The 57,671-nt window shown below is 47.4% G+C and carries 51 protein-coding genes (2 of these 51 running past the window's edge); 30 read left to right on the forward strand and 21 right to left on the reverse strand.

All coding sequences use genetic code 11. The features are described from left to right. Positions 1 to 501, reverse strand: the 5' portion of a protein-coding gene (locus tag Q1B11_RS03805) for a septation protein A (protein ID WP_299727798.1). 75 nt of this gene lie to the left of the window's left edge; the window shows 501 of its 576 coding nt (coding positions 1-501); it begins with the start codon at positions 499 to 501; the stop codon falls past the left edge of the window. Positions 502 to 588: 87 nt separating this feature from the next. Here Q1B11_RS03805 and Q1B11_RS03810 point away from each other — a divergent pair, with 87 nt between their 5' ends. The 6 genes from Q1B11_RS03810 (at position 589) to scpB (ending at position 7,695) form a co-directional block, all read left to right on the forward strand. Continuing rightward, a complete protein-coding gene (locus Q1B11_RS03810; RefSeq protein WP_299727801.1) occupies positions 589 to 1,485 on the forward strand; it encodes a PHP domain-containing protein in 897 nt (298 codons plus the stop codon). A gap of 337 nt (positions 1,486 to 1,822) precedes the next feature. Further along, complete coding sequence (locus Q1B11_RS03815) at positions 1,823 to 2,443, forward strand: L-threonylcarbamoyladenylate synthase (protein ID WP_299727805.1); 621 nt, start codon at positions 1,823 to 1,825, stop codon at positions 2,441 to 2,443. Positions 2,444 to 2,727: 284 nt separating this feature from the next. Continuing rightward, a complete protein-coding gene (locus Q1B11_RS03820) occupies positions 2,728 to 4,365 on the forward strand; it encodes a hypothetical protein (protein WP_299727808.1) in 1,638 nt (545 codons plus the stop codon). A 127-nt stretch (positions 4,366 to 4,492) separates the two neighbouring features. Continuing rightward, on the forward strand, positions 4,493 to 5,707 hold the full coding sequence (locus tag Q1B11_RS03825) for a tryptophan--tRNA ligase (RefSeq protein ID WP_299727811.1): 1,215 nt from the start codon (positions 4,493 to 4,495) through the stop codon (positions 5,705 to 5,707). Between the two features lie 211 nt (positions 5,708 to 5,918). Beyond that, positions 5,919 to 6,776 carry a ScpA family protein gene (locus Q1B11_RS03830; protein ID WP_299727814.1) on the forward strand — a complete coding sequence of 286 codons (858 nt, stop codon included), beginning with the start codon at positions 5,919 to 5,921 and terminating at the stop codon, positions 6,774 to 6,776. Positions 6,777 to 6,789: 13 nt separating this feature from the next. Then, the gene (scpB, locus tag Q1B11_RS03835) at positions 6,790 to 7,695 is read left to right on the forward strand and encodes an SMC-Scp complex subunit ScpB (protein ID WP_299727817.1); all 906 of its coding nucleotides are present in this window, start codon (positions 6,790 to 6,792) and stop codon (positions 7,693 to 7,695) included. A 371-nt stretch (positions 7,696 to 8,066) separates the two neighbouring features. On the opposite strand, the gene Q1B11_RS03840 is transcribed toward scpB, so the two are convergent. Further along, positions 8,067 to 8,897 (reverse strand): EamA family transporter, encoded by an 831-nt coding sequence (locus Q1B11_RS03840; protein ID WP_299727820.1) that lies wholly within the window; start codon positions 8,895 to 8,897, stop codon positions 8,067 to 8,069. Positions 8,898 to 9,238: 341 nt separating this feature from the next. On the opposite strand from Q1B11_RS03840, the gene Q1B11_RS03845 reads away from it, so the two are divergent. The 7 genes from Q1B11_RS03845 (at position 9,239) to Q1B11_RS03875 (ending at position 19,335) form a co-directional block, all read left to right on the forward strand. Next, positions 9,239 to 9,607, forward strand: a complete 369-nt coding sequence (locus Q1B11_RS03845; protein WP_299727823.1) for an STAS/SEC14 domain-containing protein — start codon at positions 9,239 to 9,241, stop codon at positions 9,605 to 9,607. 174 nt (positions 9,608 to 9,781) lie between these two features. After that, the gene (locus tag Q1B11_RS03850) at positions 9,782 to 10,348 is read left to right on the forward strand and encodes a hypothetical protein (RefSeq protein WP_299727827.1); all 567 of its coding nucleotides are present in this window, start codon (positions 9,782 to 9,784) and stop codon (positions 10,346 to 10,348) included. A 271-nt stretch (positions 10,349 to 10,619) separates the two neighbouring features. Further along, positions 10,620 to 11,498: a 23S rRNA pseudouridine(2605) synthase RluB gene (gene rluB / locus Q1B11_RS03855; protein WP_067520063.1), complete on the forward strand. Its 879-nt coding sequence runs from the start codon at positions 10,620 to 10,622 to the stop codon at positions 11,496 to 11,498. A gap of 313 nt (positions 11,499 to 11,811) precedes the next feature. Beyond that, the gene (locus Q1B11_RS03860; RefSeq protein WP_299727833.1) at positions 11,812 to 12,105 is read left to right on the forward strand and encodes a YebG family protein; all 294 of its coding nucleotides are present in this window, start codon (positions 11,812 to 11,814) and stop codon (positions 12,103 to 12,105) included. A 246-nt stretch (positions 12,106 to 12,351) separates the two neighbouring features. Then, entirely contained in the window at positions 12,352 to 15,108 is a 2,757-nt protein-coding gene (locus Q1B11_RS03865) for a protein kinase (protein WP_299727835.1), read from the forward strand. A 715-nt stretch (positions 15,109 to 15,823) separates the two neighbouring features. Continuing rightward, positions 15,824 to 18,700 carry an RNA polymerase-associated protein RapA gene (rapA, locus tag Q1B11_RS03870; protein ID WP_299727840.1) on the forward strand — a complete coding sequence of 959 codons (2,877 nt, stop codon included), beginning with the start codon at positions 15,824 to 15,826 and terminating at the stop codon, positions 18,698 to 18,700. Positions 18,701 to 18,858: 158 nt separating this feature from the next. Continuing rightward, positions 18,859 to 19,335 (forward strand): hypothetical protein, encoded by a 477-nt coding sequence (locus Q1B11_RS03875; protein WP_299727843.1) that lies wholly within the window; start codon positions 18,859 to 18,861, stop codon positions 19,333 to 19,335. A 177-nt stretch (positions 19,336 to 19,512) separates the two neighbouring features. Here Q1B11_RS03875 and Q1B11_RS03880 read toward each other — a convergent pair whose 3' ends face one another. Continuing rightward, entirely contained in the window at positions 19,513 to 21,468 is a 1,956-nt protein-coding gene (locus Q1B11_RS03880; RefSeq protein ID WP_299727845.1) for a BCCT family transporter, read from the reverse strand. A 283-nt stretch (positions 21,469 to 21,751) separates the two neighbouring features. After that, positions 21,752 to 22,714 carry an LpxL/LpxP family Kdo(2)-lipid IV(A) lauroyl/palmitoleoyl acyltransferase gene (lpxL, locus tag Q1B11_RS03885; protein WP_299727847.1) on the reverse strand — a complete coding sequence of 321 codons (963 nt, stop codon included), beginning with the start codon at positions 22,712 to 22,714 and terminating at the stop codon, positions 21,752 to 21,754. Between the two features lie 127 nt (positions 22,715 to 22,841). On the opposite strand from lpxL, the gene minC reads away from it, so the two are divergent. The 3 genes from minC (at position 22,842) to minE (ending at position 24,880) form a co-directional block, all read left to right on the forward strand. After that, the gene (gene minC / locus Q1B11_RS03890) at positions 22,842 to 23,639 is read left to right on the forward strand and encodes a septum site-determining protein MinC (RefSeq protein WP_299727850.1); all 798 of its coding nucleotides are present in this window, start codon (positions 22,842 to 22,844) and stop codon (positions 23,637 to 23,639) included. 177 nt (positions 23,640 to 23,816) lie between these two features. Further along, the gene (gene minD / locus Q1B11_RS03895; protein WP_299727853.1) at positions 23,817 to 24,632 is read left to right on the forward strand and encodes a septum site-determining protein MinD; all 816 of its coding nucleotides are present in this window, start codon (positions 23,817 to 23,819) and stop codon (positions 24,630 to 24,632) included. Continuing rightward, the gene (gene minE / locus Q1B11_RS03900; RefSeq protein WP_067520079.1) at positions 24,629 to 24,880 is read left to right on the forward strand and encodes a cell division topological specificity factor MinE; all 252 of its coding nucleotides are present in this window, start codon (positions 24,629 to 24,631) and stop codon (positions 24,878 to 24,880) included. The genes minD and minE overlap by 4 nt, the downstream gene beginning before the upstream one ends. Positions 24,881 to 24,899: 19 nt before the next feature. Here minE and Q1B11_RS03905 read toward each other — a convergent pair whose 3' ends face one another. Then, positions 24,900 to 25,187 carry a hypothetical protein gene (locus Q1B11_RS03905; protein ID WP_299727861.1) on the reverse strand — a complete coding sequence of 96 codons (288 nt, stop codon included), beginning with the start codon at positions 25,185 to 25,187 and terminating at the stop codon, positions 24,900 to 24,902. 80 nt (positions 25,188 to 25,267) lie between these two features. On the opposite strand from Q1B11_RS03905, the gene Q1B11_RS03910 reads away from it, so the two are divergent. The 3 genes from Q1B11_RS03910 (at position 25,268) to Q1B11_RS03920 (ending at position 29,553) form a co-directional block, all read left to right on the forward strand. Next, positions 25,268 to 26,569 carry a M18 family aminopeptidase gene (locus Q1B11_RS03910; protein ID WP_299727864.1) on the forward strand — a complete coding sequence of 434 codons (1,302 nt, stop codon included), beginning with the start codon at positions 25,268 to 25,270 and terminating at the stop codon, positions 26,567 to 26,569. Between the two features lie 245 nt (positions 26,570 to 26,814). Further along, complete coding sequence (locus Q1B11_RS03915) at positions 26,815 to 26,991, forward strand: hypothetical protein (protein WP_299727867.1); 177 nt, start codon at positions 26,815 to 26,817, stop codon at positions 26,989 to 26,991. 450 nt (positions 26,992 to 27,441) lie between these two features. Beyond that, positions 27,442 to 29,553 carry a carboxy terminal-processing peptidase gene (locus Q1B11_RS03920; protein WP_299727870.1) on the forward strand — a complete coding sequence of 704 codons (2,112 nt, stop codon included), beginning with the start codon at positions 27,442 to 27,444 and terminating at the stop codon, positions 29,551 to 29,553. A 163-nt stretch (positions 29,554 to 29,716) separates the two neighbouring features. Here the strand turns inward: Q1B11_RS03920 and Q1B11_RS03925 are convergent, their stop codons facing one another. Beyond that, positions 29,717 to 32,188: a hypothetical protein gene (locus Q1B11_RS03925; RefSeq protein ID WP_299727873.1), complete on the reverse strand. Its 2,472-nt coding sequence runs from the start codon at positions 32,186 to 32,188 to the stop codon at positions 29,717 to 29,719. Between the two features lie 275 nt (positions 32,189 to 32,463). Between Q1B11_RS03925 and Q1B11_RS03930 the strand changes: the two genes are divergently transcribed. Then, positions 32,464 to 32,694: a DUF2789 family protein gene (locus tag Q1B11_RS03930; RefSeq protein WP_299727876.1), complete on the forward strand. Its 231-nt coding sequence runs from the start codon at positions 32,464 to 32,466 to the stop codon at positions 32,692 to 32,694. A gap of 41 nt (positions 32,695 to 32,735) precedes the next feature. On the opposite strand, the gene Q1B11_RS03935 is transcribed toward Q1B11_RS03930, so the two are convergent. From Q1B11_RS03935 to Q1B11_RS03950, 4 genes are all read right to left on the reverse strand, one after another. Further along, positions 32,736 to 33,953 (reverse strand): glycine betaine/L-proline ABC transporter ATP-binding protein, encoded by a 1,218-nt coding sequence (locus Q1B11_RS03935; RefSeq protein WP_299727879.1) that lies wholly within the window; start codon positions 33,951 to 33,953, stop codon positions 32,736 to 32,738. Beyond that, complete coding sequence (locus Q1B11_RS03940) at positions 33,946 to 34,845, reverse strand: proline/glycine betaine ABC transporter permease (protein WP_299727882.1); 900 nt, start codon at positions 34,843 to 34,845, stop codon at positions 33,946 to 33,948. Before Q1B11_RS03940 ends, Q1B11_RS03935 begins: the two co-directional genes overlap by 8 nt. Before the next feature lie 502 nt (positions 34,846 to 35,347). Continuing rightward, on the reverse strand, positions 35,348 to 36,451 hold the full coding sequence (locus Q1B11_RS03945) for an ABC transporter substrate-binding protein (protein ID WP_299727885.1): 1,104 nt from the start codon (positions 36,449 to 36,451) through the stop codon (positions 35,348 to 35,350). Positions 36,452 to 36,550: 99 nt separating this feature from the next. After that, complete coding sequence (locus Q1B11_RS03950) at positions 36,551 to 37,030, reverse strand: MarR family winged helix-turn-helix transcriptional regulator (protein WP_067520093.1); 480 nt, start codon at positions 37,028 to 37,030, stop codon at positions 36,551 to 36,553. A 182-nt stretch (positions 37,031 to 37,212) separates the two neighbouring features. Here Q1B11_RS03950 and betT point away from each other — a divergent pair, with 182 nt between their 5' ends. Both betT and Q1B11_RS03960 read left to right on the forward strand, forming a co-directional pair. After that, entirely contained in the window at positions 37,213 to 39,177 is a 1,965-nt protein-coding gene (betT, locus tag Q1B11_RS03955) for a choline BCCT transporter BetT (protein ID WP_299727892.1), read from the forward strand. Positions 39,178 to 39,180: 3 nt separating this feature from the next. Further along, positions 39,181 to 39,558, forward strand: coding sequence for a DUF2237 domain-containing protein (locus Q1B11_RS03960; protein ID WP_299727895.1), 378 nt, complete (start codon positions 39,181 to 39,183; stop codon positions 39,556 to 39,558). Between the two features lie 53 nt (positions 39,559 to 39,611). On the opposite strand, the gene Q1B11_RS03965 is transcribed toward Q1B11_RS03960, so the two are convergent. The 5 genes from Q1B11_RS03965 to Q1B11_RS03985 all read right to left on the reverse strand — a co-directional run bounded on the left by Q1B11_RS03965 (position 39,612) and on the right by Q1B11_RS03985 (position 43,636). Further along, positions 39,612 to 40,073: an acyl-CoA thioesterase gene (locus Q1B11_RS03965; protein WP_299727898.1), complete on the reverse strand. Its 462-nt coding sequence runs from the start codon at positions 40,071 to 40,073 to the stop codon at positions 39,612 to 39,614. A 221-nt stretch (positions 40,074 to 40,294) separates the two neighbouring features. Next, the gene (gene yghU, locus Q1B11_RS03970) at positions 40,295 to 41,173 is read right to left on the reverse strand and encodes a glutathione-dependent disulfide-bond oxidoreductase (RefSeq protein ID WP_299727901.1); all 879 of its coding nucleotides are present in this window, start codon (positions 41,171 to 41,173) and stop codon (positions 40,295 to 40,297) included. A gap of 116 nt (positions 41,174 to 41,289) precedes the next feature. Further along, on the reverse strand, positions 41,290 to 42,459 hold the full coding sequence (locus Q1B11_RS03975; RefSeq protein ID WP_299727904.1) for an ABC transporter permease: 1,170 nt from the start codon (positions 42,457 to 42,459) through the stop codon (positions 41,290 to 41,292). Beyond that, positions 42,456 to 43,166, reverse strand: coding sequence for an ATP-binding cassette domain-containing protein (locus Q1B11_RS03980; RefSeq protein ID WP_299727907.1), 711 nt, complete (start codon positions 43,164 to 43,166; stop codon positions 42,456 to 42,458). Before Q1B11_RS03980 ends, Q1B11_RS03975 begins: the two co-directional genes overlap by 4 nt. After that, the gene (locus Q1B11_RS03985; RefSeq protein WP_299727910.1) at positions 43,163 to 43,636 is read right to left on the reverse strand and encodes a hypothetical protein; all 474 of its coding nucleotides are present in this window, start codon (positions 43,634 to 43,636) and stop codon (positions 43,163 to 43,165) included. Before Q1B11_RS03985 ends, Q1B11_RS03980 begins: the two co-directional genes overlap by 4 nt. Before the next feature lie 219 nt (positions 43,637 to 43,855). Between Q1B11_RS03985 and Q1B11_RS03990 the strand changes: the two genes are divergently transcribed. The 3 genes from Q1B11_RS03990 (at position 43,856) to Q1B11_RS04000 (ending at position 46,547) form a co-directional block, all read left to right on the forward strand. Further along, positions 43,856 to 44,791, forward strand: a complete 936-nt coding sequence (locus Q1B11_RS03990; RefSeq protein ID WP_299727913.1) for an OmpA family protein — start codon at positions 43,856 to 43,858, stop codon at positions 44,789 to 44,791. Between the two features lie 108 nt (positions 44,792 to 44,899). After that, a complete protein-coding gene (locus Q1B11_RS03995) occupies positions 44,900 to 45,784 on the forward strand; it encodes a DMT family transporter (protein ID WP_299727916.1) in 885 nt (294 codons plus the stop codon). 7 nt (positions 45,785 to 45,791) lie between these two features. Then, the gene (locus Q1B11_RS04000) at positions 45,792 to 46,547 is read left to right on the forward strand and encodes a methyltransferase (RefSeq protein ID WP_299727919.1); all 756 of its coding nucleotides are present in this window, start codon (positions 45,792 to 45,794) and stop codon (positions 46,545 to 46,547) included. Positions 46,548 to 46,582: 35 nt separating this feature from the next. Here Q1B11_RS04000 and Q1B11_RS04005 read toward each other — a convergent pair whose 3' ends face one another. Both Q1B11_RS04005 and Q1B11_RS04010 read right to left on the reverse strand, forming a co-directional pair. Next, the gene (locus Q1B11_RS04005; RefSeq protein ID WP_299727922.1) at positions 46,583 to 47,050 is read right to left on the reverse strand and encodes a hypothetical protein; all 468 of its coding nucleotides are present in this window, start codon (positions 47,048 to 47,050) and stop codon (positions 46,583 to 46,585) included. Positions 47,051 to 47,551: 501 nt separating this feature from the next. Then, the gene (locus Q1B11_RS04010) at positions 47,552 to 48,667 is read right to left on the reverse strand and encodes a class I SAM-dependent methyltransferase (protein WP_299727925.1); all 1,116 of its coding nucleotides are present in this window, start codon (positions 48,665 to 48,667) and stop codon (positions 47,552 to 47,554) included. Between the two features lie 311 nt (positions 48,668 to 48,978). On the opposite strand from Q1B11_RS04010, the gene yciA reads away from it, so the two are divergent. The 4 genes from yciA (at position 48,979) to Q1B11_RS04030 (ending at position 52,333) form a co-directional block, all read left to right on the forward strand. Beyond that, positions 48,979 to 49,365 (forward strand): acyl-CoA thioester hydrolase YciA, encoded by a 387-nt coding sequence (gene yciA, locus Q1B11_RS04015; RefSeq protein ID WP_067520115.1) that lies wholly within the window; start codon positions 48,979 to 48,981, stop codon positions 49,363 to 49,365. Positions 49,366 to 49,380: 15 nt separating this feature from the next. Further along, positions 49,381 to 50,001, forward strand: a complete 621-nt coding sequence (udk, locus tag Q1B11_RS04020; RefSeq protein WP_299727931.1) for a uridine kinase — start codon at positions 49,381 to 49,383, stop codon at positions 49,999 to 50,001. Between the two features lie 444 nt (positions 50,002 to 50,445). Further along, positions 50,446 to 51,015, forward strand: a complete 570-nt coding sequence (locus Q1B11_RS04025) for an alpha/beta hydrolase (RefSeq protein ID WP_299727934.1) — start codon at positions 50,446 to 50,448, stop codon at positions 51,013 to 51,015. 280 nt (positions 51,016 to 51,295) lie between these two features. Next, on the forward strand, positions 51,296 to 52,333 hold the full coding sequence (locus tag Q1B11_RS04030; RefSeq protein WP_299727937.1) for a GMP reductase: 1,038 nt from the start codon (positions 51,296 to 51,298) through the stop codon (positions 52,331 to 52,333). Between the two features lie 46 nt (positions 52,334 to 52,379). Here the strand turns inward: Q1B11_RS04030 and pflA are convergent, their stop codons facing one another. Next, positions 52,380 to 53,111: a pyruvate formate-lyase-activating protein gene (gene pflA, locus Q1B11_RS04035; RefSeq protein ID WP_299727940.1), complete on the reverse strand. Its 732-nt coding sequence runs from the start codon at positions 53,109 to 53,111 to the stop codon at positions 52,380 to 52,382. Between the two features lie 98 nt (positions 53,112 to 53,209). Further along, positions 53,210 to 55,492 carry a formate C-acetyltransferase gene (gene pflB, locus Q1B11_RS04040; protein WP_366139431.1) on the reverse strand — a complete coding sequence of 761 codons (2,283 nt, stop codon included), beginning with the start codon at positions 55,490 to 55,492 and terminating at the stop codon, positions 53,210 to 53,212. A 619-nt stretch (positions 55,493 to 56,111) separates the two neighbouring features. On the opposite strand from pflB, the gene Q1B11_RS04045 reads away from it, so the two are divergent. Next, positions 56,112 to 56,576, forward strand: a complete 465-nt coding sequence (locus Q1B11_RS04045; protein WP_299727943.1) for a hypothetical protein — start codon at positions 56,112 to 56,114, stop codon at positions 56,574 to 56,576. Positions 56,577 to 56,718: 142 nt separating this feature from the next. On the opposite strand, the gene Q1B11_RS04050 is transcribed toward Q1B11_RS04045, so the two are convergent. Both Q1B11_RS04050 and Q1B11_RS04055 read right to left on the reverse strand, forming a co-directional pair. Further along, the gene (locus Q1B11_RS04050) at positions 56,719 to 57,195 is read right to left on the reverse strand and encodes a methylglyoxal synthase (RefSeq protein ID WP_299727945.1); all 477 of its coding nucleotides are present in this window, start codon (positions 57,193 to 57,195) and stop codon (positions 56,719 to 56,721) included. 113 nt (positions 57,196 to 57,308) lie between these two features. Further along, positions 57,309 to 57,671, reverse strand: partial view of a sodium ion-translocating decarboxylase subunit beta gene (locus Q1B11_RS04055; RefSeq protein ID WP_067520151.1) — the 3' portion only. It continues 936 nt past the right edge of the window; only the last 363 of its 1,299 coding nucleotides appear in the window; its start codon lies beyond the right edge, outside the window — the gene reads right to left on this strand; its stop codon occupies positions 57,309 to 57,311.

The raw sequence follows: 57,671 nt of genomic DNA on the forward strand, positions 1-57,671 counted from the left end.
ACTACCGAACACTTTGAAATCCACCCAGATATTGTGGAAGGTGAACGCCACAAACAGGTTTGCTGCACCCAGCAGAAGAAAGAATACCACCCAGCTGATGTTCATTTTCAACCAGATATCTTTTGGCAGCGTTAAGGCATGGCCCATCATCCGTTCCAGCAGGGTTTTCTCACCAATAAACTGACTGCCCAGAAACGCCACCGCAAAAATCCAGTTAACAATGGGCGCTTTCCATTTCAGAAAGGCTTCATCATGAAAGAACAGCGTCATACTGCCAAACAATACCACCGCCACCAGCGTGACAATATGGGCCTTTTCCAGCGTCCGGTTTTTCAGGAACAGACTGCCGTAGATAATGACTGACGTCACCATCAGCACCAGTGTTGCGCTGAATGGGCCGCCCAGTTCAAACGCATTTGCCCCCACTTCCACTGTCCGAGGGTCCATTTTGTACACGACAAAAAACAGTATCAGGGGAATAAAATCGATTAGTTGCTTCATATTTTATCTATCAGGTTACAATGGCAGTGATGCAATCTTTGCAAACGTACATAATAAACTAATTGAATGACAGGGTATGACACAAATTTGATTTCTATTGATTTGCACAGCCACACCACAGCCTCCGATGGGACACTTGATCCAATTGAGCTCTGCAATCGAGCACTGGAGCGTAACGTGAATGTACTGGCCATTACCGACCACGACACCGTGGCAGCGCACCACTTTCTGCAAAAACACTGGCAGAATGATGACCTTCAGCTGATCTCCGGTATTGAGCTGTCCACCACATGGTCTGGCGCTGAAATCCATATTGTCGGTTTGAACTTCCCTCTGGATCATCCGGATCTGCCCATGGTGGTTAATGCCCAGGGCGAATCCCGCCGGCAGCGTTCCCACCATATTGCCGAACGTCTTGCCCGCCGTTTGCCGGACTGGGAAGCTGACGCCATTTTTGAACAAGTACTGGACATCGCCATTGCCAAACAGCGGTGCAGTGAACACGGTTTTGAATTAACACCGGGCGACATTCAAATTGGCCGGCCACACTTTGCCCGCTGGCTGATCAATCAAGATTATGTGAACAATATGGACAGCGCGTTCCGTAAATATCTGGACAACAGCAAGATAGGCAATCTCAAAGCCTTCTGGCCAAGAATGAGCCAGGCTGTGGCATGGATTCGAGTCCTGGGCGGTACGGCTGTTCTGGCGCACCCGGGCAAGTATCGTATGACTGCCACCAAGCTCCGTGCATTGATCAAAGACTTTAAACTGGCCGGCGGCCACGCCATGGAAGTGCAGGGTTCCAATCACCCACAAAGTCAGATTGACCAGATCGCCCGATACTGTCAGGACTTTGAATTACTCGCCTCCCAGGGCAGTGATTTCCACACGCCAGACTACCCCTGGGTAGATATTGGCAGACTCCCGCCAAAACTGCCCAACGGGTTAGAGCCTGTCTGGTCGCAATGGCTAGGAGGCTGACCGGGAATAGCGCCCGTAGCGAGAGCAAACTGATTTGAATCAGTTTTTGAGGTGTTTTGAGGCGAATAGTGGTTCTATTTAACGAAAAACACCTCAAAAAATGACCAAATTCAGATTGCTCGCAGTAGGGCAGTCTGTTCTCGGCCAGCCTCCTCAACCACGCCTTTTATTCCCGCCAGCTTCGGTGCTATGATGCGCCAGCTTCTGCGCCTTCATGATATAAACGATCATTGATTGAAGGCTCTTTTTATCATCACCCTGCATACGTCTGAGCGGTGGCCGACAAACCACTCTTCAAGCTTGAGCAGAGTGAACCCATGCAGTGCTGTCGATTACCATGAGCCAGTTCTTCCAGATTCATCCGGAAAACCCACAGGCCCGACTGATTCGTCAGGCGGTAGACATTGTTCGCAATGGTGGTGTCATTGTTTACCCGACAGACTCCGGTTATGCCCTTGGCTGCCTGATTGGCGATAAAAAAGCCGTTGACCGTATACGCGCCATTCGTCGTTTGGATGAAAAGCACAACTTCACTCTGGTCTGCCGGGATTTATCGGAATTGGCAAATTTTGCCCAAGTGAATAATACCCAATACCGAATGATCAAAAACCATACCCCCGGGCCCTATACCTTTATCCTTAAAGGTTCGAGAGAAGTCCCCCGTCGGTTAATGCACCCCAAACGAAAGACCATCGGCATCCGAGTTCCTGATTGCATCATCGCCCAGCATCTGCTGGAAGAACTGAACGAACCCATGCTCAGCTCCACCCTGCAATTACCTGGCGATGAGTTTCCAATGATGGATCCTTATGAGATTCGTGATGTTCTGGAAACGCAGCTGGACCTTATTATTGATGGCGGTTATTGCGGAACAGAGCCGACAACCGTGGTCAGTTTGATGGAAGACGCCCCAGAAATACTCAGAACCGGTAAAGGTGACCCGACTACCTTTCTCTAATGAGCCACTGAAAATTATCTGTCATTACAAAAGCACCTTCGGATATTAACCTTGGCAGAAATCCACACACCCGCGCAAGGTACTGTATTGTCCCTGACCTGAAGAAACCGATTAAAGAATCATAAGCCCCACTCTAATACTTCCCCACCTAAACCATCGAATAATCAGCACCAGATAAACAGCTATTACCAATGAGTTTGGCGACTACATGGAACCTTATACTTTTCCCGCTGTCTGAAGAACCAAGGTTCCTATTTAAATGTCATTATAAGGAGATTTTTTATATGGATAGCTTAAATAATGCATCACCCCCCTGGGATTACGCAGTCAGCCCTGACCCTGACCCTGCCCCGCTCTCCCGTAGCCCGCAATCAAGTGCCAGAAACCAAATCGATTCTGGCGAACTAAGCTTCAGCAGCACAGCTGAGAGAACTTCCATTCGAATCAGAAATACAGGCAATATAACCGCGAATGGTTTCGAAGTCTCTGATGGCAAAAAAATACGGACATTCAACTCAATAGACGCCCTGTTAAACGATCCAGATCTATGGAGTAAATTCAAAAAATCTGGGCACTATACAGTCGAGACAGCTTGTAACAACGTATCTGAGGACACACTCAAAGAATCTCTAAAAAAAGACATAAAACCCTTTATCAACTTTTTTAATCACGTAAGAAGAATAACGATTCGACCAGCTAACAGCCGGCTCCAATCACCACGTTCAATGTTTTTACCAAGTACCGGACAAGCCTTCTCACTTCAAGACGATGACGATTTGTCACTTGTACGGAGCGATGAAGAACTTGCTCGTGCTCTACAGGAGCAATTCAATCGCGAGGCTGAAAACCCCGGCAGCTCATTGGGCAGCCAATATCCAAACACTACAACACGCCAACTTAACCGTTCAACTAGTGAAATTTTGGCTACCGTCCTGACTCCTGAAGAACTTGAAGAAGCCCGAGAAGCACAGAGACAACATAATCAGCAACAGAATCTTAATGCTGACCACATTTCTAGCTCAAATACTGCAGCCCAAAGGCTTGTCGATTCTAGAGATGGAATTAGGCACCCTGCAAAGGTAACCGTGCAAACACGCTTAGAAACGTTCAATGGCCATGAAGCCGTGTTTGATCGTTTAGGAATACCAGTTCTTCAATTGGCAATTAACGGGCTCTTCTGGGACAGTGAACCCGATAGGGTCAAGTGTTTCTGCTGCAACAATGGTCTTCAGAACTGGAATCAAGGCGAAGACCCTGCTGTTGAAATGGCCAAATGGTACGGAGCTATTAATGTAGTTCAAGGAAACCAGACAACCTCTTGCCGCTTTGTCAGAGCAATGATCAATGACGATGAAACAGTCTCTCAACTATTTATGGAAAATAACGGCAATGGTATACACAGCCGAGAGATGCGTTCTATGAACAACAGCAGGGAGCTCAGACGATCAAATAACCCTTTTTCATTCAGTAGAGAAAACCTATCTGGACATGGCCGGATGCCTGCGACCTTGTATGAATTAGAGCACGGAGAAACACGGGAAGAAGCCAACGCTCGAATATTGGGTCGTCATGCACCCGGCTTTGCTAATGAACTCCCATCGACATCAGGTGCATCAAGAAGAAATAATAATGATGTGGAAATGATTGATCCGCGGCCAGGAAACGCCTCTACAGAAGACCCACTCCTCAACATTGAACAGCACCCACCGAGGGAGCAATGGGAAAGACTGCGTAAAGTTGAGCAAAGCACTAAATGTAAAAATCTGAATTGCAGAAATCCAGCTGAAGTTACTTTAAGCTGCGGACACATATCGGCCTGCATGCCTTGTGCCGAGGCACTACAGCAAAAAGCGCTAGAAGACAGGAAATGTTTTGTCTGTGGCGAAAAAAGCACACTTTTTCTGCGAACCTATCGTGTTTAATCAACCGTACGTAATAAAAAATACTTGAATAATTGCACACACAAAAGATGACCAGCCTTCAAGGGGCTTTTACCACAGCAAAAACTGTCGTAACCTCTGCAGTTCAGGATGAATTCGGGAGAACCCCTTGAGCGCTGTAGATCCTCAGTCGCGCGTATTATCAGGCATGCGGCCAACCGGTCGGTTACACCTTGGACATTATCACGGTGTATTAAAAAACTGGCTGGCATTACAACACGAATATGACTGCTTCTTTTTTGTTGCCGACTGGCACGCACTGACCACCCATTACGAAGACCCACACCACCTGCAGCAACATATGGTGGATATGGTGATTGACTGGCTGGCAGTTGGCGTGAACCCGGGTTCTTCTACAATTTTCATTCAATCCCGCGTACCAGAACATGCCGAGTTGCACCTGCTGCTTTCCATGATGACGCCGCTTTCCTGGCTGGAACGGGTGCCTACCTATAAAGATCAACAGGAAAAGCTACGGGAAAAGGATTTATCCACCTACGGTTTTCTGGGTTATCCATTACTGCAAAGTGCGGACATCCTTGCCTATCGTGCTGGCAATGTACCCGTTGGCGCAGATCAAGAGTCTCATGTAGAAATGACCCGGGAAGTGGCCCGCCGCTTCAACCATCTCTATGGCCGTGAACCCGGCTTTGAAGAACAGGCAGAAATGGCCATTAAAAAGATGGGGAGAAAGCAGGGCGATCTATACCGCAAACTGCGCAAAACCTACCTGGAAACAGGCGATGATGACGCCCTTGATACGGCAAAGGCCCTGTTGCGGGAGCAAAACAACATTACTCTCGGAGATCAGGAGCGGCTGTTCGGTTATCTGGAAGGTACCGGAAAAGTCATTCTGCCAGAGCCTTTAGCCCTGATGACGCCTCAGGCAAAAATGCCCGGACTGGACGGGCAAAAGATGTCCAAATCTTACAACAACACCATTGCACTTCGGGAAAGCCCGGACGATGTGGATGCGAAAATCCGCAGAATGCCCACAGACCCGGCGCGTATTCGTCGCAATGACCCCGGCAATCCACTGAAATGTCCGGTGTGGCATTTTCACACGATCTATTCTGATGAACAGCGTCAGAACTGGGTTCAGGAAGGTTGCACCAGCGCGTCCATTGGCTGTCTGGATTGCAAAAAGACAGTAGTAGAAGCCATACAGGCAGAGCTTGAACCGATTCGCATCGAAGCCCTTGAGCTGGAAAACAATCAGGATGTAGTGAAAAGCATTATCACGGAAGGTTGTGAAAAAGCCCGTGATGAAGCTCAGGACACGTTAAAAGAAGTGCGGGATGCCATGGGGCTGAACTACCGTTAAACGCCTTTCTCTTTTCTGCAGCATTGAGGCGTATTCCGTTAGCCGTTATCCGTAAAAGCAGACGCTGATCGGCTCTTATGGATAACGGGATACGGAAAACGCCATCCTCACGGAAACCCCTCTCTGGACAGAAATCCAGCCAACAGGCATGATGGAACTGAACACCAAATAAACCATCCAAGTTGTCACACCCGAAAAAGGTAAACCGCCCATGACCACGACGGAAGCCGTGGCCGATCAGCAGGATCATGCAGCAACTCCGCCAGACGTATCGGACGTTGCCATTGAAAAGGTAGAGCGCTCACCGGCCAAAGTGCTGGGGCAGCCCTTTACCAAACTGCCCGATGATCTCTACATTCCACCGGATGCTCTGGAAGTATTCCTTGAGGCGTTTGAAGGCCCCTTGGACCTGCTGCTTTATCTGATCAAGCGCAACAATATGGATATTCTTGATATCCAGGTAGCGCAGATCACCAAACAATATATGGATTACGTCGAGCTGATGGAAAGCAGCCAGTTTGAACTGGCAGCGGAATACTTGGTAATGGCGGCAACTCTGGCGGAAATCAAATCCCGCATGCTGCTGCCCCGTTCTGCGGAAGCGGAAGAAGAAGAGGACGATCCACGGGCTGAATTGGTTAGACGCCTGCAGGAATACGAACGCTTTAAAACCGCTGCTGAAAACATCGATGAACTGCCACGCCTTGGGCGTGATAACCATCTGACCCGAGTTCAACCGCCAGAACTGGAACGAACACAGACCCACCCCGATGTGGATCTGCAGGAGATCCTGGTGGCGCTCAGTGAAGTCATGCGCCGGGCAGACATGTTTGAACACCACCATGTTACCGAAGAAGCGCTGTCCGTTCGTGAACGAATGAGCGAAGTGCTGGCCATGCTGACTTCGGAACGCTTCACTCCTTTTGTGGCGCTTTACCGGGTCAGCGAAGGCCGGCTCGGGGTTGTGGTAACGTTTATGGCCATTATGGAACTGATCAAAGAATCCTTGATCGAATTGGTACAAAGCGAACCTTTTGGTCCTATCCACGTTAAGGCACGGATCGAATAACCGGATACTGACTATGAGCGAAAAACCTGAACTCTCCCTGATTCTGGAAGCGGCCATCATCGCCAGTGGCAAACCATTGAACATTGATCAGTTGGCTGCACTGTTTCCAGAAGAAGAACGCCCCGATGGTAATGCAATCCGCGAAGCACTGGTGAAAGTATCCGAAGCCTGTGAAGGCAGAGCTTTTGAACTGAAGCAAGTTGCCTCCGGTTTTCGATTTCAGGTGCGCCAGTCCATGACCCAATGGATTGGTGGTTTATGGGAAGAAAAACCGCAACGATATACCCGGGCACTTCTGGAAACACTGGCATTAATTGCCTATCGCCAGCCCATTACCCGGGGTGAAATTGAAGACATCCGTGGCGTTAGCGTCAGCAGTAACATCATTCGCACTCTGCAGGAACGGGAGTGGGTGCGAGTGGTTGGTCATCGGGATGTGCCCGGACGACCGGCTATGTTTGCCACCACCCGTCACTTTCTGGATTACTTCAATCTGACCAATCTGAATGAGCTACCGCCTCTTTCAGAAATTCGTGATCTGGAAGAAATTGCCAAGTCTCTCAATTTTGATATTCCTGAAGAGATAGCCGAAGCCATTGCTGCAGGTAACCTGGAACAACCAGAAGAAGAGATCAAAGAAGAAGACGTCAAAGAAGAGCCTGCACGTTCTGCACAAGATTTGTTTGATGAGCTGGACGCAATGGAAGCGGATCTACCCACAGGCTTTGATGACCTGATTAAAAAGCAGAAGGTCACTGTCGTTGACGTCAGCAACGAGTCAGGTGTGATATCAGAAACACTGGATGAAAGTGAAATAACACCAGATGCTGTCAATATAGAGGTATCAAAACCCACCACTCTTACCGATGATGAGAGCCCCGCCACACCCACAGAAGAACCCGATGAAACGGTTCACTGATCATCAACATTTCTATTTTTCAATGGTTAGCGATGCTATGTTGAGCGTCATGTTTTCTTGACGCTCGATGTATCAAGCTGCATTTAACTCGCAGGTAAAAGCATGATTGATCAGTGTGTCCGGAAAACTATAACCACTTCAGCTGCCGCTTAATATGATGCGTGCCAGGCGACGATTGTGAACAGTTTCTAACCCGGATATTTCATAAACATGCTCCCATTCACACTTATCCTCTGCCGCACTAAGGGAGCTTTACTCAGTCGACCGCACTCCCCGGTATTTATGCCCTGTGGGTACGGCGCTCCATCGCAAAATCCCTTAGTACGGCAAATGCCTGTGCGAGATTCGGGGCAGTTTATGAAATATCCGGGCTAAGCAGGCTCCTGTTTAACTGGGGTCTGTTGTTCTTCCTGCTCAGTACAAGCAGCACCTGCACAGGCAATAACAATCAGAAGCACCGCCAGAATCTGCTCCATTGCCAGCGTTTCATGCAAAATCATCCAGCCACTCATCATGCCCACCACTGGCTCGAAACTGAGCAGTGTGGCAAATGTTTTCACAGGTAACTGACGAAGAGCCACCATTTCCAGGGTGAATGGAATCACGCCAGAAATAATGGCAATCAGTAACGCGATACCAACGACACCCGGCGTCAGGTTGGCACTGAAAAACTCTTCAGCCCCAAAGGGTATGGAGATCAAAGCTGCAATCACCATACCCAATGCAGGCGTTTGCATGCCATAATGCTTACCTGCCGATTTGCCAGAGACGATATACACACCCCAACAAATCGCCGCTCCGAATGCCCACAGCAACCCTACGGCATCAAGATCGTCGACAGGTGACGTTAATGGTGTAACCAGCAATAACCCTGTCATCGCTATCCCGACCCACATCAGATCTTTTATTTGCCGGGAATACAGAACTGTCACCGTTAACGGCCCAAGAAACTCAATCGCAACAGCAATGCCCTGTGGGATACGAGCCATTGCGTAATAAAAAAGAATAATCATGCCTGCCAGTGAAGCACCATAACAAAAAAGGTAACGCCCACTGGCCCAGTCAAGCCGAACTCTCCAGATCCGCAGCAGCCACGACATGATCAGCGCGGCGCCCAATATTCTTGCGGTCGCAATGCCTTGCACCCCAAGCACATCGAACACATTTTTAGACAGGCTCAGCCCCAATTGAATCGATATCATCGACAGAACAAGGCAAAAAATCGAAATCAGCTTGTAAAATGGAGGCTGCATAATTGCTTCACAACACTATTTGTGTGACCTTACTTTAAGTACCCAACCATATGAAATCATATTTTCTGGTTCAGTGGTCAGCCACTCTGCGGCGTTACATCTGCGATCACATAGCTACGGCTATGCTCACTCCAATGTGCCTTGCATAGTAACTAACCACTAAGCCAGAAATATTCGATTTCATATGATCGGGTACTTAGTAACAATCTGGATATGATCAAACGTTTTCTAGGTCGTAGTAAAAACTGAAACAACGATCATTGAACACAATCAAATCAGAGTTGAAACACATGATTCATATCAGCCTTTCAAACGCCAATTACCTATATATTGAAATTGATGGAAAAATTTACCCTGGGGAGATGGAGTCAGCAGTCAATCAATTTCTACGACTCGCCTCAGACCTCACTTCTGGCCAGTTACTTTACAAAATAGAGCACTTTTCCCTTCCCTCCCTGAGCGCTGTTGCTATCAAGCTTCGTCACTTACCCGAACTCTTCAAATGCATTCAAAAATTTGATCGCGCGGCCGTCGTCACTGACAAAAAATGGCTGCAAACTGTTGCGGAATTGGAAGGTAAATTAATGCCCGGACTGGAAATCAAAGGCTTTGATCTGGACAATTTTTCAGCGGCAGAAGCCTGGCTAGCTGCGTCTTAACCGTTAGCCATTAAGTACCTAACCATATGAAATCGAATATTTCTGGCTTAGTGGTTAGTTACTATGCAAGGCGCAGCGGAGTGAGCATAGCCGTAGCTATGTGATCGAAGCTGCAACGCAGTAGAGTAGCTGTCCACTGAGTCAGAAAGTATGATTTCATATGGTTGGGTACTTATGACCATGAACACACTGATTGTTTCTGACATCTTTGGCAGAACTGACGCACTTGAAGCGCTCGCACAAAGCCTGTCTGGCCACGTGAATATTTTGGATCCCTATGATTCCGTAAAACCCGGTTTCTCTTCAGAATCTGAGGCATATGAAGCATTCACCCAATCTGTCGGCATGGATCGTTATGCAGCGCTAGTGGCAAAAACAGTGTCCAGGTATACAAAGCCACTCACCTTAATCGGTTTCAGTGCCGGTGCATCGGCCATCTGGATAACCTCCGATCATCCCGCCATTCCATCAGGATCAACAGCAATCTGCTTCTACGGTTCTCAGATCAGACACTGGGAACAAATCAACCCAACCATCCCAACGCATCTTATTTTTCCTGAGCATGAAAAACACTTTGATGTGGCTCTCCTTATGGATAGCCTCTCACAGAAAGAAAAGGTGACCGTTGAGCAAGTGCCTTACCTACACGGATTTATGAATAAACAGTCGATGCAGTTCAATCATAAGGGCTACCACGCCTTTATTCAGCAGCTAAGCCATAAGGGGAGAAGCAATAAATAATTTACCCGCCACCCGTCATTCCCACGCAGGTGGGAATCCACCACGAACAGTGGATCCCCGCCTTCGCGGGGATGACGATGGGATGAATCTGAATACCTCCCCCTTAAGATGATTTGATATCGCTGGCTATAGCACCTCCCTACCTCCATAAACAACCTTCCTACATGGTTTGAGCACCCAATGGGAAAGCCCCTCATTGTCACTCAACTGCACTCCCGTTATACTGCCCGTCCTCTTGTTAAATTCCAGGCGGCGATCCCGCCAATACTTCATGACCACAGAAACTACACTCCCTCCGCAGGGCGAAAAGCTGCAGAAAATCCTGGCGGGCGCCGGCCTTGGCTCGCGCCGTGAGATGGAGCGCTGGATCACCGAAGGACGCATTAGCGTCAATGGTGTTAAGGCCACATTAGGTGACCGGGCTACCGTGTCCGACACCATCGCCGTTGACGGCCGCCTGATTAAACTGGATGCCTATGCCTCCGGCGTGCGACGTATCATTGCGTACAACAAGCCAGAAGGTGAAATCTGCACCCGTTCTGACAAAGAAGGCCGCCCGACCGTATTCGACAAACTGCCGAATCTCAAAGGCGAACGCTGGATCTCCATTGGCCGCCTTGATCTCAACACTTCCGGTCTGCTGTTGTTTACCAACGATGGCGAACTGGCCAGCCGACTGATGCACCCGTCTTACACCATTGAGCGTGAATACGCGGTGCGAGTGATGGGCACCGTTACTCAGCAGAAAGTAAAGAACCTGTTCGATGGCGTCGAACTGGAAGACGGCAAAGCACGATTCACCGACATCGTTGAATCCGGCGGCACCGGCATCAATCGTTGGTTCCACGTTTGTATTCTTGAAGGCCGTAACCGTGAAGTTCGTCGCCTGTGGGAATCCCAGGAACTGACCGTCAGCCGACTAAAACGTGTGCGTTTTGGCAGCCTGATCATTCCAGACGGGCTACGTCAGGGGCAATTCCAGGAACTGCAAAAGTCAGATATCGATGCACTGGCCACATTGGTTGAACTGCCATCTGCACCGTCTTACCACAAAAAGCCGACAGAACGTTTGAAAAAGAACGAAGTCAAAGCGAAGAAGGTGAAAGGTGGTCGACGCCCTAGCCCTCACGCAAAACAGCGTTCTCGCTGATCACTTCTGATCATTTGTTATCCACAGGGCCAACGGCTCTGTGGTTATAATACCAATGTCGCTTTTAAATTATGGAGTGAGCAAGTTATTTTGTGCGACTGGGCAAGGCGAAGAGACGAGTCATAGCCTTAGCTATGGCGAGGAACTTCAACGCAGATCCAGTCGCACAAAATGACTGCACAGCCCATAATTTAAAAGCAGAATTGGTATAGATGCGAAACCCTCTACACTTTCTCCCTCCTGCTAATATTCCAACTGGACATCCCTACTGTATCTATATACAGTACTAATAACCCAAAACAGGAGGAAGCCCATGTCCATTACCCCCATGTGGCGCGTTGACCGGGACGGAAGCATGTTTACAGATAAGAAAGCCGCCGAAGAACACGATCGCATGCTGGAGCTGGCCGATGGCATCACTGGCCTGCTGGAGTCGCATTTTGAGATTGATGAGAAGCTGGCGGAAGAAATCGGCTTACTGATGTCCCGCAATAAAGATGTGATGGCTCGCGCCTTTAAAGGCAAGCCAGATGCATTGGAAGAAATTCAAAGAAATGAAGCAGTTGAAGCTGACAACACCGTGGATATCCGCGAAGCCGTCGCTTGATACTACGTAGTTAGCCACATGAAATCATGTCAGGTACTGAATCTCCAGTGCCTGTTTTTTCCTTAACCACTCTCTAACCCTTCCCTAAATTCCGACCTTCAGGCTCCCCCCCTACCACTAATAGATAACTTATTTTCCAATTCGAAAATGTTAAAGTAAGCACCATGAATCACACTAATAAAAAACATTCAATTAAATCAACATATTAATAACATTTTTTAATTCGGATTATCCAGGGAGGGATGTATGGGCGTTGAAGTAAATCCATCAAATCGATTAGGGGTCAGCGAGCTTAGAAAACGCTTTGAGCAACCGAAAGACAATGCGCCACTTTCCTCTGAGAAAAAAAATCAGTACAAGCCGGTAAGCCCGCAGGTGCTCATCAAGCCACAACAATCAGCCCAGATAACTACGGCAAAAATTCTCCCCAGTAATGCCATTCAAATGCTTTGGCTGGCACTCTCCGCTGACAGCCAAAGTCCAGTCGTGAATAATCTTGGTGATCTTGAACAACAGATTTCCAAGCTTTTACGTTCAACTCAAGGATTAACCGTTGGACAGCTTAAACATTGTCTAAAAAACTCTGAAATGAACAAACAGTGGAGAGATGCGTTTTTAAGCTCACCCTCCTTGAAGTATCATCTGGAAGCTAATGGCTTGAAATTCTACACGAAGCCTATGGCCGACCGATTTGCACAAGCGCTGGTCACGTCACTCCCTGCCGATGCAAAGCCCGTTACTCAAAGACAGATTGAAAAGAAAGACGACATTCCACGTCAGCCTGAAAAAACGATCAACATCTCGAAGATACCTGTTAAAAAGAAAGCTCCGCCACTGGCAAAAGTGATAAAGAAAACGACAAAAGATGCTATTCATGCGGCTCAGCCTGTAGCGGCGAAAGCACCTATTCAAAAAGCAGAACCAACCCACAAGGCCGAGTTAACCGCACTGTCCAACATCCTTGAAGTAAAGTATCCACAGAATCAAGGCACCTCTATTCAAGACACATTAACGGAAACTATCCGTTCTATGCTCGGTGATTCCAAGCTCAGTATGAAGGCATTTAAAACAAAGCTGAATCAATTACGTACTGATAATGCCTGGATATCATCTTGCCTTAGTGATCCTGAATTGACTCGAAAATTTGATTTCTCTGGAGCACCATCCGATTACACATTTTCTCTTTCAAGCGTTCTCGTAAAGCATATTGTGTCACCAACAAAATCCAGCAATGACAACAAGCCAGTCAAGAATGTACCGAAAAAGCCATCGCCAGCGGTTGAAGTAAAAGTAACCACGAATACAAACACGCCATCAACCCAACGCAAACAGGCCGCTCCCACAGATGTCTTGAAAAAAACAGCAACAACCCAAGAGACTTTCAAACAGGAGACTCGCAAACAGGAGACGCGCAAACCAGAAAACGTCCGTATCAAGTTAGAAAAGAAAAGCCTGCCTGCCGTTAAGAAATCATGGGTAAATAACCGCGAAGACAAACGAATAAGCGGCAAACCCTTTACATCGGTTCAAGTTGAAACCACCGATGGTAAGCTTTTGAATGCTGAATTACTGAACTTGCTGCCTGATGAAGTATTAAAAGCAAATGGTTGGTCACAACCAGATATTGATCGGTTAGTAGTAGGCAAAAGAAAGAATGGATTATCAACAGATGCACTCAGCGCTCTGAACGTTAATCATTCTGTATCTACAAAAAAGGCCCGCTTTTATGGCCAAGGTGCATTTGGCTTGGTAAAGCACGCAAGAATACAGCTGAGCGAAGAACAAAATGCTCGCTGGTGCGTTGCCAAAAAGATAACTCCCCAAACTTTCTTAAATCGTGCCGGTGAGCGTGAAGAAAACATTCGATATGAAGACGTCATGAGGGAAGCAAGACTTCAGAACCAATCAGGCTGTGCGCCTGAAGTTTACGGCGTTGCGGACACCTACAAGACATCAAATGGTAAAACAAAAGAGCATCAATACATTGTATTTATGGAGCAGGCCAAAGGGATCGATGGTTTTAATTTTTTAAAGCAACAACGATCATTGATGACGACGCAGGATAAATTAACCCTGACCCAGAACACTGCCAGTGCCATGTCCACCATGCACAGCAATGGTATTTGCCATGGGGATTTAAAGTCCAATAATTTAGCCATTCACCCAGAAAGCCTTGGCGTAGAAATATTCGATTTTGGTGCTGCGGTTGAAGGCAAAATGCAACATAATTTCAAAACCTATGAAAGGGCACCGCTATATTTGCCGCCAGAGTTAGTAACAAAACCATATTCACGCCCCAGTATCACAGATATGGAAAAGGTTGACGTTTATTCACTGGGGGTTTTCATTGGTGAGACGTTTAGTAGTGGTGGATTTTTTACACATGGCCGTGATGAACTTTGGACAGCCAGATCTTTACGTCAAGCCCAACATATGATCAATGACCGTTTAACCCGCTTAAACATTAGACATCCAGAAATAGCCTCACTGGTGTGTGACATGGTAAACGCCAAGCCAGAATCAAGACCCTCAATGCAGGCAGTCAATCAACGGCTGCAACTCATAATGGCTCAGGAGACCCTTCAGCGTGAGGCTCGCTCTGCATTCAAACGCGAAGATTCAGGGTATGGCAGTGCAACAAGCACTCCTCTTTCAGAAAAAAAGAGCGAAAATACGAGCCCTGTTTCCAGTCATACAAGCACCAGAAACAACACATTGAATGCCATCTTTAAAGCTCTGGATGGTAAAGAGATTAAAACCTTCGATCATGCCATGACGGCACTTGGGCTCAACTATAAAACAGCCTCAATTGACGCTGCCAAGAAAGCCTATAGAGAACAGGCGCTGCGCTATCATCCGGATAAGTTCCAACCCAGTAATCTGGATGGGTTGAGTGCCCAGCTTGAAAAGCTGGAAGTTCAAAGGCAAAAACAACAGGCTGCCGATTTAATGTGCCTGCTAAAAAAGGCTAAGGAGAGGATAATCATAGATTTAAGCCTCTGACCAGTGAGCTCAAATAGCCGGGTAACGTTTGAATGGATTGATACATAAGGGCTTGCATCAATCCATTCTAATTCGGCAGGGGCATAAGTATCCGATCATATGAAATCGAATATTTCTGACTTAGTGGTTAGTTACTGTGCAAGGCACATCGGAGTGAGCATAGCCTTTATGCCCTGTGGGTAGTAGCTATGTGATCGTAGATGTAACGCCGCAAAGTGGCTGACCAATAAGTCAGAAAATATGATTTCATATGGTTGGGTACTTACTATTGCGCCTGAACAATGTTCACCCCATAGCCAATTACCATCATTTTCCAACTCCTGTCTATAATCACATCTGTCAACTTCGGTCATCCGAGTAGTGCAATTTAAGAGGATTCCGCTAATATAGCGCGCTTTTTTTGGTACAAGCGTCATCATCACCAGCACGTAACGAGGCTGTTGCAAAAGGTAGCGAGCGCAGTCAAGACAAGGCAAAAAATGGCGAAAAAGCGCAGTTTACATTGAGTAAATGAGCATTTTGAGCCATTTTTTAACGCTGTATTGGCAAGCGCAGCCCTTTTGCGAAAGTCTCGTAAACTGAGAGAAAGCTCAGGAAAAACCGTGCAATGAAGCGTATGATTGACCCATTATCAAAATTCCTTTGAACATCGTTTAACACCGCCCTGTGACCTCTCCGGGATTGCAGGGCTGTCAGGCAAGGTTAGTAGTCAAATATGACGAGTTTCGTTTCTGGACAACGCTGGATTAGTGATACTGAGACCGAACAAGGGCTGGGCACGGTGCTCACCTTCGACAGTCGCATGGTCACCCTGCTGTTCCCCGCCACCGGGGAAACCCGGCTGTACTCCATTAACAATTGCCCGCTGACCCGCGTCGAGTTCAACCCCGGAGATCGTGTTGAAAGCCACGAGGGCTGGACCATTCTGGTCGCTGAAGTGATAGAAAAACATGGTCTGCTCACTTACTGCGGCACTCTGGAAGATGGTACCCCCTGCCAGCTGCCAGAAGCAGAGCTGGGCAACCATATCCGCTTCAACAAACCTCAGGATCGCATGCTGGCGGGTCAGATTGATCAGAACAGCAATTTTACCCTGCGCTACAAAACCCTGAACTACAACCACAGTTTGCGCAAATCGCCACTGCGCGGTCTGGTAGGCCCAAGAACCAGTTTGATTCCTCACCAGCTGCATATCGCCCGTGAAGTCTCTCAGCGCCATGCGCCGCGGGTCATGCTGGCAGATGAAGTGGGCATGGGTAAAACCATTGAAGCCGGTTTGATTCTTCATCAACTGTTAACCACTGGCCGTGCCAATCGCGTGCTGATTCTGTTACCAGAAAGTCTGGTGCACCAGTGGCTGGTCGAAATGCTTCGTCGTTTTAACCTGCGCTTCAGTGTTTTTGATGAAGAGCGCTGCCGTCAGGCGGATGATGAAAACCCATTCAATACTGAGCAGTTAATTATCACCAGCATTGGCTTTCTGAGTAATGACGACGAGCGTCGTCAACAAGCGCTGAAAGCCGAATTTGATCTGCTGATTGTCGATGAAGCCCATCACCTGATCTGGTCCGAAGAAGAAACCAATCCAGAGTACCAGTGCGTAGACACCCTGGCTCAACAGATTCCTGGTTTATTATTGCTGACAGCAACCCCTGAGCAAATGGGCACCAAGAGCCACTTTGCTCACCTTCGCCTGCTGGACCCGGATCGCTTCCATGACCTTGCCGCTTTTGAAGCGGAAGAAAGTCGTTATGAGCCAGTGGCAGAAGCCGTTCAGGAATTATTGGATAACAATAATCAAACCCTGCCGGCACAGGCGAGAGATCATCTGATCAACTTTCTGGGCGATGACAGCAAGGCGCTAATTAACGTGCTGGAAACCGGTGAAGAAGATGCCCGCAATACCGCTCGCACACAATTACTTCGTCGTCTGTTAGATCGCCACGGCACCGGCCGTGTCATGTTCCGTAACACCCGTGCTGCCGTTGGTGGCTTTTCAGGTCGTGCGGTGCAGGGTTATCCACAACCGCTGCCAGAGCTTTATGAAATCGCTCTGGAAGAAGAAACATTTTACCGTCACAACCTCTATCCGGAACTGGCCTATCAGGCACAGATTCGCGTAGACGATATGGACCCATGGTGGAAAGTCGATCCTCGTGTTGACTGGTTGATCAACCTGCTCAAACTGCTGAAAAAAGAAAAAGTGCTGGTTATCTGCGCCAACGCCAATACTGCACTGGATCTGGAAAATGCCCTGCGCATATTGTCAGGCATTCCTGCGGCTGTATTCCATGAGAATATGAGCATCATTGAGCGCGATCGGGCCGCCGCCTTCTTCGCGGAAGAAGAGCATGGTGCACAGGTTCTGGTGTGCTCCGAAATCGGCAGTGAAGGTCGTAACTTCCAGTTTGCCCACCATCTGGCACTGTTTGATTTACCAGAACATCCAGACCTGTTGGAACAGCGTATCGGTCGTCTGGACCGTATCGGTCAAACGGAAGCGATCAAAATCCATGTCCCTTACCTTCAGGGTACCGGTCAGGAAGTGTTGTTCCATTGGTACGACCGTGGTTTGAACGCCTTTGCGGACACCTGCCCCGCCGGCAGCATGGTGCAAATGCATTTAGGCGAAGAACTCACGCCTTATTTACAGCCCGGTAGCAAAAGTTCCGAAGCAGACATTGCAGCACTGTTAACCAAAGCTGCCGAGATGAATGCCCAGCAGATGGAGCACCTGCATAAAGGCCGGGACCGTCTTCTGGAGTTGAATTCCCGAGGTTTGGCGTCCAGTGAAGATATGATCAATGATATCGAAGAACAGGAACAACCACGTCAGCTGAAACGCTTTATGGAGAAGCTTTTTGAAGGTTTCGGCGTTGAATCTGAAGACTACTCCAAACACTGCCTGGTGATTCGCCCGGGCAGCCATATGATTACCACCTACCCTGGCATCTATGAAGATGGCATGACGGTGACCTTTGACCGCGAGATGGCGCTGTCCCGAGAAGATATGCACTTCCTCACCTGGGAACACCCGATTGTCACCGAAGGGATGGACATGGTGCTCACCAGTGAATTGGGTAACACTTCCGTCGCCCTGTTGAAAAACAAAGCGCTCAAACCCGGCACCATGCTTCTGGAAGCCATTTACGTAGTGGAAACCAGCGCAGACAGAACCCTGCAGCTGGATCGTTATCTGCCAGCGACCCCCATTCGCTGCCTGATTGACCCTGCGCACAACAACCTGTCGGAAAAAGTGGCATTCGATACGTTGAATGCTCAGCTTCAGCCCCTCAAGCGTGGCGTTGCCAAAAAGCTGGTTAACGCCCAGCGGGCACCATTCCTGACCATGATTGAAAAGGCCGAGGCTTGTGCCAAAGAACAGGTTCAGCCCATTGTCAGCACAGCTTGCCAACATCTACTTACTGATGTCACAGAAGAGATTAAGCGACTGGCAGCGCTGAAAGTGGTCAACCCGAACGTGCGAAGTGAAGAGATAGAATATCTGAAAAATCGTGCAGCACTTGGCCATCAGGCACTGCAAAAAGCCGTTCTACGCCTTGATGCTCTTCGCATCATGATTGCAGGATAAAGCTCAACGTCAACAGATCCTTGCATTGCTTTTTTCTAAAGAAGAACAGCAATGCAAGCACTTTACGAATGTCAGCAATACTAACCATCTAGTTAGAATAACACTTGTCAATCAATGGGATACTGCCATCACTGTATTAAGCAATTGCGGGTGATGTCATGCAAAGGATTGTACTCTTAATTATTCTCTCAGTTTTTATCCCTCTTTCATCTCAGGCCGATGACCACCCTTTCGGCCTTTCCGAAAATATCACTTTGGTCAATGATGAGACCATCGACAGCCTTGTCAATAACAGTGACCGACTGGTTGTCCTGATTACCATTAACGACACCTATCAATATGGTTATTTCAAGACGCCAGAAAGAATCCAGCTATTTAACCAGCTCAGTGCTCGTTATGGAGATCAGGTGCACATTCTGGTTGCCCTGAGAAGCCATATTCCTGAAAGAAAATGCGATTATGCAGCTGAGTGTTTGATTACCCGCCCAACGGGCACACAGTTTTGGGACTCATTTCAGGACAGGGTTTTATTTTTCAGTAATGGCGAGAGAACAGGGGGATGGGGTGGTGCTTTCACGCTTGACGCTCTAGACCTTCCAGGAAAGATTGATAGTCACAACAAACGCGGTTTCTAGAGGCTGTCGAAACAGTCCTGGTTCTCATTCTTTGCGTGGGAGCCGGAAACCTTGATGTTTGGGGTATGCAACGAGTTGGCTGAGAGTTTTGCGACAACCTCGGTGCATGGAAACCAGAGCTATAAACGCGGAATGCAAAAAAACCCTGGCTCAGTTAACCAAGCCAGGGCTCCTCGTTTACGCTCTTTCCATCCGCATCAAAATTTCTTCTTTTGCCTGCAGACGGTCAAGCTCACGCTGATCTTCCTCTCTCTGGCGCATTAACTCGTTAAATTCAATACGAGCCTGTTGAGCCAGAACAGAGGCGGCGTCTTTCTTCTCCTTCGCATCCACAATATTCTGGTTGAGACGCTCAAACTCTTCCATCATATGCGGTGGCGCTTCACCCAGCTCGGAACCGGTCGCACCACGAGCCATGGCTTCCATGCGAATCTGTTTTTTCAGCGCAGCCAATTCATCATGAGCCTGACGTTCCGCACAGACAGCTTCTGTTGCTTGATCCCTAAGCTGCTCAAAGCGCGCCAGGGCAGAACCCTCAAGGCTCCATGGATCCACTTCTGGCAGATCGTCAATGTTAATGTTAATCGTGGGTTCTGTGTAACCTTCCTGACGGGAGATATCCAACATGGTTGCTTTCACCGCTGAAATCATCAGCATGACCGCAATCACCAACAATGGTAAACCGCCCACAATCGCCGCTGTCTGCAAGGTCGCCAGGCCGCCCATGAACATCAGCACTGATGGCATAACCGACAACACAAATGCCCAGAACAAACGATTCCAGCGCATTGGATCTTCAGTCACATTATTTTGCACCACAGACGCCAGAATAAATGAGATGGAGTCAAAAGTGGTCGCGGTAAAAATGATACACAGCAAAGTAAACAACGCGATCACGACAGTACTAAACGGCAACTGTTCAAGAATACTGAAGATCGCCTTGGTTGCGCCTTCAGCGTTCAGAATAGCCACAACATCCAGCTGACCAGACAACTGAAGAGAAAGCCCGTAGTTACCCAGTACCATAAAGTACATGGCACAACCGAAAGAGCCACAGAAGACCGCACCAGAGACCATTTGTTTAATGGTTCGCCCTTTGGAAATACGAGCCACAAACAAGCCCATGCTAGGTGCGAATACCAGCCACCAAGCCCAGTAGAAGATCGTCCAATCCTGAGGGAAATGAGTATTTTCAAAAGAACCGTAACCACCAAAAGGTTCGGCCCAGGTCGCCATAATGAAGAAGTTACTCATCATTCGGCCAATGGAGTCCAACCCGGTTTCCACCATGAACAACGTTGGACCACAGACAAAGATAAACGCCAGTAGTCCGATAGCACCCCAGAAATTGATATTACTGAGCACTTTAATACCGCCATCCATTCCCTTGTAAGAAGAATAAGCGAACAATGCCGTACAAACCGCCAGCACACCAATCTGGGTGGTATTGGTAGAAGGAATTCCGGTGAGATACGTTAAGCCTTCGTTAATCAGCGGTGCTGCGAGACCCAGTGTGGTCGCTGCACCACCGAGCAGGCCAAAGATAAACAGAACATCAATGATTTTGCCAATGGGACCATTACTGCGCGCTTCACCCAATACTGGCATCAAAGCCGCAGACACTTTTAACGCTGGGTTTTTGCGCACATGGAAGAAATAGGCAATAGGCAACGCTGGAATCATATAAATACACCAGGCGACCGGCCCCCAGTGGAAAATTCCGTAAGTCGCCGCCCAGCGAACCGCTTCTTCACTGCCCGGTTCTAACTGGAATGGTGGCGCCTGATAATAGTAAGCCCACTCAATGCTGCCCCAATAAAGAATGCTGGCTCCAATACCACCACAGAACAGCATGGCAGCCCAGGAAGCGGTGGAATATTCCGGCTTCTCATCAGCATCGCCCAGTTTGATCTGACCAATATCTGAAAACACGACATAAGTCATAAAAAGAACAGCGGCCAACCCCAGGGCAAGATAAAGTACCCCAAGGCTGTCGGTCATAAAGGTTTTAGCAATGGCAATCCAGTGAGCCCCCTCTTCTGGAAACACTGCCAGCGGTATAACCACTGAGGTTAATAAAATCAGCGCACCAAAAAAGGTAGGCTTATCGATAAGCTTAAAATGCTCTTCCATTGTTTAGGTCTTCAACTGCGGGCAACCATCGCGGCTGCAAAACATAGTTATGATGTGTATATTTGTGGATGGTAAACTACTTAAAACATCCCGATAAAGGTTGGTAATGTGCTCTCAGAGTCACTCCGTGAATACATAATACATTGGAAAAATCCATATTATTATAAGTAGAAACCCTTACACCCCACCCTAGTTAAACCTATATTGTCGTATATTATTAGAAGCTCGTCGTGACTATATCAGTCCAAACTACATGGCTGACTGACGTCGCCAGCCCAACAGATTACTTATAAAAATCCTTCTCACCTTCCGGCCGACTTTTGAAACGGCGATGCAGCCACATATATTGTTCCGGATGTTCTCGTATACGAGCCTCAATAAACTGGTTAACGACTAACGCATCCTCATAATCATCACCAGATGGAATGGTCTCTAAAGGCGGGTAAACACGGAATTCGTATCCCGGGTTATCTGACAGCCGAGTGACCACCAAAGGCACCACTTTGGCTTTTCCTGCCTTGGCTAACCTTGAGGTACTGGTGATCGTCGTTGCCGGAATATTAAAGAAAGGCACGAAAATGCCATGCCTTGCACCATAATCCTGATCCGGTGAAAACCAGACGATTCGCCCATTGCGTAAAGATCGCATCGTCCCGCGCATATCCCGGCGATGAAGTAATTGACTGCCCGGATCAAAACGGTGCCGCATGCTGCGCTGAATGTACTCAAACACCGGATTTTTATGCTCTCTATAGGACGCATCCACACTGTGACGCAGTGTCACCATACGCCCTGCCAATTCTATGGTGGTAAAATGCATCACCATTAAAATAGTGCCTGACTCAGAGTTAAGATGCTCTAAACCTTTATAGTGAACCAGTTTCTCAAGACGGGATGTTGGCCACCACCAGGCCATGGTGATTTCCATAATCCCCACACCAACTGACTCGAAATTCTTTTTCAGTAACTGCTTACGCTCCCGATTATTGAGCTCGGGAAAACATTTCTCCAAATTGACTCGAGTGACATGAACCCGATCACCGGCCAGATAATAGGAAGCTCGCCCCAGTACTTTACCAATGGCAACGATCCAGGAATAAGGAAGCAATGAGGGTATCCAGGTAAGACCGACACCCAGCCAGGTTAGCCAATACCTGGGATGAAGGTACGCCCATAGAAATACATCATCTGCACGGGCGTCTTTGGGAGAATCACTCTTTGAGTTTAAATCGGAATTTTGCGTCATATTGCTTGATTCAACACTTGTATCTAATCGATGAGTTCTCTAGGCTACTTCTATTGATGCAAACAAATTTACAGCCGGAACTGCTGTCTTCTTATTTGCTGTTTGCTGCTAACCAGAGTCGTACATTATGACCCTTAAACTGCATACTGGTTCTACCACTGCAGCCTTCAAGATGACAGGCAGTATTTATACACTGACCACACTTGAATTGCATACAACCAACCCAGCAGATATTACCACTCAACTGGAAACCATGACGCGTAAAGCGCCCAATTTTTTCCAGCAGACACCCGTTATTATCGCACTGGAAAGCCTAACCGCTGAACTAACCACTGAACAGTCAACCATTGATTTATTTAAGCTGCGTCATAGCTTACAACAGTTTGGCCTTTATTTGATTGCTGTTAGAGGCGGACAGGAAAAGGATCGACAGGCTGCCATGCTGGCCGGTATCCCCTGGCTTCCATCCCCAAAACAGCAGGATAAATCATCTCATCAAGATGAAAAGACAGATTCCAATGTCGTCATGATACAGTCTCAGACAACATCTCAGGCAGCAAAATGCCAAAATGACACAGTACAACAGGTCACCGATAAGAAAACGACACTGATCGAACAACCAGTACGTTCCGGGCAACAGATCTACGCTGAAGGCGATTTAGTCATCACCAGTCCTGTTAGCTCTGGGGCTGAATTATTGGCCGGCGGCAATATACACGTCTATGGCCCATTACGCGGACGCGCTCTGGCGGGTGTTAACGGCAATTCCGAAGCCCGTATTTTTTGCCTTCAATTTGAAGCAGAACTGATTTCGATTAACGGCCAGTACAAGATGCTATCGGCAAGCTCAGATACTGATAACCTGTGGGGTAGTAGCGTTATTGTTGCTCTTAACAACCAAAGCTTGCACATAAAGAAGCTTTGAGAAATACTGAACAAAAGTTCAGCTATACCCAAAGTATTTCAAGTTGCTACGCGGCGGCAAGTAAGCAAACTCCGCGAGCCTACAATAAGTAGGTGATCGGGGTGAGAGAACGCTCCCAATAAAGTGGTAAGTTGAAAGGCGATGGGTATATTCGATTTTCTATCGCAGGATTCCACATTGGCTCGCATAATTGTAGTGACTTCTGGAAAAGGTGGTGTTGGTAAAACCACAACCAGTGCTTCCATTGCAACCGGATTAGCCCTGAAAGGCCACAGAACCGTTGTTATTGATTTTGACGTTGGTCTTCGAAACCTTGACCTTCTTATGGGCTGTGAGCGTCGTGTTGTATACGACTTTGTCAATGTAATAAATGGTGAAGCCGAACTTCATCAAGCACTCATCCGAGATAAGCGCACGGAAAACCTGTCAATCCTTCCTGCCTCCCAAACACGGGATAAAGAAGCCCTGACTTTTGAAGGCGTCGAAAAGGTTCTGAATCTGCTGGCGAAAGATTTTGAATTTATTGTCTGTGATTCGCCCGCCGGGATTGAACACGGTGCCTTAATGGCGCTGTATTTTGCTGACGAAGCGATTATCACAACAAACCCTGAAGTATCCTCTGTCAGAGACTCTGATCGCATTCTGGGGATTTTACAGAGCAAATCCCGCCGTGCTAAAGAGAATCTTGAGCCGGTCAAAGAACACCTGCTGGTCACCCGCTATAATCCAGAGCGGGTCACCAGAGGTGAGATGCTGAACATCACCGACGTTGAAGAGATTCTGGCCATCCCTTTGATTGGTGTTATTCCGGAATCAAGCTCTGTGCTAAAAGCATCAAATCAGGGCGTGCCAGTCATCTGCAATAACGAGACGGATGCCGGCCAAGCTTACAGTGATGTTGTTTCACGTTTTTTAGGAGAGAATCTCCCTCACCGCTTCCTCGAAGCGAATAGAAAAGGATTTCTGCAACGTATGTTCGGAGGGATTGGATGAGCCTTATGCAGTTATTTCGTACACGTAAAGAAGACAACAGCGCTGCCATTGCCAAAGAGCGACTAAGAATCATTGTCGCCCATGAACGGGGCAGCCGGAACGGCCGTGACTTTCTTCCAGACATGGAACGGGATATTCTGGAAGTGATTCGCAAGTATGTAGAAGTACAGCAGGAATGCATCGACATTAAGCTGGATTCTCAGGATGACTGTTCCATTTTAGAAGTGAATGTACAGCTGCCGAATTGAGGGCAGCTGTCGTTAACTCTCATTGACCAGAAGCCGACACCTTCACATCCAATCGCTTTACAGCTGTCCCAAAATTCCCAAGCTGGTACACAGCCATTTCTTCAATTCCAAACTCAAAATCCTGAAACGCTTCAGGGCTTTGTTCATGAAGCACTGCATTCCACTGCTTTGCCCTTGCCTCCATCGGGGAATCCGGTTTTAACAGCACATCAATAGCGATCAAATGATCAGGGTGTTCTGCTAACGCTATAGACACCGTAAAGCACAAAATTATCACTACTATGCTGCCACAGTGTTTCCAAGGCATTTACGGCGCCTCCCACAACATTGATTAACAAGCCACAGAGGCTTGTAGTAAGATCACAACACAACATGCAGGATAGCCTAATGAGCACAGAACATTTTAATCAGGATCTTATCCAGTTCCTGAACGATTCACCAACGCCTTATCACGCTGTCGCCACGATGGTGCACCGACTTCAGAAGGCGGGCTATGAATCACTTGATGAGTCTGAAACATGGACTCTGAAGACTGGCGGAAAGTACGTCGTTACCCGTAATGATTCATCCATCATCGCTTTTGTTCTGGGAAACACAGATCAAGGGGTTCGTATGGTGGGTGCGCATACAGACTCCCCTTGCCTGAAAGTAAAACCACATCCGGAACTGAACAAACACAGCTACTTCCAACTGGGTGTCGAAGTATACGGCGGCGTGCTGTTAAATCCGTGGTATGACCGCGATCTTTCCATTGCAGGCCGGGTTCAATACATCAACAGCAAACAAGAGCTTTGCCAGCAGCTGATTAATTTTGAAAAACCGGTAGCCGTGATTCCAAGCCTTGCGATCCATCTGGATCGAGAAGCCAATAATGGTCGTGCTGTTAATCCACAGACCGACATCCCCCCTATTCTTTTTCAGTTAGGCGACGATGAAAAAGCCGACTTCCGTGAACTATTAAAAGAGGAGCTGGCTCGTCAAGGGCACACAGATTGTGAATCGGTGATAGAATACGATCTGTCTTTCTATGACACTCAGAGCGCAGCTGTCATCGGCCTGAAAAATGATTTTATTGCCAGCGCCCGCCTGGACAATCTGTTGAGCTGCTACGTTGGCCTTGAGGCTCTGTTGAACAGCCAACCGTCCGACGTCACTGCCCTTTTGGTCTGTAACGACCACGAAGAAGTGGGCAGCGTTTCCACGACGGGTGCCCAAGGTCCTTTCCTGAAAAGCGTACTGGAACGAATCTATGGCAATGGTGAACCATTGACCCGGACAATGAGTAAATCCATGCTCATCTCCACAGACAACGCCCACGGGATTCATCCAAACTACGCCAGCAAGCACGATGAACACCACGCCCCTGTTCTGAACAAAGGCGCGGTCATTAAAGTCAACGCTAACCAGCGTTATGCAACGAACGATGAAACCGCTGCCGTCTATCGGCTGCTCTGCCAACAAACCGGTAACCAGGTGCAGCACTTTGTTACCCGTTCTGATATGGCTTGCGGCAGCACTATTGGACCATTGACTGCCGGCGTATTGGGTGTTCGTACTCTCGATTTGGGACTACCTACCTTTGGCATGCACTCAATCCGCGAACTGGCAGGCACTCGTGACGCCTATGAGCTAAGCAAAACATTGACTGAGTTTTTTGGCCTCAAACAGCACGCCTTCTCAAAAATTTGATACTTTATCCAGAAACCTGTCGGATTTAACGAGAAATCTCCGACAGGTTTCTGACAAGATAACTCTGCACCGTTTTTTGCCGCCGGGTTCAAGACTCCCTCTTCACCCTGTGAACACCCGTGTTACACATACTTTCAAACAGCTACGCAAAGTCATGTCATACGTACAATTTCAGACTGCATATTTCCGGCCGATGTTGCTAACCTGTTTATAAAGCAAATCAAATAGCACAGGCACTTTACGGCATGAAAGTTCAGCAAAAAAATTCACGTACACAACGACCCGCTACCCGTGGTCAAAATCCGTTTTCAATTCATCAAAGCACAATTACTTCGGTAAGACCTTTGCTGAAAGCATCCACGACACTGCCTGCTACCCGCTCATTTGATGAAACTGGCGGGTACATCAAAGGGTACAACTGAGTACCCTGCTCAACCTTATAGATCGTAAAGTGCCTTATCCGGGAGACATTACTTCGTCCCTGGAAATCCCTTCTATACACTCTCTTCTGTAAAGCCTCTTTAAAGAACCATTGCTTTTTTCCGGTAGCCTTGCTGGAATAGAAGCATGTTATCTTTCAAAACCTGAATGTTTTGGACTTCTGTTGACCAGCGCAATCGTCAAAGCACAGTAACTTTTAGGTGCAGATGAACACTCGCACCATCTGCTATCAACCATAGTAAGGCTGTATTATGCTGTATCCAGAACCATGGAGCACTCTCAAGTTATTAGCTCAAGTGATTGCCAATTCGAGCGATGATTTGAGAGTGACTCAACTTTAATTGCATTTAACTTGCGTCTAAATTGCGTCTAAGCATGTATGCCAGGATGGCACACTTAAACAGACAGAATGACACGGAGCCAAAGCCTCTATGATCTCAAAACTGCGGCCAGCCAAGCGCATCCTGCCGTTCTTTTTGTCACTGTTTTTTACCGCAAGCGTTGCTCTGGCGGTCGACAAAGACATCAGCCAGCCCGTTCCCGAACTGAGCCCAAACCTGCAACAAGCCATTGCCAGCGTTCATGTGGTTCAGCTGCTCTCTAAAAGCCATTACCGCAAGGTGCCGTTGGATCAAGAGCATGTGGAAAAAGTCTTTGACCGCTATCTGGATCGACTTGACCCTAACCGCAGTTTTTTTCTGCAGTCAGACATTGATGAGTTTGCGTCTTACCGTAAGCAACTGGGCGAATCACTGAAAAGTGGCGATCTGAACCCAGCCTTCGCGATTTTTAACCGCTACCGTGAACGGGCAGAAGAACGCGCCCGGTTCATGGTGGATCAGCTGGATAAAAACTTTGCCTCTCTTGACCTGAAGAAGAACGAATCTCTGATCATCGAGCGTAAAGATGAACCCTGGCTGCCTAATCGGAAAGCACAGCAGGACTTATGGGATAAACAGTTTAAAGACAGCGTCCTTAGCCAGAAGCTGAACAATAAAACCGATGATGAAATCATTTCGCAGCTGCGCAGAAGAAACTCCAATCTGCTCAGACGACTGCACCAAAGCAAAAGCGAAGACGCCTTTCAGACGTACATCAATGCCTTCGCTGGCATCTATGACCCACACACCCAATATTTCTCGCCACAAACTGCCGAGAATTTTGATATCAATATGAGCCTGTCTCTGGAAGGCATTGGCGCCGTGCTCTCTTCTGAGGATGAATACACAAAGGTGGTTAGCGTGGTGCCCGGAGGCCCTGCCGAAAAAGCAGGCCAACTGAAGCCAGGTGACAAAATCATCAGTGTCGCTCAAGGTAAAAAAGGCGAACTTGAAGATGTGGTCGGCATGCGCCTTGATGATGTCGTCAAACTTATCCGTGGTGCAAAGCGTACATTGGTTCGTCTGGAAATCATTCCCGGCAGCAGCAAAGACAGCAGTACCCGAGTGTATGAGATCGTTCGTGACCAGGTAAAACTGGAAGAACAGGATGCATCCAGTCGAGTCATTGAGCTCACCGACAATGGAAAAACCAATCGCATTGGTGTGATTGAACTGCCTACGTTCTATATTGACTTCAAAGCAGCCCAATCCGGTGACCCTGATTACAAGAGCACTACCAGGGATGTTCGTCGATTAATAAAGGCGCTCGAGAAAAAGAACATTGATGGCCTCGTTATTGATCTTCGTGGTAACGGCGGCGGCTCATTACAGGAAGCCAATGAATTAACCGGCCTGTTTATCGATAAAGGCCCAACCGTCATTGTTCGCAATAGCCGCGGCCGCTCAGATCAGCAGGAAGACCCGGACTCAACCCAGCTTTATGATGGCCCTATGGTGGTGATGATTGACCGCCTGAGCGCCTCCGCTTCGGAAATCTTTGCCGGCGCCATGCAGGATTACGGTCGGGCACTGGTGGTCGGCAGCCAGAGCTATGGCAAAGGCACAGTGCAAAGTATTCAGCCCTTGAACCATGGCCAGCTGAAACTGACTTTGGCTAAGTTTTACCGGGTCTCCGGTCAGAGCACCCAGAATCGTGGCGTCATCCCTGACATCACCTTCCCATCGCTCTACGACGGCCGGGACATCGGAGAAGACACTCTCCCTGATGCCCTGCCATGGGATAATATTTCTCCCGCATCTTTCCGTCCGTACGCTGACTTCAGCCCCTATTTGCCTGAGCTGCAAAAGAAGCACGCAAGCAGAACCCGGAACAATGCGGATTTCGTCTATCTTCATGAGATGAAGGATTACTTTGAACATTACGAAAATCAGAAGACCGTTTCCCTCAGCTCAGAGAAACGCCAACTGGAGCTACAAACCATGCGCAGTCAGCGTCTGGCCATTGAAAATCGTCTCAGAAAGTCCAGAGGCCAATCGCTGCTGAACAATCTGGATGAACTGGAAGAGGCCAATGAAACTGAGCTGGAGCAGAAAAAGAAAGACAAAGAACCTGACGCCTTTCTCCAGGAAACCGGTGTTATTCTCTCTGATATGATCAAAGTGACGGATAATAAACAGCTCTTTACCCGCCGTTCAAACTGATCCAGGATTACTTTCCCTGCAGGTTATTTGATCCCGCAGGGAAAGCAACAGATCTAACTGTTAGATCATATTAATGATGTTCCACAGTAGATTTAGCTGCAAACCTATATTCTGATCAATCGAGCAGGATCGGAAAAAAATACCAACTCTATTTACACACTACTTATATTCTATTACTTCTACGTTTGCCAATTGCCGGGCTTTTCCGGGTTACGCCAATATTATCGTATAGGACTCGCATCCTACAAAGATCTTGATCCAAAATAGCTTGGCGTAACTCGGCTTTGACGTTTTCTTCGGATAGCGTGGCTCCTAATTGATAAAAAAATGCCGCATCCTCTTTGGGGTAGTATCTGTCATTATTGCAACAGGTTAATTTTTTATACATCATATCAGAGATAAACAGCTTATTAAGCAATTGTGTATTAACGAGCCTTGCTCCCATATGGTGGTAATATTTTGCTAATCGCATGTTATTTTTTTCAAGTGCATTTTCAAGCCCTTTGTCGAGATCGGGCTGTAATGGTTTTATACCTCCGAATTCATACATGGCCTGCAATTTTTCCATGGGCTTTCCGTTATAGCCTGCGTCAAAGCTAGTCATCGGCCTATTTTCCTCCATTACTGCAACCATACCGGTGCATAAATCCGGATCATTCTCCATGAGCCTGCCGCCTAATGAATAAAGCTGTTTAACCCTCTCGACAGAGGTGAAATTAACCAAATGCTCTTTTAATTGCTCATTGATAAGACTGTTACTTTCGGCATCTTTTTTTGTACCGCTTGCTAGTAAGTAATGAGCAATATAAAGAAGATCGTTACGAACAGCACTTCTAAACAAATCATTAGCTATTGCCTGTTGCCCGGGAGTGAGTTCTGATAAATTGAAAAGTTTTTTCTGTATCCTAAAAGTACAACAACCACTCTTTTCGCTGATGCACTCTTCTATTTTGCTTAGCACCAGTGAGTTTAGTCGAGCTCTCAACCCAGGTTCAGGTTTTACTCCAAGCTTGAACAGTTGAGAGACACCATCCAAGTCATCTAATGCCAAATAGCCTTCCAGTGCTTTATTCAGTGTTTTTTGTGAAGCCCTATTTCCTATAACCCCAATGCTAACCAACCGTTTTTGTAAAGTTTTCCAGTCGGATGCATCTTCATCAATTTCGTCATTCTCATAGGCAATCGTCAGAATATCGCTCATCAATGTCTGTAGTTCAGGTGTCCTGGTTAGCAATGATGTCTCATAGTCTTTGTTATGACTTAAGGTCTTTAGATGCTCTTTCAAAGAAGGCAGCAGTGGTAGCTCTTCAATTTTAGCTTCCGTTATCCCCCCTGACCTTTCTACTGCTTCAAGTATCTTTTTATAGGATATAGATGTCAGCGCGTCAGGCGAAGTTGCACTGATAAATGTCATAACAACCTTTAATTGAGCTAGTCGTCTGTTCATGATGGACAGATCTGATTTGACGTTCCGCTGCAAGCACTCATGCAGTTCATTGATGTATAGTACTGAGTTCTTATGAAGTGTTCTGACGTCGCAGTTAGCACCCAGCTTCAATATTTCTAATGCAAAACCGCAATGGTAATTTTCAATGGCTTGGATCAGAGATTTATCCAAGCTATCTTGTATTCCCCCCGTTATAGGCAAACCAATTATTTTCAGGTATTTCACCTTTGCCAACAATACAGGAATTTTACATCCTAATGCGCAATTTAATTCTTCCATTAAATCATTAATGACCGGGAGTGCTTTTTCCAACATATAGCTTTTAATAATTTCTTCAAGTTCTGTATTTTCTCTCAGAATAGATTTAATGTCTTCAGCAATTCCTTTGTACCGGTGGTGATCGCAAAGGAAATCAATCATCCTTTTAATGAATACACCAACCTCTTCTAAAGAAGGTGCTTCCGAAATAAACGTCTCTAAAAACCTAACAGCTCCCCACAGGGAAATACTGTAAGCTCCTGGAGTTTCGAATGCTTGCTGAATAATATCGAGATTTGGCAGCTTATGCTCTGCTCCTATTTTCAGACACCTAGAATAGTTATAAAAATTGCTTTTCTTAAATTCTTCTAAAGCGATGACAGTATACCCCTCTTTCAAGCTACATGTTGCTTTCGCTCCAATACCCAACAATGCTTCCGTGACATCTAAAAAACTTGAGATATCGTTCATTGAGTATCTTGAATCTTTGTTGATAACAGCTGTTTTTAACATTTGGTTTATATTGAATTGATAACCGCCCGGTTTTTCCGCCCCTAGCTCAATTAGTTTTCTGATACAATCAATGGATTTTAAAAGATCATACGCGAACACCGCTGAATCGGTTCTCATAACTCGATCGAGCGTGTTAATAAGTGCCTGATCAAGTGACTCCTGATAACCCAAGGGCTCTCTATCGGGCAGAAAATATGCTTCGTTACTTAAGAAGCGAACAATGGAGGTCGATTGTTGCTCACACTCAGTTTTTCTTTCTTTGATTAAGGATTGCAATACTTTAGCTTCTTTATAAGAGTCAAAGTATCCGTCTTTACCTGTTGCTACAGCTTTTACTGTCCTATTGAAAGATCGCGAAAGTGCAATTAAGACAGGATCATGCTCATCGTTTTTTCTCACCTCAACCGCTCGAGACATTTGTTCTCCGTACCCTAACCTACCTTCAACCATCACAATGCTCTCTATTGGTTAATACAAATGCCCTTTTGAAACTATGGGAGATCCGAGAGCCTGAATTAACCCTGTCAGCTGGAGCTCTGGTATTTGACTTGCGCAAACCCTGAGGACCATTCGGACCTGCATGCGCTCTACCAATCATCATTCACAACAAATCTCAATTTCTTGTTATAAAATAGGTTGGACTCCAAACTTATTTATTAGTTCATTCTGATCGAAATTAGAGATTTAATATAATGAAAAACACACATGTCAATCTACAGGATTTATTCTCTCAGCTTGGACTGAACTCCGAAACAGATCAGATTCAACAATTCATCAACGAACACCACTTGAGCAGCGATATCAAGCTTGAAGAAGCACCCTTCTGGAATGAGGCACAGCGTCAGTTATTGCTCGAAGGAAGGAATGATGATGCCGAATGGAGCGAATCTATTGATGAGCTGGACGCATTATTAAGGCATTAAACACAACAGGGAAGCATCGACTTGTTCCCTGTTGTTTTAGCTTAGTGGCTTGTTACGGTTGAAGAATCCCCAAGCACTTCCGCAAGGCTGGAGCGTGACAGCAACCCTTGCAACTGACCATCATCGTCTATCACGGGCAGAGGGAAGTCGGTATCCAATGTATCCGGAATCACGGCTTCTAACAGAGAGTCCGCCTGAATGGCTGGCACCGTTTCGACCACGACTGTACTGATATTATTGTTACTGCCAGTCTCTACCGCTTCTTCCAGAGTTTCCTGAAGGATAATTCCCTGATAGCCATCGTCATTGATGTAATAGCCATACTCTTCCGATGACTTGCGCATCTGCTTCAGAGCTTCACCAATGGTTTCTGCAGTAATACGATACTCGGGCGGCTTCATTACCGTTTCCACCGTCAGAGCCCGGGCACGGTTGACGTCTTTAACAAACGCTTCCACATAATCCGTTGCCGGGTTCAGCAGAATTTCTTCCGGCGCCCCCTGCTGCACCAACTCACCGTCTTTCAGAATGGCAATGCGATCGCCCAAACGAAGTGCTTCGTCCAAGTCGTGAGTAATAAAGACAATGGTCTTCTGCAGTTTACTTTGCAGCTCAATCAATTGATCCTGCATTTCACTGCGAATCAACGGATCAAGGGCGGAGAAAGCTTCATCCATTAATAGGATTTCTGCATCTGTACACAACGCCCGAGCCAGACCAACCCGCTGTTGCTGTCCTCCGGACAGTTGAGCCGGATACTGCTGCTCGTAACCGGAAAGCCCAACGGTATTCAGCCATTCCTGAGCTTTTTCTAACCGCTCTTTCTTATTGACACCCTGAACCGTGAGACCGTAGGCCACATTATCAATCACTGTTCGATGGGGCATCAGGCCGAATCGTTGGAAGACCATGGACATCTTCTGCTGTCGGAAAGATTCTAACTCTTTTGGAGAGAACTCAGTGATATCGGTTCCCTCTACCAGAATTTCGCCTTCCGTTGGATCAATCAGACGATTGAAGTGACGAATCAGTGTGGATTTACCAGAGCCGGAAAGCCCCATAATCACAAAGATCTCGCCCGCATTCACTTCGATATTAATGTCCCGAAGCCCAAGCGTGTGCGCCGTATCCACCAGAATCTGGTCTTTCGACTCACCTTTATGAACCCGCTCCATCACTTTCTTTGAGTTCTTACCAAACAACTTGTACAACCCGCGAATCTGAATCAGCAGCTGCTTTTCTGAATGAAGATCAGACATGTCCGGCACCTCCAAGATGTCTCTGAGTCCGACGGGCATAAGCCTGGGAAACCCGGTCAAAGATGATTGCCAGGGCGACAATGGCCAATCCATTTAACAGCCCAAGAGTGAAGTATTGGTTAGTGATGGATTTTAATACCGGCTGCCCAAGGCCTTTCACACCGATCATGGAGGCAATAACCACCATGGCCAACGCCATCATGATGGTCTGGTTAATACCCGCCATAATGTTTGGCATCGCTAATGGTAACTGAACGCCGAGCAGTCGCTGGGTTGGGCTTGCACCGTAGGCGGTTGCCGCTTCAAGCACTTCTTCATCCACCAGCCTGATACCCAGATTGGTCAAACGGATGACCGGAGGAATGGCGTAAATCACGACAGCAATAACGCCGGGGATTTTCCCGATACCCAGCAACATAACAACCGGGATTAAATATACGAAGGCTGGCATGGTCTGCATAATATCCAGCATCGGCGTCACTATTTTCTGAACACGATCCGATCGAGCCATAGCGATACCAATGGGTACCCCAAGAGCGATTGAGAGCAGTGTGCATACAGTAATGACACTGAGGGTTCGCATGGTATTTTCCCACATACCAAAATAACCAATGGCCAGCATGGAACAGACGACACCCAGACACAGTTTCCAGGAGCGGCCAGCCGCATAGGTAAACCCGGCAATGGCTGCAAGAACAAGCCACCAGGGGGAACTGAGTAACAGGTTTTCAAACCAGATAAGAAAAGAGAGGAGCGGGTCAAAGAAGGATTCGATCAGGTCGCCGTATTCACGGGAGAAATCCCGGTAAGCGCCATCCAGTGTTTTTCGCAGTGTAATAATGTCACTTCGATCCATATCTGGAAACGAAGTAAGCCATGATTCCTTAGCCATAAACTTCAGCCTTTATTTTTATTAATACTTTTGTCTTTGAAAGGCATCCGACAGAGTCCTTCTATCGAATACCTTTTACTGAAGGCTGTCCGATAATAGCGCCCGTAGCGAGGATGGCAGAAAATTGAGGATAAAAAATCGATTTAACGAGGCGAATAGCCAGCTATTCAACGAGTGTAATCGAATTTTTAGACCAATTTGCTGTCACCGCAGTAGGGCAGGCTATTGTCGGACAGCCTTCCGTCCAAACACGTCAAGTATGTGAATGGCGGTGGCTACACAAACATCTCGGTGCAACCACCATTGCACAAAGGCGGCTAATACCAATTTTGCATTTAAATTATGGGCTGCGCAGCTATTTTTGGAGACTGGATCTGCGTTGAAGTTCCTCGCCATAGCTACTACCCGAGGGCATAAAGGCTATGACTCGTCTCTTCGCCTTGCCCAGTCACCCAAAATAACTTGCTCACTCCACAATTTAAAAGCGCCATTGGTATAATTACTAATTTTCCAGCGCTGCCAGCTTCGTCTTAACAGTTTCAGCGGTTTCAGCAGACATCCACTGAGTCCAGGTATCTTCATAATTCGCGAAGAAATATTCCATAGCCACATCGCCGTCAGCTTGATTGTCTTCCATCCAAGCCAGGATTTCATTCATCTGCTGGTTGGTGAAAGAACGAGTCGCCAGATAATCAAACGCTGCTGGTGCCTTAGCTGCAAAACTTTCTGTGGTGATGGTATTTACCGGAGAAGGTGGATACATGGTCACTTTCGGTGATTCACAATCTTCTTTGGTAATACAGTTAACGAACTCTTCTTCATCAATGCCGGAACCAAAGTCAACTTTCACCATTTCGTACTTACCGAGCACGGAAGAAGGCGCCCAGTAATAACCAAACCATGCTTCGTCACGCTCATAAGCTTTGGCAATAGCACCAGACATCGCCGCACCGGAACCCGGATCAACCAGCTCAAAACCATCATCTTCCAGTTTCAGGGCACGGAAAAGGTTGCCAGAGTTGATCTGGCAATTCCAACCGGCTGGGCAGCCGTAGAAGGCAGAAAGATCAGGATTCTCAGGATGTTTGAAGAGATCAGCATTTTTGCGAACACCTTCAATGGTTTTCAGTTCAGGATTGGCTTCAACCATGTACTTAGGTACCCAGAAACCTTCTTCACCACCTTCTGAGAGCGATTTACCCGCATAACGAAGGCGCTTTTCTTCAACACCTTTATCAAACGCCACTCTCATGGAGTTACTCCACATTTCCGGCGCGATATCAGGCTCTCCTTTTTCAGTCATGGATGCACCGGTAGCCATAGTGTTACCTGGCACCAGTTCAACAGAACAACCGTATACATTTTCCAGAACGAACTCATCAATGTGTGCCATCAATGTGGCCGAGTTCCAGTTCATATCCGCAATGGTTACGTCGCCGCAGGCTTGAGCAGGGGCTGCCTCAACAGCCACTGTTTCTGCAACTGTCGCTTCAGGAGCACTTTGGGCAACCGTCGCTTCAGGCGTCGTCTCAGAAGAATTATTGTAAATAACTGCAGCAGCAATGGCCGCAAGTACGGCACCGGCCGTCAATGATCGCTTTAGCATTTTTATACCTTATTCAATGCAAATCCATTTTTTCACGATCGATAATTTACACGTCTAATGATTAGATATCAAATTACTTTCAGCAACCTGAGCACCAATTCACGACGCTTCTGAGCCAATATCCAACAGTGGCGCCGCCTCTATAGACTCCGCATCCATCATGCTGGCAACCCGCTGAAGGGTGGATAACATCTGGGTTTTTTCCCACGGTTCAAGGGCTTCAAAGCGCTCAATGAATTTTTCATGGAGTAAGGTGGGCGCCGTGCCAAGCACTGATCGACCCAAGTCCGTGAGCCGGGCGTTCACGATGCGTTTATCGTGGGTGCTGCGCACTCGCTCAAGGTATTGTCGCTCTTCCAGCCGATTAAGAATGGTGGTCACCGTCGCCTGACTCAGGGAAACGTCCTGAGAGAGCCGTTTCACCGTCACATCCCCCAGATCATTAATGGACTTTAACACCATGATCTGCGGCGTTGTCAGGCCACAAGTCTTAATCAGTCGTTTGGAATGCAGGTCCGTTGCACGAATAATTCTTCTTAACGAAATAAGTACGTCAGTCCAGTAATGCGGTTCGTTCATTCACTCAATCCACTAACAACACAACAATAATTATTAATAACTATCAATTAACCACTCCTGACAACACAATTTCTTTAGACAGGAATGCCCATACTATAATATTGAACTCAAATTATTTGAACTCTAATAATTTATCTCTACAATTAGTTGGAGCCTCAGTCATATAAGCAGTAGTTGGCTCCATGGGAAATTTGAAAGCAAAACACGTTATTAATCCACCGGTTTTTTTCAGCGCCTCCGCATTGATCCTTCTCCTTGTGGGATATACGGTACTCTTTCCGGACGACGCCGATTTTCGTTTTACCCTTCTCCAGTCCGCCATCATGACCAATTACAGTTGGTTTTACGTGATGGCAGTGGCGTTGATTCTGATCTGTGTCGCCTTCCTCGGGCTTTCCCGATACGGGGATATCAAGCTAGGCCCAGACCACTCAGAACCCGCCTTCAGTTTTGGCTCCTGGTTTGCCATGCTGTTTTCTGCGGGAATGGGCATTGGCCTGATGTTTTTTGGCGTTGCAGAACCCGTGCTCCATTTCATGTCTCCACCAGTGGGTGAACCGGGCACTATTCAAGCGGCAAAAAAAGCCATGGAAATCACCTTTTTCCATTGGGGGCTTCATGCCTGGGCCATATATGCCATTGTCGCTCTGATACTGGCATTTTTTGGATACCGTCACGGCCTGCCTCTCACTCTTCGTTCAGCACTGTACCCACTTATTGGTGACCGGATTTATGGACTTCCCGGGCACGCCATTGATGTATTTGCCATTCTGGGCACGATTTTTGGTGTTGCCACCGCCCTTGGCTATGGCGTATTGCAAGTTAATTCCGGACTGAACTATCTGTTTGGTCTTGAAATAAGCACCAACACTCAGGTCATACTGATTATCGTGATCACTGCCCTTGCCACGCTTTCAGTGGCCACAGGGCTCGAAAAGGGCATTCGCAGACTTTCCGAATTAAACCTGTTACTGGCACTCATGCTGTTAGTCATGGTGGTCGCCCTTGGTCCTACCGTGTTGCTCATGCAAATGTTTGTACAGAATACCGGTGGTTATCTGTCTGACATCGTCAACAAAACATTCAACCTCTACGCCTATGAACCCACCGAATGGATCGGTGGCTGGACGTTGTTCTACTGGGCCTGGTGGCTTTCCTGGTCACCATTTGTAGGGATGTTTATTGCCAGAATTTCCCGCGGCCGAACCATTCGCGAATTTGTGATGGGCGTACTGTTCGTCCCTACCGGCCTCACCCTGATCTGGATGACCGCGTTTGGCAACACCGCCATTGATATGATTCTTCATCATGGCTACACAGCCCTTGGTGAAGCCGTGCAAACGGACGTTCCTATTGCGCTGTTTAAATTTCTCGAGCATTTCCCTTTCTCAAATGTACTCTCCATGATCGCCATTGCCATGGTGGTGATCTTTTTTGTCACCTCTTCCGACTCCAGCGCCATGGTGGTTGATATGCTGGCATCCGGTGGCAGCAACAAAACACCACTCTGGCAACGTATTTTCTGGTCCAGCATGATTGGTGTTGTGGCCATGGTTCTGCTGCTGGCTGGCGGTCTGAAAGCGTTGCAAACCGTGACCATTGCTTCGGCCTTGCCCTTTTCAGTCATTCTCTTGATCTCTGCTTACGGGCTTCTGAAAGCGCTGGCCATTGATGCCGCGAAAAAAGAAAGCTTAAGCACCACACGACTCACGCCCAAAGTCGGCCAGAAAACCATTCCCTGGCAAAAGCGCTTGGCAGTGCTGGTTCATTACCCAAGGCGCAAGGATGTTAAGCTGTTCATCACCGAAAGAGTGTTACCTGCCATGGAGTCCGTGGCTGCCGAACTTGGCAAACAAGGTGTTGAAAGCACGATTCAATTGGAAACAGAAAAGCAAATACCAAGCCTCGTGGTGCTTCATGGGGATGAAGTGGACTTCTTCTACAAAGTAACGCCCCGTGCTTACCTGCAACCAACCTTTATGCTTGATGACGAGGACGACGAAGACCTTGAATACTTCCGGGCCGAGGTTTTCCTCCGTGAAGGCGGTCAAGGTTATGACATTATGGGGTGGACGCGGGATCAGGTGATTGGTGATATCATTGACCAATACGAAAAGCATATGAACTTTCTGCAAATGGTGCGATAAGAGATGGAAACCGCTACATCTACCCAGAAAAACGTCTATGGCAGACCACTGCAGCCCTGCTGTATGGACCCTGTCACTGGTTTTTTCCGGGATGGCTTTTGTCACACTATGGATAACGATCTGGGCAGACACACCGTCTGCGCCCTAATGACAGAAGAGTTTCTGAATTTTTCCCTGTCCAAAGGTAACGATTTAATCACTCCAAATCAGGAATGGGGTTTCCCCGGGCTAAAGCCCGGAGACCGCTGGTGCTTATGCGCTGAACGCTGGAAAGAAGCCCTGGAGGCTGGTGTTGCACCTCCAGTATTTCTGGAAGCATGCCACCAACAATCGTTGGATATTATTCCTCTGGAAGTACTCCAACAACATGCCATGCACTGAACCATGTACTGAGCCATGTACTGAGCCATGCACTGTACATGGTTACAATAATATTAAACTGTTTGCGCCCGTACAGTTTCAATAACCCGCTCTGGCGAAATCACGCCCGATTTACTCAAAGCACAGCCTCTGGATGTCCCTTCCGCCACAACACGTCCAGCAACTAGAAACCTATGCTCCATATGAAATGCCTTTTCATCCCAGCCGGTAATTTTCATGTGCACATCGTACTTTTGAAAAGGGTTCAATGGCTTCTTATATTTCATGGTGTGCTCCGATACCACCGGAATCCAACCCTCCTTTTGCATGGTTCGGGCAAACCCGGTTCGCAGAAACATATCAACCCGGGAAAGATCACATATGGTCAGATATCGACCATTATTCATATGCATATTGATATCAAGATCGTTGGGTAACACCCGAAGCGTCAGCGTATTCTCCGGATACATAATCGGGAGTCGAGGCTTGAAAAAGGACGCCACCAGCAGGTAGATCATTCTGAAAATCAGGCTCATTCTTATACTTCTTTTAGTAGGGCTTTTAGTAGGGTTTTCCAGTAGATCGCACATCTTAACGACAGTAGTCGCACTATTCAAGATATATAAAAAGCCTGCCAGAGATGAATCTTGAAACATTGCAGGCCATAAAAAGCCGACGACTGAGAACCAGCAATCGGCCACAAAATAATTGATAGCTTGACGATAGCGAATTTATCTACCGAAGCTTTTTTGACGCTTCAGGGGAGTTCTGTGGCTTCCAGTTTGTCCTGAGTTTTCAGTTCAAAATCTGAAGCATCGTGGCGGTTATGCAGCTGTTCAGAAAGCTCACCCCAGGCACGATTCACCATCCGCCCACGCTGAACCGCTTCGCGCTCACCAATCTGCTTCGACCAGCGAACCACATGTTGATAATCTGCAACTTGTAAAAACTCCGCCGCTTCATAAAGCTTGCCATCCACCAAAGCACCGTACCATGGCCAGATGGCCATATCCGCAATGGTGTAATCATCGCCACAAAGATACGTATTGTTTGCCAGATGTTGATTCAACACATCCAGCTGGCGCTTTACTTCCATGGCAAAACGATCAATCGGGTACTCAAACTTTTCTGGTGCATATGCATAGAAATGACCAAACCCACCGCCCAGAAACGGCCCACTGCCCACCTGCCAAAATAACCAAGAGAGGCATTCAGCCCGTTTGGCTGCATCCTTTGGGATAAATGCATCAAACTTTTCCGCCAGATGCAAAAGCATGGCACCGGATTCAAACACCGGAATTTCTGTGTCGCCGCTGCGATCTACCATGGCCGGAATTTTCGAATTGGGGTTTACCCCAACAAAACCTGAACCAAACTGATCTCCGTCCATGATATTAATAATGTAAGCGTCGTACTCCGCGTCTTTAATCCCCAGCGCCAACAGCTCTTCAAACAGAATGGTGACCTTCACACCGTTGGGCGTTGCCAGAGAGTACAACTGAAATGGATGCTTGCCTCTCGGCAGATCCTGGTCAAACCGGGCACCGGCAGTTGGCCGGTTAATACCCGAAAATTGACCGCCATTTTCACTCTCCCACGTCCAGACTTTGGGTGGGACATATGGCTTATCTGCCATGAAAACCTCCAGATCAGTTGATGCTTATGAAGCACCTTAATTCAATCGTTAAGGCAGTATCAACTAATACTGGAAACCACTATAAAGAACCGCCTTGCATTAGATTCCAAGTCGACTTAAGTGCTTCTGGAAATACCATAAACCCGCCAGGCTGGAATACAGGCGATTAACAGCCCACTCAAGCAAAGAGATAACAGCCACATCAACTCACTGGTGGGCAACCCAATAATAGAGATCACCGGAATCCAGATTTCCAGAAAGAGGTTAGCGATACGATAAAAAATAACGCCCAGCAGCAATGCCATAAATATATGCAGCAGCGGCTCGGCCAATGCAATGCTTGCCAGCTGCCAGGGTTTTGCGCCAACCAGCCTTAGCAGCTCTATCTCCTGCTTTCGTTGAGCAAACCCTGCGGACAAATTGAAGAACATCATCAATAACGCAAGCACACCAATAATAAAACTCATCACCATAAACACATTATTCAGAATGCGTTCGTATTGACCCAACTTGTCTAATTCAATGGCTGGAATTGCTGCCCTGAGTGGCGCATCTTGTCTGGTTTCCAGTTGCTGCTGCAGTTTAAATAAACTACCTCGGTCTTTTAATTTAACCAGAACAAAATTGATCTTATCGGATTTAATGCCATGATCAGACCTGACGCTCCTTAACCCTTCTATAGGCACCAGAATATGGTCATCAAGGTTAGTACCGGTGGGTTTCAACACACCCTGTATCAAAAAGGGTTTCTGATACTCATCCTTTAAGCCTGGCGCAAAACCCCGGGCAATGGTAATGGTTTCCCCGGGCTGATATTGATACGCATCAGCCACGGATGAACCGACAAACGCCGTGTAATTATTTCTGAAGATTTTCTGGCTGCCGCTGACCGTTATAAAGTTCACAGCACTCAACTGCAATGTGGTCAGATATCGTGCCGTGCTGCCAATCACTGTGTGCCCACGATGACTTTCCCCCGCAGACACCGGAGCAGCCCATGCGACGGATGGATTATCTGCAATGTCCTGAAATTGCGACCACTTGATCGCCGGTGGAGGCGCCCCGATACCAAACAAACCATACAACACCAAATGCACCGGCTGCGTAGGCGCCCCCACAATGAGATCCGCCTGGGAAGCCACTTGCCTTGCATATTGTCGCACCGCCTCGTGAACATGGCTGATCACCAGCAGCAGCATCACGCTCAATGCCAATGCTGTGACTGATAACAGGGAACGCCCCGTGCGCTGACGATGGCTCTTTCGCAGGATTTTAAAAAGAATCATCGCAGCTCATGCTCCCGGGCCTGATTCAGTGCATCCATATCGATCACACGATCAAACCCTTCAGTATCCATATCGTCATGGGTTGTGCAGAGTAAGGTCATACCATTTGCACGACACTCTTCCAACAAAAATTGATACACCGCCTGCCGCCCCTGTTGATCCATGGCCGATGCCGGCTCATCCGCAAGTACCAAACCAGGCTTACCAATCACAGCCCTGACAATGGCAAAGCGCTGCTGCTGTCCGGCACTGTAGTCAGTTGCTTTTTTGGATAAACGTGACGGGTCTTTCAATCGTAGTTTACGGATTAAACGAAATACGTCTTCTGTCATGGATCGTGAGCCCGTTTCTGCCCCAGACGCTCTGACTGCTGAAAAATGGCAAGGTAACAGCATGTTATCCAGCGCCGACAAATAGGGAATCAACCGATAATGCTGAAAGACAAATCCAATAGAGTCTGAGCGCAGCCGGTTCAATGCGCCGGATTTTATCGTCTTCATATCATTCCCCAATACAGCAACCTGACCACTGGTCGGCTGAGTCAGCCCGGTGAGTAATCGGAGCAATGCGGTTTTGCCAGAACCATTACTGCCCTGAATACAAACACTCTCACCCTGTTGAATCTGCAAATCAGGAATATTCAGCACTTCAACATCGCCGATGTATTGCCTGAGCTTATGAATCTCGATGACGCCGATCTCTGTCATGGCAACATTCCTGATCGAATATTCACTAAGGTATGGTCTGGATACACTGTGGTTTTTTTCTGCCAACGCTGTGAGGTCAACCAGACATCCACCGCCTTAAGCATCGGAATGCGGTTATAAAGGTCAATATCTATCGACTTCAACTTCCCGGGGCGCTCACACCGAAGAATCTGGAAACCTTTAATACGGTCTGCCTGCTGATGCACACTGTGATCCACCACCCGACACCGGGCGTCTACCGACAACACAAACCAGGCCGTTTCTTTAAGCGCTTGGTAAACCTGCTGTTTATCCGTCTCATCAGAGAGATATTCCAGTGATTCCGCCCCCACCATCACATAGGCTGTGACTTTCTCTCCCACAATACTGACGTCCAATCCCATGCGAGCAGGCTCTATTGCCCGGTGCAGGAAAGTTCCTGTATCGGCAAAAATCCGCATTGGGATAAGTAATAAAATGAGCCATTTCATGGTGTTAAGATAATAAGACCGGTTGCTTTTCTACCCTCATTTATCGGTCATTGCCCCATAAAAATAAGCAGCGTGTCCTATACTCGTTTTGCTGCGAGTCAATATGCAGTCAATCGTTTTTATTTCAGAACTATCTCCTTCATACCCATTGGATTTCAAGTGTCTACTAGGCGACAAGAGAGCGAAGCCCCGTGAGCCTACAAGTAGTAGGTGATCGGGGTGAGCGAACGCTGGCAACAACGTAGCAACTTGAAAGGCGATGGGTATAAACATCCACTTTCTTCACACGACACATTGGGAGCATTATCCATGCGTCTTTTCACATTCGGGAAATCCGTACCCTTCTTTCTTATGGTGCTGTTGCTCACTGGCTGTGCCAGTGACGGCGCAAAACGCTGGACGGAGTGTGCTCTGATTGGCGCAGGTACCGGCGGGCTTGCCGGCGCCGCAGTGGGCAACAGTTCCAACGACAGTGGTAAAAATGCCGCCTACGGTGCGGTTGGTGGTGCATTGATCGGTGCCGCTATCTGTGCATTGCAGAAAGATACCGACCACGACAAAGATGGCGTCACCACGAAGTATGATCGATGCAAAAACACCCCTGCCGGCGTTAAAGTCGACAAACACGGCTGCCCTTTGGACTCCGACAAAGACGGCGTGGCAGACCATAAAGATCGCTGTAAAAACACACCGGCCGGTGTAAAAGTGGATCAATATGGTTGCCCACTGATCACTGACCGGGATGGCGACGGCGTTGTATCGGCTAAAGACAAATGCCCAAACACCCCAAAAGGCGTCCCTGTCGACGCAGATGGTTGTCCGCTGCAGCGTGAACTGGGGTTAGTGTATTTTGGTTTTGACAAAACTGACATTAACACTTTGGGTCGCGAAGAACTGGATCAAATTGCCGCCAAGGTCAAAAAGCATCCCAAAATCCGTCTGGTTTCTGTGGGCTACACCGATTCCACTGGCCCGGAAGAATACAATATGAAACTGGCGATGCGCAGAGCAGAAAGCGTTAAACAATACCTTGTGCAACACGGTGTTCCTGCTAAGCGCGTCACCGCCTCTGCCGGCGGTGTACTGAAATTTGGCGACCAGACACCAAAAGGTCGTGAACATAACCGCCACGTCACCATCGCTCTGGACCTGTAACATTTCTGATCACACCCGTTGAACAGGGACGTTCGACGTTAGGTTCTGTCTCTTTAGGCGCCTGTGGGCTATGATGGCGGCCGCTTCCATTTACTCAGCCGACCGCCCATGATCGATAACCGTAAAGCTTCCTTCTATGCTTTAGCCACAGCACTTTTGTGGTCAACTATTGCCACCGCATTCAAAATAGCATTGCAGGATCTTGACCCCTGGCAGCTGGTTTTCTGGTCTGTTATCACATCCACTGTCTTGTTATCCATCATCGTCGTACTTCAGGGAAAGGCGGGATTAGTTCGGTTTCAATTTCAAACAACACCAGGTCTGTTTTTATTTTTGGGGTTGTTAAACCCTTTTCTCTATCACGTAGCCCTGTTTGGTGCTTATGATCTGCTGCCCGCTCAGCAGGCACAGGCTCTGAACTACAGCTGGCCCATGGCGCTCACCTTGCTGGCCGTGCCTCTGCTGGGCAGGAGACTCTCCGTCAAAAGCCTTGCATGTTGCTTACTGGCTTATGGTGGCGTGGTGATGATCTGCACCCGGGGAGAATTTCAGAATCTGGCATTTGCCAGTGGGCAAGGTGTTCTTCTGGCACTTGCCAGCACAGTCATCTGGGCGCTGTATTGGATTTTTAATACCCGAAGAGACGGTGACCCAGTTGTGGGTCTATTAATTTGTTTTCTTTGCGGCCTGCCCTGGATCATTGTAGCAACCGGTATGTTCTCCAGCTTCTGGCCATCGTCCCCGACTGGCCTTGTCGCCGCCGGTTATGTTGGATTCGTTGAAATGGGCTTTGCCTATATCCTCTGGCTCAAAGCATTGAAGCTGACAGACAACACCGCCATGATCAGCAACATCAGCTATCTCAGCCCATTCCTTTCGCTGATATTTATTGCCAATATCCTTGGTGAGTCCATCTATCCTGCCACCTATGCAGGGTTAATCATGATCATTGTCGCCGTGCTGGCGCAGCAACATTTTTCCCGACAACAGTAAGCCCATCATGGCCAGAAATCGTTACTTCCAATTTAAGCAATTTAGAATCGAGCAGGGCGAATGCGCTATGAAGGTGACCACGGACGCCTGTCTCTTTGGCGCCCTGTTTGCCCAGTCCGCTCATACACAACAAAGTCATTCTATTTTAGATATTGGCGCAGGTACCGGGCTTTTGAGTTTGATGACAGCCCAAAATACCCAATCCGCCATCACTTCCGTAGAGCTAGATGCTGCTGCCGCACAGCAGGCGGCTTTTAACTTTTCAGCAAGCCCCTGGTCACATCAGCTTTCGGTGGTCAACCAATCCATTCAGGACTTCTCGCAACAAAACCACAACACCTTTAATAGCACCTTTGAAAGCATCATCACCAACCCCCCGTTTTTTCAACAATCATCAAAGGGGAGCGACCAACGCCGAAATTTGGCACGACATACCGACAGCCTAAGCTTTGATGACCTTGCCCGGTCGATTGTCCGTCACCTGGCACAGACCGGAGAGGCTTGGGTGTTATTGCCTGTGGATTCCAGTCATCATTTTCTAGTGGCCTGTCAGTATGTCAAACTGTGTCTGTTTAAACGAATACAGTTGCGCTCCAGCTTAACCCACCCCGTTCACCGCCATGTTTTGGTACTGAAACGCTCAGAGAGCACGTCGGATGAGAACTGCACAACGATTGATGACATGGTCACCATTTATGACAACCACCCCACGTATACGTCGGAAGTCCAGCAATTAATGTCGCCCTATTATCTTGCGCTATAAGCTTTCATACCGGCATTAGGTTCTGTTAAAAGAATCTAATAGTCACTCATTGCATTCAAGCATTGATCAGTAAAACAGGTAAACAAATCCTCTGAACCGTACATAGAATGGGATTTATTCGAAGACGATATTGCCCCATTCTCTGGCATATACGGAATCTGTTCATGGGCGGGTAAATGTCGATTGGCGATACTGATCAAGCGTTTAGTGCTTTCGCTTAACAAGCCGTCTCGATGCTTCGGCTCAGCCGGTTTGTTCTTCGCTTCTGCATTATTCCCTTCTGCATTAATTATTGTTTGAGACACAGATGCTTTCTGAGATTTTTTCTGGTATCCGGAACTCACTGGCTGTGCCAGCTCTTCAAATACCTGAGGCTTTACAAGCCCCGGATGATAAGACTTTGCCAGTCGACTTCTCGGACGGTTATCAAACTCCAGAGCCCACAACAAGGTAATCATGAAGAATCCGAAAAACATCCAAACTGGGCTGATCTTATTATTCATAGCTATCCCCCACCCCTCAAGAAGGTGCTGCTGTTACTCATTACATTTTGAGGGTGTCGCAAAAGACCATTAAAGGCAGATGTCGTAGGCCGGTAACCCAAGGGGTTGCCGACAATCAACACCTATACCCGTCGCCTTTCAAGTTGCTACTTTGTTGGCTGCTCTCGCTCACCCCAATCACTTACTAGCTGTAAGCTCATGGGGATTCTCTCGTTTGCCGCCGCGTAGCAACTTGAAATGCTTTGGATATACAGGCCTGTGAGATGTCCGCAACTCTTGTAGAATTACCGACCTACGGGTTTCGCGACACCCTCATTTGGTGAGTCGGCGTATTGTCGAACTCACGTAATGGCCTGTATCCAGTGCTGTGATTAACACTAGGCAAACCTGACAAAACAGCAAATAGGGATATGGAGCTTGCTGTTTTTTTCAACAGTGGGCTCACATCAGATACAGAACATGAACGCCGTAATTCAGAATAATACAAAAAAGTAGATATTTTCAGACTTTTTTGAAAGCTCGATAGATAGAAAAGCCATTCCGACTTAACAACGTTTCACAGCGTCCAAACGTCTGTTCAATAATAGGCGGGTATTTTAAAAAACTGTTCGCCACGATACGCAGCTCTCCACCCACTTTTAGTTTCTGGTGAGATTCAGACAGAAACCGTTCTGTCACTTCATAGTGGGTTTTCACACCCTGATGGAACGGTGGGTTAGAAATAATTAAATCAAACTGCCCGGTCACTTCAGACAGCCCGTCACTGGCTAAGACTTGAAAGTTCTCCACTCCCAAATCATTCATGGTTTGCCGGCTACTTGCCAGTGCCATGGCATCACAATCCACCAAGGTAAGATGACGTGCTTCAGGCTGCTCGCTGATATAAGCGGAAATCACACCAGCACCGCAGCCAAAGTCCAGAACGTTACCAGACGGTAGGTCATTCAATGTTTCCAGCAACACTTCGGTACCCACATCAAGACGACCATGGCTGAATACGCCAGGAAGGGAGGATATAGACAACACTTTATCCATTGCCTGCACGGTGAAAGTTTTAAACGCACCCTTCTCAGTAAACTGATCCGGCTTATTCACGGCTCCCTTATTCACGGCTCCCTTATTCACGGCTCCCTTATTCATGGCTCCGCAGGCTTCCAGCAATACACAATGTCGAGCATTATCAACACTTTTCACGTCACTGAAACTCTGCTTCAACCTTTTCTTCCAGGACTTGATACCCTCATCATTCTCGCCCACCAGATAAATCGGAACATTCGCTGCGACATGGAAGCGAATCATCTCCAACCAGAAATCCATCAATGGCTTACTTTTTTGCAGGAAGATGAGAACGCCATCCACCGGGCTGGACAGTGGCTCTTCAAGAACAGGGGCAAACGTCAGAAAAAAACGATCGTTATGGTTGCCAACCAAAGGCTTCAACCGACGATAATCACTGAAGTCTCTGGTCAGCGCCGTCACCCTACCCAGCCCCTCATCCAGCAGTTGGCTTACTAGCTGATCCCCAGGTAAACCAATCATCAACAAATGGTCCAGCTCGAAGCAATCCATATTACGGACAATTAACTGGGAAGGATTGGATAAAGAAAGAGAGGACATAATTTTCAACACAGAATTCAGTTCAATGGCGGCCTTAGAAGCTGTTCATGATCTTTTGCGAATAGCGAAAACGAGGAGAAAATGTTCCTGTTGTTCAGTTTTTTGAGGCACGTAGTGGCGCTACGTAACGAAGAAAACTGAAAAACAGGGGCGTGTTATCCTCGTTTGCAGCTCGCAAAAAGATTGTGAACAGCTTCTTATACCTCAAGACCTTTCGACTTTCCATGAAAGCCTTCATGGAATACGGATTTACAAGCAGCTGACGCAAGCATAGCATTCCCGACCTTGAAAAATCAGTACGGAGTTTTCGGATGGCTGGACCACAGGGCGACCTGGTTCTGCGAACATTGGCAATGCCTGCAGATACTAATCCCAACGGTGATATTTTTGGCGGCTGGATCATGTCCCAAATGGACATGGCGGGCGGCCTCGCAGCAAAAAACCGCTCCCAGAGCCGGGTATCCACCGTGGCGGTAGAAAGCATGAGCTTCATCCATCCAGTCAAGGTCGGTGACGTGGTATGCTGTTATGCGGATATCGTCCGGGTTGGTACCACGTCCATGCGTATAAAACTTGAAGTCTGGAACTTGTCTCATCCCTTTAAGTCTGAACTTCGCAACAAAGTGACCGAAGGCATGTTCACCTATGTCGCTATAGACGACAATGGAAACCCCATCCCGGTAGATAGAAGTCGATAATCAGGAAACCTTCGAATGAAACAGAAAACTATCCTTGTCGGTGTTGCCGGCGCTTCTGCATCCGGTAAGAGCCTACTGGCAGAAACTCTGGTCGAAGAGCTGCAGTCCGAGCACCTGAGCGTCATTTCTGAAGATTCTTACTACAAGGATCAATCCCACATGTCCATGGAAGAACGGGTTCGTACTAACTACGACCACCCGGAATCCATGGATCACGATCTGATGCTGCAGCAAATGCTGCAACTGAAAGCGGGTGAAGGCATTAAAGTGCCCATGTACGACTATTCAAAGCACAACCGTCGTCAGGAAACACGACAGGTGAAGCCGGCACGAGTCATTATTTACGAAGGCATACTGCTCTTCACCAATCCGGAAATACGTGAAACCTTCGACCTGCGCTTTTTCATGGATACGCCATTGGATATCTGCTTAATCCGTCGTATGAAACGTGACATAGTCAGCCGTGGTCGTGATGTGGATTCTGTGATCAAGCAATACCTGGAAACCGTGCGCCCCATGTTCATGCAGTTTATTGAACCGGCTCGCCAGCACGCCGACCTGATCATTCCCCACGGTGGTAAAAACCGTATTGCTATTGATTTGATCAAAACACAGATTCGTAATTTGATTGATTAAAAACGCCAATCGCCCTTGTTTTCAAACGCAGGGGCTCTAACAACCAAATAAAGATCAATACCCAACCATATAAAATCATATTTTCTGACTCTGTGACCAGCCACTTTTGACAACCTGCCCCTGCATTGTACTAAGTAGTTGGCCATTTGGAATCGAATATTTCTGGCTTGTTGACCAGGTTCTCTGCAAGGCGCAACGGCGGGAGCATAGCGAGCTATGTGACCAGAGTTGCAACGCAGTCAGAGGGCCTGATCAATGAGTCAGAAAATATGATTTCAGGTGGTTAACTACTTACCTCCTGCATCTATTCCGTCGTACGGTGTTACACCTATAAAGGCATTATGAAAAGCGCGCTACCGGTAGATTATTCAGTAATCTTATGTGAGCATGGTCGCCGGAGAGTGACTGTTTTTTAGCTGATGATTCGATTTCATAAGGAGTTTTATGTTTGAACGTCTCTTTTTACTGATAATTGCCTTTATCCTACCTGGCTGTGCAGTTGATTTTGATGATTATGAGCCTATTCGGTTTGAAGTTTCAGGGACCTCCGTAACAATGAACGGTGTTATTACCAGTGACATAACTGGCAAACTTCAAACACTTCTCAATAAACATCCGGAAATCACAACCATTATCATGGAGACTGTAGACGGATCCGTAGACGATGAAGCCAACCTTGAAGCCGCAAGACTGGTTAGAGCAAAAGGCCTTAATACAATAATCTCTGGACATGGAGAAGTTGCATCCGGCGGTACTGATTTCTTTCTTGCTGGCGTTAATAGAACTGTTGAGCGTGGAGCAAAAGTTGGCGTTCATTCATGGGCTGCTTTAGGAATCAACGATGCAAACAGCCTACCTAAAGATCACCCAGAGCACCAAAACTACCTCAAGTATTATCAAGAGATGGGAATACCTGATGATTTTTATTGGTTCACTCTGGCATCTGCTTCAAGTTCTGATATGCACTGGATGTCACCCAAGGAACAAAAGTTATATAAAATTTCCACGCCATAACAATACGCCCCCCATCAAGGAAAGTATCATGATGAGGGGCTATCTTCACTTACCACCCCGTGCCGTATATAATGCCGACGTATAAGCGTCAAATACGCCTGTTTTGTAAGCCTGAAATGATTATTTTTTTGGCCTGTCAAAACAGGTCCGGCGCGATCATTGCACTCACCTTGTGTGAGTTAGATCGATTCACTTTGGCTGTCCGGCCGCTTGTACTTCGCCTTAATTATCACTGAAAAGAATGAAGTGCTGCCTGTCTGGGGAGCGCTGCGAGATAACCATGCGCGTAGAAGCTGATATCAAGCTGGGTTTCAAGGACGTCCTGTTCCGCCCAAAACGTTCCACCCTAAAAAGCCGTTCACAGGTCAGCCTGGAGCGTACTTTCCGTTTTGTACACACAGATACAGAGTGGACAGGTGTTCCCGTCATCGCCGCCAATATGGACACCGTTGGCACCTTCGAAATGGCATTGGCGCTGGCCGAGCACAAAATGCTCACTGCCGTTCACAAGCATTACACCATTGAAGAGTGGCAAGCGTTTCTCGAAAGTGCCCCAGCTGGCATTGAAGAACACATCATGGTCAGCTCCGGAACGTCCGACAGCGACTTCCAGAAAATGAACGACATTCTGGCACTAAACGACAAACTTCGTTTTATCTGTATTGATGTCGCTAACGGCTACTCGGAACACTTCGTTCAGTACGTTTCCCGTGCACGTAAACAACACCCTGATAAAGTCATCGTTGCTGGTAACGTGGTAACTGGCGAAATGGTCGAAGAACTGATTCTGAAAGGTGCCGACATTGTCAAAGTAGGCATCGGCCCGGGTTCTGTTTGCACCACTCGGGTAAAAACCGGTGTCGGCTACCCACAATTATCCGCAGTGATTGAATCAGCAGATGCCGCCCACGGCGTTGGTGGCCAGGTGATTTCCGATGGCGGCTGCACCTGTGCTGGCGACGTCTCCAAAGCCTTCGGCGCCGGCGCTGACTTTGTTATGATCGGTGGCATGTTTGCCGGTCACGATGAATCCGGCGGCGAGTTGGTTGAAGAAGATGGCAAACAGTTCCGTCTGTTTTACGGCATGAGCTCTACAACCGCTATGGATCAACATGCCGGCGGTGTTGCGAACTATCGCGCATCTGAAGGTAAGACAGTCAAAGTACCTTACCGTGGCCCGGTACTGGAAACCGTTCAGGATATTCTGGGTGGCGTACGTTCAACCTGTACTTATGTTGGCGCAGCTCAACTGAAAGAGCTGTCCAAGCGCACCACCTTTATTCGTGTGCAGGAACAGGAAAACCGGGTATTTAACTAATTCCCGGCAGACACAAAGCGGGCAGGTCTGCTTTGTGTCATTTTCTTTAATACCCCGCAGCAATCCCCCGTTTTTCAAACTCTAACTTAATCGCATCCATCTGAACATCTGACGGTGGACGAACATTCTGCAGGTCATAACTGTCGTTAAAAGCATCCCACTTATGTACACCTAAACTGTGATATGGCAGCAACTCAACCTTTTCTACGCAGCCCATCTTCTCCACCATCTCTGCCAGCATCGCCGCATAGATTGGATCAACGGTGAAGCCCTCAACCGCCACATAGCGAATCCAGGTGGGCTTTTGGATTTCCTGCAAATACATAGCAAAATTTCTTGGATACTGGCCGGTAACGTAAGTGAGTTTTTTGTGCATCTCCTCATCCATGTGCTTGATATCCAAAAGCACCAGATCAGTATAAGACAGTAGCCGCTCAACATCCGGCGTAATGCGTTTGGTAAAACCATTGGTATCGAGACAGGTGTGAATACCGTTCTCTTTTAACGCTTTAAACAGGTCAGCAACAAATTCCGCCTGAATCAGCGGTTCCCCACCGGTGACCGTTACACCACCTGTTAGAAAGCTTTTCACTTTCAGAATTTTATCCAGGACCTCTTCATGACTAAGTACCTCACCACCATCACGAAGATCCCAGGTATCCCGGTTATGGCAATAACGGCAGCGCATATGGCAGCCCTGCATAAAAACCACATACCGGATACCTGGCCCGTCAACGGTTCCAAAAGAATCCATGGAATGAACACGCCCGAGGGACATGGCAACTCTCCCAACTCTACACCTGCAAAACATGCAAAAAAAGGCCAGCAATGCCGGCCTTTTTATTGTTCTTACATTTTATCTGAAAGTGCTAAAACTTACAGTGAACCTGTGAACGTACGGGTAATCACATCACGCTGCTGCTCTGGAGTCAGAGAGTTAAAGCGCACTGCGTAGCCGGATACGCGGATGGTCAAAGAAGGGTACTTCTCTGGGTTTTCCATGGCATCTTCCAGCATTTCGCGGTTCATTACGTTCACGTTCAGGTGCTGACCGCCTTCACGATGCGCTTCATGATGGAAGTAACCATCCATCAGGCCAACCAGGTTCTTACGACGACCTTCGTCGTCTTTACCCAGTGCTTTCGGTACGATGGAGAAGGTATAGGAGATACCGTCTTTCGCGTAGGCAAATGGCAGCTTCGCTACAGAACTCAGGGACGCAACCGCACCGCTGGTGTCACGACCGTGCATTGGGTTTGCACCCGGACCGAACGGCTGACCTGCACGACGACCGTCTGGTGTAGTACCGGTTTTCTTACCGTAAACCACGTTAGAGGTGATCGTCAGTACAGACTGAGTCGGGATCGCATCACGGTACATGTTGTGAGACGCCACCTTCTTCATGAAGGTTTCGACCAGCTCACAGGCGATAGCGTCAACGCGCTCTTCATTGTTACCGAATTTAGGGAAGTCACCGTCGATTTCAAAGTCGATAGCAATACCGTCTTCATCACGAACCGGTTTCACTTTCGCGTATTTAATCGCAGACAGAGAGTCAGCAGCCACAGACAGACCCGCAATACCACAAGCCATGGTACGGATAACGTCACGATCGTGCAGCGCCATCTGAGAAGCTTCGTAGGAATACTTGTCGTGCATATAGTGGATGCAGTTCAGAGCAGTCACGTACTGAGTCGCCAACCAATCCATCAGCTTGTCGAAGCTGGCATAAACTTCGTCGTAATCCAGATATTCTGAAGTGATTTTTTCAGCCTTAGGACCGATCTGCAGTTTCAGTTTCTCATCGACACCACCGTTGATAGCGTACAGCAGGGTTTTACCCAGGTTCGCACGGGCGCCGAAGAACTGCATCTGCTTACCCACCACCATTGGGGATACACAGCAAGCAATAGCGTAATCATCGCTGTCCATATCAGGACGCATCAGATCGTCGTTTTCGTACTGAATTGAGCTGGTATCGATGGATACTTTTGCACAGTACTCTTTAAAGCCAACAGGCAAATGCTCAGACCACAGAACAGTAATGTTTGGCTCTGGGGATGGACCCATGGTGTACATTGTGTTCAGGAAACGGAACGCGTTTTTGGTCACCAGTGTACGTCCATCCAGGCTCATACCACCGATGGACTCTGTCGCCCAGATTGGGTCGCCGGAGAACAGCTGATCGTATTCTGGAGTACGCAGGAAGCGAACCATACGTAGCTTCATGACGAAATGGTCGATCATTTCCTGAGCGTCGATTTCGGTAATTTTGCCAGCTTCCAGATCGCGCTGGAAGTAGATATCCAGGAAGGTCGCGGTACGACCCAGAGACATAGCGGCACCGTTCTGGGATTTAACCGCAGCCAGATAGCCGAAATAAGTCCACTGAACCGCTTCACGGGCAGACGTCGCTGGACCACTAATATCGCAACCGTATTTGGCAGCCATTTCTTTGATCTGACCCAGAGCACGGATCTGCTCCATGATCTCTTCGCGCAGCTGAATAGTGCGATCCAGGTTTTCACCGGACTCCATCACTTTGTCCAGAGACTTGTGCTGAACTTTCTTGTCTGCCACCAGACGATCAATACCGTACAGGGCGATACGACGATAATCACCAATAATACGACCACGACCGTATGCATCAGGCAGACCAGTGATTACACCGGATTTACGGCAGTTACGGATGTCTGCGGTGTAAACGTCGAAAACACCGGCATTGTGGGTTTTGCGATAGTCCGTGAAGATTTTGTTAACCGTGTCATCCAGCTTACGGCCGTAAACTTCACAGGAAGTTTCAACCATGCGGATACCACCATTAGCAATAATGGCACGCTTCAGTGGCTTTTCAGTCTGAAGACCAACGATGGTTTCCAGATCTTTGTTGATGTAACCAGCGTCGTGAGAAGTAATGGTTGATGGCAGATCAGTGTCAAAATCGACAGGCGCGTGAGTGCGGTTCTCTTCCTTGATGCCTTCCATAACATCTGCCCAGAGTTTATCTGTGGCATCTGTGGAACCAGCCAAAAAAGAGGAATCACCCTCATAGGGCGTGTAGTTCTTCTGGATAAAATCGCGAACATTGATACTGGTTTCCCAGTCACCGGAGGTAAAACCAGCCCATGCCTGAGGCATTTCGTTGGTTGCTACAGTCATACTAAGAGCTCCTTCAAGTTGGAGAATTCTTTGGAAATGCTGTTTCGGGCCAGCCATCTTGGTAGCTGTAACACCAACTTGATCTATATCAATGTACGAAAATCGTCGTCGGCGTATTGTTAACAAACGTTCAGGGAGGTGAAGAAACCCTGACAATCATTATCCTGTGATAATGAGCTTGGCTAACCCGTAAAAGTATGTGAAGACGGCACCAAATTACTCGATATATGGCATTGCCACTATCAGTGCTAATACTTATTAATAATAAAAAAACATATTCCAAAGTATTTAAAAATATAAACAAACTCTAACATCAATAAACGCACCTGTTAGTCTATTAACCATCTTTGAAATTGGCAAAGTTTAGTTATTACTATCAACTCAACATTCAAAAAAAGTATGAAATAAATCATCTCTGATTATTCATGAATGCTATTCTTTATTTCTGTTAATTCCCTCTTCATTTCGTTTCCATGAGAATTAACGACTACTTTTAGATATTGCTGTATTTTTTTAGGTAGTGTTACCTATTCATAGCCAATACGGGTTTGACTAACATCCTTAAAGCAAATAATGACATCAATAGTATTGCCGGGAAAGGATCGAACAGGAGGTAGTGATGAGCAAATATATTTATACTACAATTTACGAACAATTTACGGGTCTTAAGCCACCAGAGCCTAAAGATCAAAAGCCTCGCCGTAGAAGAGGTTATGGTCACCCGTATCGAATGCGGCTGAATATGCAAGACGCTTCTGTTCAGGACAGTGAATTACTGTCTTCTGGCAATGAAGATCCTGATATGCCAAGAGATGCTTTTGAGCAACCTCCGGTTTCTATATTTCAGCCAACGGTTAAGCCGCAATCTGTACGCCGCTTCTCTTCCGGCAATCAGGGCTATCGCTCCCCAAGCAGCAGTGGAAATGTACTTTCCAGCAGGAACGCTTTTCCTGAAGAACCGGTGATTGGGAATAGCAACAGTGAGCCTAAGGTCACTTATAAGAAACGACGTCAATACGGCTCATCCAGTTTCAGTTTTGGAGCAATGGGCAGACGTAATGGAAATGACAACACCGATTATTGATGTGATGGTTGCAGTTAGTTAACTGTTGCTTAACTTTCAACTTTTTAATTCTGCTTTACCTGTTCAATGTCATTCCCGTAGATACTGATTTACGCCAGAACTCGAAAGCGGGGTCTGGCGTTTTTTATAGTTCTTTCTCTATTTATTCCAATGCTTTTTGTTCCAGCGCTCTTTGCTTAAGATAGCTGTCATAGTCTGGAATCTGTCGGTTATGGGTTTGAGCTAGCAACTCGGAAGAGAAAATATAATCCGCAGAGCTTTGATTACAGGCGACGGGAATATTCCACACCGCAGCAATTCTTAACAACGCCTTTACATCCGGATCATGAGGCATTGGCTCAAATGGGTCCCAGAAAAAGACCAGCAAATCCAATTTACACTCGGAAATCAGCGCACCTATTTGCTGATCACCACCTAATGGACCACTGATGAATTTCTTCACAGGCATAGAGAGATGTTTCTCCATTAACGTACCCGTAGTTCCAGTCGCGTAAAGCTCGTGACCTGTCAACTGCTCTTTATGGCGCAAACCCCAGCTTACTAACTCATCTTTCTTATTATCGTGAGCAACCAGGGCAATATTCTTTTGGGCTGGAACACTGTGTTCTTTATAAATCATAAAGCACAACTCTGTTTGTTTTGAAAATTGATTATTGGCTATATTCTCACCGAACAAAAAAAAATGCGACGCCTTAAAGGTAAGACATCGCATTATTATGATTCTAATCACTATCAGGAAAGGTACTTAATCATTACCCCGGCAGCAACTGCAGAGCCGATAACACCGGCAACATTCGGCCCCATGGCATGCATTAACAAAAAATTCTGAGGGTTCGCCTCAAGCCCAAGCTTATTGGAAACCCTTGCTGCCATCGGGACCGCAGATACACCCGCTGAGCCAATCAGCGGATTCACTTTTGTAGACGTCACCCGGTTCATTAGCTTTGCCATCAAAACACCACTGGCAGTACCAATACAAAAGGCCACAATACCCAAAGACAGAATCCCAAGGGTTTCCATCGCCAGAAATTTATCTGCGCTCAGCTTTGAGCCCACAGAAAGCCCTAGAAAAATAGTAGTGATGTTGATCAAAGC

This window comes from uncultured Endozoicomonas sp., from assembly GCF_947495845.1.
Taxonomy (GTDB): Bacteria; Pseudomonadota; Gammaproteobacteria; order Pseudomonadales; family Endozoicomonadaceae; genus Endozoicomonas.

Excerpts from the sequence above, each read along its gene's own strand:
- Q1B11_RS03815 (WP_299727805.1), top strand. The coding sequence starts at position 1,823 with ATGAGCCAGTTCTTCCAGATTCATCCGGAAAACCCACAGGCCCGACTG.
- Q1B11_RS03820 (WP_299727808.1), top strand. The coding sequence starts at position 2,728 with ATGGATAGCTTAAATAATGCATCACCCCCCTGGGATTACGCAGTCAGC.
- Q1B11_RS03830 (WP_299727814.1), top strand. The coding sequence starts at position 5,919 with ATGACCACGACGGAAGCCGTGGCCGATCAGCAGGATCATGCAGCAACT.
- scpB (WP_299727817.1), top strand. The coding sequence starts at position 6,790 with ATGAGCGAAAAACCTGAACTCTCCCTGATTCTGGAAGCGGCCATCATC.
- Q1B11_RS03840 (WP_299727820.1), bottom strand. The coding sequence starts at position 8,897 with ATGATATCGATTCAATTGGGGCTGAGCCTGTCTAAAAATGTGTTCGAT.
- Q1B11_RS03845 (WP_299727823.1), top strand. The coding sequence starts at position 9,239 with ATGATTCATATCAGCCTTTCAAACGCCAATTACCTATATATTGAAATT.
- Q1B11_RS03850 (WP_299727827.1), top strand. The coding sequence starts at position 9,782 with ATGACCATGAACACACTGATTGTTTCTGACATCTTTGGCAGAACTGAC.
- rluB (WP_067520063.1), top strand. The coding sequence starts at position 10,620 with ATGACCACAGAAACTACACTCCCTCCGCAGGGCGAAAAGCTGCAGAAA.
- Q1B11_RS03860 (WP_299727833.1), top strand. The coding sequence starts at position 11,812 with ATGTCCATTACCCCCATGTGGCGCGTTGACCGGGACGGAAGCATGTTT.
- Q1B11_RS03865 (WP_299727835.1), top strand. The coding sequence starts at position 12,352 with ATGGGCGTTGAAGTAAATCCATCAAATCGATTAGGGGTCAGCGAGCTT.
- rapA (WP_299727840.1), top strand. The coding sequence starts at position 15,824 with ATGACGAGTTTCGTTTCTGGACAACGCTGGATTAGTGATACTGAGACC.
- Q1B11_RS03875 (WP_299727843.1), top strand. The coding sequence starts at position 18,859 with ATGCAAAGGATTGTACTCTTAATTATTCTCTCAGTTTTTATCCCTCTT.
- Q1B11_RS03880 (WP_299727845.1), bottom strand. The coding sequence starts at position 21,468 with ATGGAAGAGCATTTTAAGCTTATCGATAAGCCTACCTTTTTTGGTGCG.
- lpxL (WP_299727847.1), bottom strand. The coding sequence starts at position 22,714 with ATGACGCAAAATTCCGATTTAAACTCAAAGAGTGATTCTCCCAAAGAC.
- minC (WP_299727850.1), top strand. The coding sequence starts at position 22,842 with ATGACCCTTAAACTGCATACTGGTTCTACCACTGCAGCCTTCAAGATG.
- minE (WP_067520079.1), top strand. The coding sequence starts at position 24,629 with ATGAGCCTTATGCAGTTATTTCGTACACGTAAAGAAGACAACAGCGCT.
- Q1B11_RS03905 (WP_299727861.1), bottom strand. The coding sequence starts at position 25,187 with ATGCCTTGGAAACACTGTGGCAGCATAGTAGTGATAATTTTGTGCTTT.
- Q1B11_RS03910 (WP_299727864.1), top strand. The coding sequence starts at position 25,268 with ATGAGCACAGAACATTTTAATCAGGATCTTATCCAGTTCCTGAACGAT.
- Q1B11_RS03915 (WP_299727867.1), top strand. The coding sequence starts at position 26,815 with ATGAAAGTTCAGCAAAAAAATTCACGTACACAACGACCCGCTACCCGT.
- Q1B11_RS03920 (WP_299727870.1), top strand. The coding sequence starts at position 27,442 with ATGATCTCAAAACTGCGGCCAGCCAAGCGCATCCTGCCGTTCTTTTTG.
- Q1B11_RS03925 (WP_299727873.1), bottom strand. The coding sequence starts at position 32,188 with ATGTCTCGAGCGGTTGAGGTGAGAAAAAACGATGAGCATGATCCTGTC.
- Q1B11_RS03930 (WP_299727876.1), top strand. The coding sequence starts at position 32,464 with ATGAAAAACACACATGTCAATCTACAGGATTTATTCTCTCAGCTTGGA.
- Q1B11_RS03935 (WP_299727879.1), bottom strand. The coding sequence starts at position 33,953 with ATGTCTGATCTTCATTCAGAAAAGCAGCTGCTGATTCAGATTCGCGGG.
- Q1B11_RS03940 (WP_299727882.1), bottom strand. The coding sequence starts at position 34,845 with ATGGCTAAGGAATCATGGCTTACTTCGTTTCCAGATATGGATCGAAGT.
- Q1B11_RS03945 (WP_299727885.1), bottom strand. The coding sequence starts at position 36,451 with ATGCTAAAGCGATCATTGACGGCCGGTGCCGTACTTGCGGCCATTGCT.
- Q1B11_RS03950 (WP_067520093.1), bottom strand. The coding sequence starts at position 37,030 with ATGAACGAACCGCATTACTGGACTGACGTACTTATTTCGTTAAGAAGA.
- betT (WP_299727892.1), top strand. The coding sequence starts at position 37,213 with ATGGGAAATTTGAAAGCAAAACACGTTATTAATCCACCGGTTTTTTTC.
- Q1B11_RS03960 (WP_299727895.1), top strand. The coding sequence starts at position 39,181 with ATGGAAACCGCTACATCTACCCAGAAAAACGTCTATGGCAGACCACTG.
- Q1B11_RS03965 (WP_299727898.1), bottom strand. The coding sequence starts at position 40,073 with ATGAGCCTGATTTTCAGAATGATCTACCTGCTGGTGGCGTCCTTTTTC.
- yghU (WP_299727901.1), bottom strand. The coding sequence starts at position 41,173 with ATGGCAGATAAGCCATATGTCCCACCCAAAGTCTGGACGTGGGAGAGT.
- Q1B11_RS03975 (WP_299727904.1), bottom strand. The coding sequence starts at position 42,459 with ATGATTCTTTTTAAAATCCTGCGAAAGAGCCATCGTCAGCGCACGGGG.
- Q1B11_RS03980 (WP_299727907.1), bottom strand. The coding sequence starts at position 43,166 with ATGACAGAGATCGGCGTCATCGAGATTCATAAGCTCAGGCAATACATC.
- Q1B11_RS03985 (WP_299727910.1), bottom strand. The coding sequence starts at position 43,636 with ATGAAATGGCTCATTTTATTACTTATCCCAATGCGGATTTTTGCCGAT.
- Q1B11_RS03995 (WP_299727916.1), top strand. The coding sequence starts at position 44,900 with ATGATCGATAACCGTAAAGCTTCCTTCTATGCTTTAGCCACAGCACTT.
- Q1B11_RS04000 (WP_299727919.1), top strand. The coding sequence starts at position 45,792 with ATGGCCAGAAATCGTTACTTCCAATTTAAGCAATTTAGAATCGAGCAG.
- Q1B11_RS04005 (WP_299727922.1), bottom strand. The coding sequence starts at position 47,050 with ATGAATAATAAGATCAGCCCAGTTTGGATGTTTTTCGGATTCTTCATG.
- Q1B11_RS04010 (WP_299727925.1), bottom strand. The coding sequence starts at position 48,667 with ATGTCCTCTCTTTCTTTATCCAATCCTTCCCAGTTAATTGTCCGTAAT.
- yciA (WP_067520115.1), top strand. The coding sequence starts at position 48,979 with ATGGCTGGACCACAGGGCGACCTGGTTCTGCGAACATTGGCAATGCCT.
- udk (WP_299727931.1), top strand. The coding sequence starts at position 49,381 with ATGAAACAGAAAACTATCCTTGTCGGTGTTGCCGGCGCTTCTGCATCC.
- Q1B11_RS04025 (WP_299727934.1), top strand. The coding sequence starts at position 50,446 with ATGTTTGAACGTCTCTTTTTACTGATAATTGCCTTTATCCTACCTGGC.
- Q1B11_RS04030 (WP_299727937.1), top strand. The coding sequence starts at position 51,296 with ATGCGCGTAGAAGCTGATATCAAGCTGGGTTTCAAGGACGTCCTGTTC.
- pflA (WP_299727940.1), bottom strand. The coding sequence starts at position 53,111 with ATGTCCCTCGGGCGTGTTCATTCCATGGATTCTTTTGGAACCGTTGAC.
- pflB (WP_366139431.1), bottom strand. The coding sequence starts at position 55,492 with ATGACTGTAGCAACCAACGAAATGCCTCAGGCATGGGCTGGTTTTACC.
- Q1B11_RS04045 (WP_299727943.1), top strand. The coding sequence starts at position 56,112 with ATGAGCAAATATATTTATACTACAATTTACGAACAATTTACGGGTCTT.
- Q1B11_RS04050 (WP_299727945.1), bottom strand. The coding sequence starts at position 57,195 with ATGATTTATAAAGAACACAGTGTTCCAGCCCAAAAGAATATTGCCCTG.